The following is a 57,671-nucleotide window of genomic DNA, read 5'->3' on the forward strand; positions in this document are numbered from 1 at the left end:
CTTATAGATAGGTAATTGTATATAATTACCTAAGTTTGTAAAGATTAAAAGAGTTTTCATTGTATTTGTTTTGTTATAGTAAACAAGTGAATCATCCTCTTTTAATGCATATGTAGACATTGAGTTTGAAGCAGAGATTTTTTCTGTAAATCTTTTGATGTAGCCTGCTTTAGTAATACCAACATATGTAACTTCGTCTTTAACTAAATCTGTTTCATCATATGAGAAATCGAATTGGTTTTCAAAGATTTGTGTTCTACGCTCTCAACCAAATAGTTTTTTAATTTCTTTTAATTGCTCGATAATGAATTCATTAAATTCATTTTCATCAGTTAATAAAAGTTCAATTCTTTTGATTTGATTTTCCAAATCTTCTTTTTCTTTTAAAAGGGCGAGTTTATCTGTTTTGCTAAGTTTGTATAATCTTAATTCAGCAATCGCTGTTGCTTGATTAACGGTGAAATCAAAATTATCAATTAAGGCTTGAATAACGCCTGCTTTTGATCCTTCAGCGTTTCTAATTACCCTAATAACTTCATCTGTTATTTCAGAAACTTTAATTAAACCTAAAACAATTTCTAATCTTAGTTTAGCTTTATCTAAATCGAATTGTAAAGTTCTAGTTTTAACATCTTTTACTTGTGCTACATAACTATCTAAAAGCATCATTAAGTTAGCTACTTTTGGTCTACCATTAGTAATAACAACATTGTTGTAATTGTATGTTGTTTGCAACTTAGTTTTTTCAAATAAGTATGTTAAAACACTTTTTTCGTTAACATCTTTTTCAAGTGTTAATAAAATGTTAATTCCATTTCTATCTGATTGATCTCTAACTTCTAGTAGTCCTGAAATAGTTTTATTTTGAATTAAAACATCAATTGAATAAACTAAAGATGATTTAACAACACCATAAGGAATTTCTGTGATCTCAATAAATTTGTTTGTAGCATTTTCAGTGATTTTGTATTTACTGAATAATCTGATTTTTTCTTTACTTGAGTTTAAACCAGTTTCAAACCCTTCAATGATGCCTTTATTTCCATATATCACTCCACCAGTTGGGAAGTCAGGACCTTTTACATAATTTAAAATCTTTTGTAAAGAGATTTGAGGGTTTTTAATTTTTTGAATTGAAGCATCAATAATTTCATTTAAGTTGTGAGGCAACATATTTGTAGCCATACCAACTGCAATACCTAAAGCTCCATTAACCAATAAGTTGGGGAATAATGAAGGGAGAACAACAGGTTCTGTTTCTGAATCATCAAAGTTAGGTACAAATAAAGTAGTATTTTTTTTAATATCTTCAATCATGTAATGAGCTAGCTTTGAAAGTCTAACTTCGGTATAACGCATTTGAGCAGCTGGGTCATCATCAATTGAACCGATGTTACCATGCATGTCTAAAATTGGTGTATTCATCTTTCATCATTGAGACATGTTAACCATAGCTTCATATACTGATGAATCACCATGTGGGTGATACTTACCGATAACGTCACCTACAACACGTGCTGATTTTTTGTATGGTCTATCATGATAAAGGCCAAGTAAGAACATTGAATAAATGATACGTCTTTGAACCGGTTTTAATCCATCACGTACATCAGGTAATGCTCTTTGTTGAATAACGTATTTAGCATACTTTTCAAAACGCTCGGACATTGTATTTTCTAGCGTTTCATTAACTATCTTTTCTATTCTTTCTATAATTTTTTTACTCATCTAAAATCCCTTAAAATAATTAAATATATATTTAATTATAACATTAAAGAAATATTTTAAAAAAGTGCATTTATTATTGTCTCTTGAAAATAAAAACAATTGCGCGAGCAATTGTCTATTTATGTTTTAGGCAATAATTTTTGTTAATATAAATACATCTGGTATTGTGTATTTTCCGATTCAGATTTTTTCAAATATTCCTGTTGCCGGATTATAATTTGAACTATTCATAATAAAGTGATTTAAGATTAATAGAACAAAAATTAATAAAAAGATTGTAATGATTAAAAAGTCTGTTCACTTTAATTTGAATACTCTATATTTGGTTCTTTTTTCATATGGATCATATCCTCTAGTTTCCATAGAGTTAGATAAATCTTCTGCTTTTTGGAATGATGAGACAAATAACGGAATAATCAACGTTGTAAATGCAATGATTTTTTCTTTTGTATTACCATGTTTGAAATCAACACCTCTTGAAGATTGCGCTTTAATAATTCTATGCGCTTCATCCACTAAAGTTGGTATGAATCTTAGTGCGATCGAAATAATAGTTGCTACTATATGTGTTGGTATAAATAAAAACTTAAGTGGGTAAAGTAGACTTTCAATAGATTTATTTAATAGTATTGGTCTAGTTGTATTTGTTAATAAACTTGTTACTACAACCATAATGTAAATTCTACTCATTAATGATAATGTTCTATTGATAGAGTTTAATGAAAGTCCATATTGCACTTTAGCATATTCACTACCATATTTGATTTTTAATCCTTCAATAAATTCTTTACTTGATAATGTGTAAAAGTCTTCTCATTTAACTTTATTATCTAGTTCTTTACCTGTTCTAGTAAAAAAAGCCCAAAAGTATGGAACATAATAGTTATTTCGATAGACTGTTTCACTATTAACAGTATAAAGGTTAACTAGAAATAAGACAATTGAAATAAATAATGGAAGTTTTAAAAGTTTTAAAAGTGGTCTAATTTTTTTTGTTGAAAGAATATAAATTGAAGTTACAAATAAAACAATTAAAGCTAATTCGATAAAACTACTTGCTAAAAAAATTGAAATAATAATTATAATACTTAATAGTACTTTTATTCTAGGGTCAATACGATACATAAAAGTATCACCCGGAATATAACGTCCAAATATACTTTTCATCTTACCCCCTTTTGCTTCTAATAGTATTTAAGTATGATACTAATTCTTCAATACTTCTTACTCTTGGTACATCTAAACCATTTTTATTTAATTCATAAACAAAATCTAATAATTGTGGTGGTTGTAAATTATTTTTCACTAATAGCTCAACATCATTTAAGACCTCAAATGTTTCACCATCTTTTACAATTACACCATCTTTTAACATAATAACTCTATCAGTTCTTTCAAGTACATGATCTAAGTCATGAGTTACATTAATAATAGTTTTACCCTTTTTATTTAATTCAGTTAAAATATCTAAAACTTCTTTAACACCAACTGGATCAAGTCCCGCTGTTGGTTCATCAAAAACCATAAAGTCTGGATTCATAGCTAAAATACCAGCAATTGCAACTCTACGTTTTTGACCTCCAGAAAGCTCAAAAGGACTTCTTTCTAAATATTCTTCTGGTAAACCAACTTCTAATAAACATTCTTTAGCTCTTTTGTAAGCTTCATCTTTAGGAACACCGAATGCAAGTGGGCCAAAAGCAATATCTTCTTTAATTGTTCCTTTGAATAATTGATATTCAGCAAATTGGAATACAATTCCAATTCTTTTTCTTATATCTTTGATCTTAAATCTTTTACCACCTTCACCATAACGATATTCTTTAATACCTTCTGGTGTTTCTATTGTTCATTTTACATAACCTTCTGTCGGTTTTAAAAGACCATTTAAATGTTCAATTAATGTTGTTTTACCTGAACCTGTAGAACCAATAATTCCTACAAATTCCCCATCTTTAAACTGAGTTTTTACACTGTTTAAAGCAACAAATTCTCAAGGAGAGTTTTTGTTAAAAATATGTTTTAAGTTCGATATTTTTATTTGCATAATTCTTTAACTAGTTCCTCTCTATTGTATGTCGGTTCCATTCCATCAATCATTGAACTAAGTTTATAAATAAATGGTGAGTCAATTTTAGCTAGCTCTAAAATTTCTTTATTGTTTAAAATTGTTTTAGGATCACCTGAAGCTACTAATTCTCCATGTGAGAAAACTAAACATTTATCAGCTAATATTGCTTCATCCATATCATGTGTAATTGAAATTAAAGTCTTTTCTCTTGATTCTTTAATTTCTTTAATAATGTTTAAAACGCTATTTTTACCTTTTGGATCGAGCATTGAAGTTACTTCATCGAAAATTATTACTTCTGGATCTAATGCTAAAACAGAAGCTATAGCAACTCTTTGTTTTTGACCTCCAGAAAGATTTTCAGGCTCTCTTTCTAAATGGTCAAGCATATCAACCTTTTTAGCAAAATGATGAATAATTTCCTTCATTTCTTTTTGGGGAACTTTTTTATTTTCAAGACCAAAAGCAATATCATCTTCAACAGATGAACCTATAAATTGGTTATCAGGGTTTTGAAAAATAATGCCAATTTTTTTTCTTATTTGGAGTAGGTTTTTTCTGCTGTATTGAATGCCGTCAATAGAAATTTCTCCTTCTTGAGGTTTTAATAAAGCAACTAATAATTTAGAAAGAGTACTCTTTCCACTACCATTGTGTCCTAAAACAGCAACATACTCGCCTTTTTTTATTTCAAAACTCACATTATTTAAAGCAGGTTTTTGAACACCAGGCTTGTAACTAAAAATAACATTTTCTACCTTAATCATAATTATTATAATTTTATTACACATTTAACTTTTTTTAATATATTTTATTTTTTTATAAAAATATAAAAAGCTGCAATAAAGTTAAAATTTAGACTAGGAAAAATCATTAGGACACTTCCCAGTGATTTTTCCTAGTCTAAAATCAAAACAAAAATGTCTATTAAATTTAATTTAATTAGGTCTAATTATTCTTCTCATTATTAATAATATTTCTTATAGGCTTATACTTAACTCTATAAAAACCTTCTATAACACCATATTTTTTAAGTGCCTCTAGATGATTCTTAGTTAAATAACCTTTATGATTTTTGAACCCATATTCTGGATACTTTTTATCATATTCATAAAGTATTTTATCTCTTGTGACTTTAGCTAAAATAGATGCTGCAGCAATATTTAATGAAATTTCATCGCCTTTAACTAAATTAGTTTGTGGAATATCTATTTCAATTTTTTCAAAATCAGTTAAAACATGTTCAGGTTTAATTTTAAGTTGTTTTATTGCTTTTGCCATACCAATACGCGATTCTGCTTTAGGATTAGAATTATTAATATCTTCTACAGATCTAATTTCAATATAATAATCTAAAGCAACATTTTTAATTTCATCAAATAAAATTTCACGTTGTTTTTCGCTCAATTTCTTAGAATCATTGATTTTATCATTAATATAATCTATAGGTAAAATTACACATGCAGCAACAAGAGGTCCACAAACTGGGCCTCTACCAGCTTCATCACATCCTGCAATTAATTTACCTTTAAAATTTTCTTTTTCATAATTTAGCATACATTAATTTTATTATAAAATTTAAATATATAGAAAAGAGGTTTACATGGGAAGTAAAGTATTTGCGAAATGTATTAGATGTGAAAGAGAATATCAATATTTATTTGGTGAAATTAACGAATTTGCACTATATGATACATTTTTAAAGATATTTGAAGAAAAACAAGTTAACTTATTCAAAAAAGATAATTTTATGCAAGTTTATTTTGAACTTCTTAAAGATCAAATGAATGATAAAGATGAGTTAAATAAATTATTAGAATTTAATTATGAAAAGATCATGAATTTCTTCTTACCAGATGAAATTGAATTATTAAGAAGTAATATTTTTATGTCTCATGAATTAAGAGTTCACACAGTATTTGATACTAATTTAGAGCCAGTTAATAGAACAATGCTTTATATACCATTTTTAAAAGTTAAGTTTTTAGATGGTACTGAATATGTGAGAAAATATTCAGAGAATGCTAAATATGTTGAATTTAGTGAAGACCAACATTTTTTAACATGTGCTTTTTGTAATGAAACAATTGCAGCTTTCCAAAAAGAGGAAAAAATTAATTAAAAGTATTTGGTTTTAGGCCAAGTATTTTTAATTTACCTTTCAGTTTATTAATTGTTATTTAATATGGAAAATTATTAAAATAATTATGTGTCTCAAACCTAAATTAACAGTGCAGGTGAGGTTAATAGTATAATTAAAATTATTAATATATAAGCAAATGATAAAATTTGTTATTATTAAAATAATTAAATAAAAATGGTAAAAAAATAATATTTAGTAACTGTTAAATTTCCTGAAAAAATATATTATTAAAAAAACAATGGTTATTTGAGGTTTCCATTGTTTTTGTTTTTTTATTTAACAATCTTTAATTTAGTAAGTGCAAAAGTATGGTCGGAAAGTTTGAAAGCCATATTTGCATCAGTAGCATCTGCTAAAGTTTTATTCTCATCTTGTGTATATAGTTTTCTATATGTTTCTCTATCTAAAATTGTTTTAAATGCAGCCTGTAAGTCAAATTTGTATTTACCTTCTTCAATTGGCTCTACTAAATTATTTGGATCATAACTAATAAATTTATCATATGGATTAGCATATTTACCTTTTGTATTTAATGATGTAATGTAATCAATTTGATAGTTAATATTATTTAAATATCCAGTTTCTAAGTTTTTATCCAAAACATATTTATTAGCAAATGCAAAGTTTTCTTTTTTAATGTTGGTATCACCATTAAAAATAATTGCATCTTGAATTTGGTTATTACCATAAAAGCCTTTAACATAATCAATAGCATTTGGTATATCTAAATACTCTCTAACTTCTTGTTCCCCTTGACCAACTCAATTGTGCCCTACAATTGTACCAGCATTATTTTCACCAGCTTTTTCATTATCACTAGGTGAATCTAAATGCCCATTAATAATTCAAAACTTAGTATTTGAATTATTAACTGATCAATAACTAGTTCAAAATGGACGAACTAATTCTATATCTTGACCACTAAAACTTTCATATCCTTTGCTATCAAGTTGAGAAAAGATATTTTTATCGTAAATAATTGCATATGATTCAACTGACTTAGGTCTTGAAACTGATTTTAATCCTTTCGGACTCTTAGCAAATGCAAATGTTTTATTATATTTACTATTTAATGTATAAACAAGTTTTTGAATAGCAGAAAAGTCATCTTCACCAACTTCTTGTACTGAAATAAATTTAAGATCTGTTTTTGTAATAATTTCTGCTAAACCTTGGATTCTAAATCCGAGTTTTTTATTTGCTGTACTTTTACCAAAGTTCGCAATATTTCATGTTGCTAAAAGCACTTCGCTTCCATTATTTGTTGGTGTTGTGTTTGTGTTACCATTCGAAACATTTTGCGAGTTCGTAGTATTTTGTTTATTAGTTTCTGAGTTATTTAAATTAGTTGATTTTGATTTGTAAACTGTATATGCTCCGTATGCAGCTCCAGCTAACGCAACTATTGTTGTAGGCGGAATAATTCATTTAAGTTTACTTTTTTTACTTCTTGCCATATTGTACATCTTGAATTTATTTTATAGCAAATTTTTAAAAAACAAACCCTCAATAAGAGAGTTTGCTTTTAATTATTGAAAGAAATATTGTTTAAATATTATTCATCATCTTTAGATTGGATGTTTCTACGTTTAACAATTTCGTCTGAAATGTTTTTAGGTGTTTTTTCGTAGTGATCAAATTGCATTTGATATGTACCACGTCCACTTGTCATAGATCTAAGTTCTGTTGAATATCCAAACATTTCTGCTAATGGAACTTTTGCTCTAACGATAACAGCTCCATCATTTCTTTGTTCTTGATCGTTAACAAGACCTCTACGACGTGATAAGTCACCGATAACATCTCCCATGTGGTCTGATGGAACAACAACTGAAACGTCCATGATTGGTTCTAATAATACTGTTCCAATTTGGTCTTTTGCTTTTGTAAGAGCTTTAGAAGCAGCAATTTTATATGCCATTTCTGATGAATCGACATCATGATATGATCCATCGAATAATGTAGCTCTAACGTCGATCATTGGGTAACCAGCTAAAATACCAGCTGCCATTTTTTCTTCAAGTCCTTTTTGAATTGATTTGATGTATTCTTTAGGAATTTTACCACCAACAATTTTGTCCACGAATTCAAATCCACCATCTGGGTTTGGTTCGAATTTAATTCATACGTGTCCGTATTGACCTTTACCACCTGATTGTTTAATGTGTTTCCCTTCAACATCAGCTGATTTTGTAATTGTTTCACGGTATGAAACTTGAGGTGCACCAACTTTAGCTTGAACACCGAATTCACGTCTAAGACGGTCAACAATAATATCAAGGTGTAATTCACCCATACCAGCAATAATTGTTTGTCCTGTTTCTTCATCTGTGTATGTTCTAAATGTAGGATCTTCTGCTGCTAATTTTTGTAATCCTAATGATAATTTTTCTGTAGCAGCTTTTGATTCTGGTTCTAAAGCTTGTGAAATAACTGGTTCTGGGAATACCATTTTTTCTAAAACGATTTTAGCTGATTTTTCATCAACTAATGTATCTCCTGTTGTTGTATATTTTAATCCAACAGCAGCAGCAATATCTCCAGCACGACATTCGTCAATTTCTACACGGCTGTTTGCGTGCATTTGTAAGATACGTCCAATACGTTCTTTTTGTCCTTTTGTTGAGTTAAATACATAGCTTCCTTTGCTTAAAATACCACGGTATACACGGAAGAATGTTAATGATCCAACAAATGGGTCGTTCATAACTTTGAATGCTAAAGCAGCAAAGTTTCCTTCATCTGAAGCTTCAACGCTAATTTCGTTGTCACCTTCATGTGCTTTAATAGCAGGAATGTCTAATGGTGATGGTAAGTAATCAACAACGGCATCAATCATTTTCTTAACACCTTTGTTTTTGAATGATGTACCACAAACTACTGGGAAGAATTCTGATGTTAAAGTAGCTTTTCTAATAGCTTCTTTGAATGTAGGAGCATCAACATCTCCACCTTCTAAAACAATCATCATTAATTCTTCATCAAAAGCAGCAACTGCTTCTAATAATTCTTGACGTTTAATGTCAACAATTTCTTTTAAGTCTGCAGGAATTTCTGTTGGAAATTCTTCTTCTTGTGCTTCACCATTGTATGTGTAAGCTTGTAATGTAACTAAGTCAATAAGTCCTTTGAAATCTGATTCAGCTCCAATTGGTCATTGAATAGCAACTGCGTTTCCGCCAAGTCTTTGTTTAACAGATGCGACAGCAGCAGCAAAATCTGCTCCAGCTTTATCCATTTTGTTAACATAAACTAAACGTGGAACTTTATAGTTTGTTGCTTGTCTTCAAACTGTTTCTGTTTGAGGTTCAACTCCTGATTGAGCATCAAGAACTGCAACAGCACCATCTAATACACGTAATGAACGTTCAACCTCAACTGTGAAGTCAACGTGTCCTGGAGTATCGATAATGTTAATTCTTTTACCTTTTCAGAATGCTGTTGTAGCAGCAGAAGTAATTGTAATACCTCTTTCTTTTTCTTGCTCCATTCAGTCCATTTGTGAACCACCATCGTGTGTTTCACCGATTTTATGAATTTTTCCTGTGTGGAATAAAATTCTTTCTGTAGTTGTTGTTTTACCTGCATCAATGTGAGCCATAATACCGATGTTACGGTAATCTTTTAATTCGTAATCTCTAGCCATAATATATTTAAAAACTTAAATGATAAACACTATCATCTGAAGTGTGCGAATGCACGGTTAGCTTCAGCCATTTTGTGTGTATCTTCACGTTTTTTGATTGCTCCACCTGTTTTGTTTGATGCATCGATGATTTCATTAGCTAAACGAACATCCATTGTTTTTTCGTTTCTTAATCTTGAGTATTGCACTAATCATCTAAGTGCTAATGTTTGTTTTCTACGTGCAGGAACTTCTGTAGGAACTTGATAGTTTGTTCCACCGATTCTTCTTGTACGAATTTCTAATTGAGGTGTAATGTTTTCAACAGCAGCTAAAAACACTTCCATTGGTTCTTTATTTGTTTTTTCTTTAATAATTTCAAATGCTGAATATAAAATATCTTGAGCAATTGATTTCTTTCCGTCAAGCATAATTTGGTTAATTAATTTTGTAACTACTACTGAGTTAAAAACTGGATCTGCAAGTACTTCACGGATTGGCGCGCTTTTCTTTCTTGACATATTGTCCTCCTATAATTAATATTTTTATTTATAAATCTAAATTATGCTTAAATTAGTTTTTAGCTTTTTTTGTACCGTATAAACTACGTCCTTGGTTACGTTTTGCAACTCCGGCAGCATCTTGTGTTCCACGAACGATGTGGTATCTAACCCCAGGTAAGTCTTTAACACGACCACCACGAATTAAAACAACAGAGTGTTCTTGTAAGTTGTGTCCTTCTCCTGGAATGTATGCTGTAACTTCCATTGTGTTTGATAATTTAACACGAGCGTATTTACGTAACGCTGAGTTAGGTTTTTTAGGTGTCATTGTTGCAACACGTGTACATACACCACGTTTGAATGGTGATGCCATTTTTTTTGATTTTTTAATTAATGAGTTATAGCTCAATGATAAAGCAGGTGCATTTTGCTTTTTAACTTTTGAACTACGACCATTATTAACTAATTGGTTTGTTGTTGGCATTGTTTTCCTTTCTAAAATAATGTCTTAATATATAAACAATGTAAGCTATATCTGTAAATAGCTTGATAAATTATAACATAACAACTTAGCCTAGTGTATCATAAAAAAATTTTTTTATGCCTATAATATAGGTATAAATTAGTTTATTTTTCAAAAAAATGTAAAAATTATTAAATAAATTTTTATAAAATTGGACATTTTGAACAATAAATAAATTAAAAATAACAACCGTGAAGGTTGCTATTTGAATTATTTTCTTTCTTTAAAGAATCATGGTAAATCATAATCGTTTGGATTCTTTAAGTTAGCTCTAATAATTTGTGCTGCTAGTGAGTTTGTGTTTCTTAATGATAATGGATCTTCTCCTTCAAAGTTAACTCCAAAGTAATTATATGTTCTTGTTGCGTATTTTGGACCTTGAGCAAAGTAACCTTCATTTGCTCCACTTGCTCCAGAATTTCAAGCTCCTGCATATGATCCATCCGCGAAGAATAATCCACTACCTGATGCTCCACCACCACCATAGTATTGAGGTTGGAACATTTGTTGTTGTCATTGAATTCATGAATCTCCAAAATATGTTCTTGAGTTTGCACTTGAGACGAATTTGTTTGGAGAGAATCTTCTAAATAATTGTGTTGCGTATTTTGTATTTGGTCATGCCATATTAGAAATCTCTCTAATATTAGGCACTGAAATTTGCGAATGTTTGTAATCAATATCTAACTTAACATTAGGGTTTTTCATTAAGTTTTCAATTTTTCAAACAATATTCATTCAACCATCTCTTTTTGCTGCGATGTAATCGTTTTTAAGATCTATTACATAAACTGTATAGTCAACTTGGTTGTTTGTTGTAGTTCCATCATTACTAATTTGTGATAATCCTGATCAAATAATATTAATTGTTTTGCCTTCTATTTTGTTAATTCTAACATTCCTATTATTGTGAACTCTTAAAATATCATTTGTAACTCACTTTTGAGCTTGTATGTTATAAGGTGTCGGATTAAATGTACTTGTAATAGGAGCAAAAATAAATTTTTTACGTGTAACTTCTTTTAATAAGTTAGCTCCACTAATTTCTTCAAAATTATTTACTCTTTGAACATGTTTGTTAGTTGAAACATAGAATTTGTAATCATTTGGATCATTATTTACTTTACCAATGATTGATAATGAGCCATACACTGTACCACCATCATCTAATAATGCTCTTGAGTAAGCAACTTTAACTGAATCTCAATCAGCATTTTTTCTCTTACGTAATTGTTCAGTGTGTAATTTGTATCCTTCATGTAACTTGTAGTTAACATTTTGGTTAGGATAGTAAACTTCATTATTTAAGAATGATGTTTCATTACTGAATAAAATTGGCTCTTCATTTTCTGTATATTCAATATCATTGTAATCAAATTTATTTGAAGTCACTCCAAAATCTTCATGTTCTTTATTATTTGTATATGAAACTCAAATTTTTGATGCAGCAGGTAAGATTAAGAATGCTTTATTTTTATCAAATCTGCTTGAACCAAATTTTTGAACTTCTGGTTCATCAATAACAATTTTGTATGAACTATCAAGTGTATAAATTTTTAATTTTATTCCTTTTTCAGTTCACTCAGCCACAATATTATATTTAAATGTTGTTCCTTCAACTGTAGGTGTATTTACTTCTAATTTAAAATATTTATTTTGAATTAGTTGATCTAAATCTAATTCAAATGTAGGAACATTTGATTCGTTTCTAATTCTCTCATTTTTAGAATTATCATTAAATAAGATGTTTCCAAACAATGTGAATCTAACTTTTCTGTTTGTTGTATTAGGTTGTAATAAAGTTTTATCAATGTATTTTTTATCTAATGTTCATGTAGCAATATTATTTTTATCTAATGTTCACATTAAATCTCTTCAGTATGGTTCGATAAGTCTTTTTCTTCATACTGATGTATTTGAATCGTAAACAACATTTAAGTTATTATCATTAAATACTAGTTGTTCTTTTTTGTTACCATTATCTGCTTTAAAACCACTTATTTTATATCAAATATCTGCTTTAAAGTTTACACCATTATTTGTATTAAAGGCATTAGCTTGTAATCTAATATAAGCTTCTGTTCTATTTATTCTTTTAATATCTGTTACATAAATTGAATTTTGATTAATTCAGTAGTTATTATAAACAATCCTGTTTTGATTGTTTGCTCTTACTTTAATATGTTGTCTTAAAGTACTCATGTTTTGTTTATATCAACTAATTGAACGCTTTCTTATTTCATTCATATTAACAATTAAATCAGAATGTTTAACATTATTAACAATAACTTCTGGATATAAAGTTTGTTCAAAGTCGTTTACTAAATTAATTAATCTGTATCTAACTTCGTTTGTATATCTGATGTTTTGATTTTCTTTCTTTATGTAACCAATTTTGAAACTTAAACTACGATCATCTTCTAAAATAAAATCATAGAAATATCTATAGTATTCATTTTTAAGTTTTGTTATATCCCTACTATTAACTGTGATGTCTTTGTCATATAATGCAGTGTTACCAATTCTGTCATACTCTACATTAACATTATTTGTTCCCTTTGAATCTTTACCATTAATCATTTTTATTAAGTATTCAAAGTTTAAATATGCTTTTTGTTGCATGAAGTTTTTAGCATTTAATGATCTAAAATATTGATTTGCTCTGTGGCCATAACCAAATGACTTACCAACTGCATGTCTTCACTCAAAGTTTGACTCATTAATACTGTTTGCAATTCCTTTAATTTCTTCAGTTGGTTCTGTGAACTCACTTGATTTAAAGTCCGCTACCGTAAAATGCTCTCCTTTTGGTCTTATATCGTAAAAGTTTTGTAATAAGAATCCATCGATTCTAAACATTTTTGATCTTCTTTGATTAGCATCATATCCAGGAGCTTCAACCCCGTTTTCTTTATATCAAAGAACAAAGTAGCCTTCACCTTTATAATCATTAATATTATAAATATCTTTAATAAATATTTGATATTTACCAAAAGTAGGCATATTGTAAAGTTCTTCAAATTTTTCTCTTGCTTGAGAAGCTAAGAAATCATTATGAGCAAAAATCTTATCATGGTTTTTAAATGAAAGATTATTAAAGAAATCTGATTTAATATGGTTTACATTACTATTATTAACAATATTTAATACTTTATTTAAGTTAATTCTATCTCAATAAGCTTGTTTTGTTTCATTTGTAGCTCTAAAAGCAATATTACTTCTAGAATTTAATTGAATTGTTTTTAAAACTTGATTATTGAAAAGAATTGAAACAGTAGATCTTAATTTATTATTATCTAAAGTGGATTTAACTTTAATGTCATATTTAAAGTAATTATTTAAACCTGTTTTTATTTTAGTGAACACTTCATTTTGTTGTTCTTGAGTTAAAGTATTTCATTCGGTTTGTGTATATGAATTTACTTTGTCATAATCAATTGTATAAATATCTTCAAGATCTCTTAAATTAATTGAGTCAAGATTTGATTTAACACCAGTGTTAAAATGTTTAACTTTTTTAAATCTTACTTTCTTGCTTGGATCTGTTTTTAAAGTTACTTCAATTGTTGCTTCTAAAGTTTCTAAGTTTGTACCCTTTAATTCTAGGTTAACAACACTATAGTCATAAAGATCAGTATCATGATTATCAAAGAATAAATTAGAGTTATCTAATGTGAATGAACCTGGTGTTTCATGTTCATTAAAATTATATGATTTAGCATTTTGAGTTTTTTCAAAAGTAAAGATATTTTGAGTTTCCTCTAACATTAATGTTTCCAATGTTTTATTAGAACTAACATTTGAGTTATTAGCATTTCTTAAAGTTGTTGTTAATGCATCTAATGAATTAATGTTTGCTTGAATATTTCCTAAATCAATTCAGTTAAGCTTATCATTTGTGAATAACTTGTTAAATTTAGTTAATTCTTTACTAATAGCTAAAACTTTTGCGCTATTTGTGCTTGAACTTCTTGCTAGATTTTCAGATTGGGCTTTCACTTCTAATAAAGTATTTAGTGATGTGTTTAATGCCTCTAATTCTTCTTTTAATGTTCTGAATTTTGTGTCGTTTGTTTCGACAGTAATTGTCATTGCAGAGTGTTCTAAAATGTCACTTGATAATGATCAATTTCTCATTGAGTTGATTAAACGTTCTCTTTGAATACCTGCGTTTAGGTTTTCAATCTCTTCATCAATTCTCCTGATTAATGTATCAAGCATTGTTTCATTTGTAGCTCTATCCAGTTCACTTTCAAGGTTTATTGTCACTTGTGCATCATGGCTTCTGTGATCATTATATTCATTAATTTTGTTTCTAGCTGTTGAATATTTTGCACTAAATGAGTTAATTGATGTTTTTAAAGCGGTTAATGCATTTGTTGTATTTGATGAGCTTAATGTGTTTGAGAATTCTGTTCTATTTGATGTTTTACCAAGATTGTTAATTAATCCACTAACTTCACGGTAAAGAGCAATAATAACAACTAAATCATTTCTAACTTGATTAATTCCATTACTTGTACTTGCATTTAACATTCTTGTTCTATGACTACCTAAAATTGAATTAGGAATATTGTTTTTATCAACTTTTGTGTATTCAATATTAGCTGCATAAAGATCTTTTTTGCCATTTAATTCACGAATCAATGAAGCATTTGTTGTATTCTTAATTTCATTTAAAAGTGTATTGTAAGGTTTATATTTAACATTATCAATTGTTACATTATTTTGGTTTGCTTCATATAAAGTTTTTAATCCATTAACATCAAAAAAAGTATTTAATTCATTGTAAAATGGTGTTATTTTAGCTTCTGTTGAAGTTAATTGGGTTGTATTTGTTGATTCTCTTAATTCAGCAACAAATGATTTAACTGCAAATTGATAATTTGCATTAAATTTAGAATTAATATTATTTCAAATCGAAGTAGCTTTTAAGATAACTTGTTTTAAGCTTAATAGTTGAGTTTGAGAATTTGCTGAATTTAATTGTGTATTTAAATTTGATTTTCAAGTATTAAGATATGTATTAATGTCTTGAGTTAAAGTTCCATCAGCATTATTTGATGCTGTATAACTAAGACTTGAAATCATTGAATTAACTTCAATATATAAATTAATTTCTTCAAGTAATGCATTTAATTCCTCATGATTAGCTTGACTAAGTTTTTCTTTATATTCATTTTTATCTGTTTCATTTGAAACTTGATTAATTTTTGAATTAATTGTTGTTATTGAGTTTTGAACTTTATTTAAAATTTGATCAACTGCATCAAGTTCAGTGTGTAAAGTTTTGTTGTTTAATAACGCTTTAATTTCTCTTTTTGTTTGAGCTAAATGAGTGCTATATCTTGCCTCATTAGGATATCCTAATGTGTCAACTTTATTACTTAAAGATTGTTTTCTTGCCTCAAAGTAAACTCTATCAATTTCTAATAATTTTGCATTATTAGGTAATTGGTTTGCACCTGTATTTTGAATGTTATCTACATTTCCTTTAAATCTATTTTTTTCAGTGACTGTAAGATTGCTTAAGTTTTGAATTTGAGTTTTAACTGCGTTTTTCTTTGTTAATAAAATTTGGTTATTTAATTCACCTAGTCTATATGTACCTGTTTTGGAGTAGTGAGTTTTATCAAGTCTACTTAGTAACCCGCTTGTTCTTCCAAATTGTGAAATAATTAATTCTTTATATCTAACAACATCATCATTTCAACTATCAGGGAGAATTCTATTTAATTCAGCCACAGTAGTTGATGAGTTAATTCCGGTAATAATTTCTGATTTAGCAAGTGCATTTCTTGTTGGATATGTTAATTCATTAGCTTTTCTTACCTTATTTTCTAAAGCAGTTTTGAATTCTATAAGCGTTGTTCTTTCTTGTGTAAATTCTTGATCTGTTGTTATTCCATTAATTCTTGTTCTTAATTTTGATAAAGAACTTCTAGCTTGTGAGCTATTTGGAGTTGGATATGTTATTTGATCAATAATTCTGTAAAGATCTTCTTTTTTGTTTTGAAGGGTTGCTTCATCAATGATAGCTTGTAATGTTTGATCAGTTTGCGCTGAGAAAATCCTTTGTTCATAACCTTGTTTTTGTGATGTCGATAAGTTTGTAAGTAGATTTAATCTATCAAAATATTTAGTTTGCTTGATTTTTAATTCAATTGCACTAAAGTCGCTCATTTGACTTACATTGTCAAGTGAAGTATTAATATCATTTAATTTTGGGGAATTTTCTAATGCAGCTGTAAGTGCTCTAACTTGAGCCATTTTATTTTTGATTTGTAAAATAACCGCATTTTTAGCATTAATTGCAACATCATCAGCTAAATCATTTACTTCAGATTTTAATGAGTTTCTTGTTAAAAGTGATCCTTGTTGAGAAGGGTAAGTAATTAAGTCAATGTGTTTTTTAACATTTTCTTTTTGAGCCTTTAAGATAACTTGATCTAACTTATGAAATACTGTATTAAAGTCATTAATTGGTTGGTGTTTATTTGCATCAGGAATACTAATAACTTCATTTTTTAAGGCTGCTTTTTCATCATTTGATAAATATGCTAATCCATCAATTGTTGTATTAAATATAGTTCTTCTTTTTGTTTCATAGAAGTTTCATCTTAATTCGTTTTCTTGTATTGAGTTAAATGATGTAAGGCTATTTAATCTAGTTTTCAAACCATAATCTCTAGCACTTATTGGGAATGGGTTTAAAGTAGAATTTAAAATATTTTTATACTCTTGAATTTTTTCTTTTAATCCTTCTGGAACAAGATTTTCGATTTCATTATAACTTATAAGTGAGTTTAATTGATTTTTAAAATATCTTGCACCCTCAGAATTAACTGTATTAGGATATGGTAAGGCATCTATTTTATCGTTAGTTTGTCTAATTACTTGTTCAAGTTTTTTGACTTCGTTTAGTAATGAAATTTTAGCTTCTTTATTAGTAAGTGTTCTTAAATTATTTAATAATTGAGCTTTAGCTGGTGCATTATTTTGCGGATATGATAATGCATTAATTTTATTTTCAATGTTACTTGTGTATGCATTTGATAAAACATTTTCCATTTCTTCAACTGATTTGTCATTAAGCTCCTGAATAAATTGATTTTTAATCTGATCACTTAAAAATTCAAGACTTGAAATTTCTTGAGTAATTCTTGTTTTATTTTGATTAAATTGATTATCAATTAAGTTATTTAATTCAGTAAACTCAGAATCTAAGTTTGCTGAATTTAATTTATTGTTAAAGAAATCTTTATTCTCAACATTATTAATTTTTGCAATAGCCGCATTAATTTTGTTGTTAATGTCAGTTACTTTTTCTTCTCAATGTGAAAAGTTATCTGAGTCATTATCAATTAAATTAATAATTTCATTTATAGCAGGTGCATTTTCACCACCAGGGTATGGTAAAGAATGAACTCTAGATTTTAGAGCTCTTAGCTTATTATTTTTATAACTTTCATTTGTTTGACTCTTCGCTAATTCAATGTCTTGAGTAAGAGTTACAAATTCTTGATCTGTATTAGCATCATTAAGTTGGTTTAATAAACTTTGTTTTCTTTGTTCAACTTCATCTGATGATAAATATTCGTTAGCTTGAATTGAATTAATTTCGGTAATAGCATTATTAATTTTTGATCCAATTCCATTAATTGTTAATTCTATTTGATTTAATGTATTTAAGTCAGTTGCATCTTCGATTAATTTATTAAGGTTACTAATAGCAGGTACAATTGGGTTTTCGAATGTTTTGCCTGGATAAGGAAGTGAGTTAGATAATTTAATTAATTTTTGTTTTTTGATTTCAATATCAATTTTTGCAAAATCATTTTCGCTTTCTGCATTAATAATTATGTTAAATAAGTCTCTTTTTGTATCATTAAGGTTTTCTACATCATTAGCAGCTATTTCATTAATTTTATTTTTAGCTTCAATTAATTTATTTTTATATGAAGTTAATTTAGTTCTAATTGCCTTAATGTTATTTACTGTTAATTCTGTACTTGAAAAAATCCTGTTAATTGTGTTTTTAATAATTTCATTTTCGACTTGTGTAGAAGCTAAATTCGTAATTAAATAATCACTTACTTGTAAGATAGCTTTAAGTTCATTTTCAGAATTTTTAAACTTAGCATTTCTAATAACTTCTTGTATTTCATTGTAGTTTAAAGCGTTTTCAATTTGTAAGTTAAATGATTGTTTTTCTTGTGCTTTTAAATTTGATAAATTATTAATTAAGTTTTTGTTTATGCTTTTATCTTTTGTTTTTGCAACATTTAAAAGGTTTTCAAGATAACTAAAATCATACTCTGTGTGAGAGTCTCTTAAAACTTCATATAGGTTATAAGTTTTATTATTGTGTTGTAAGTTTGTTTGATTTTCGTTTGAAATATTTAAAAGCTCATTTTTAAAGAATTCGATTTTTTGAGCAACTGTAACAAGTTTTGCTCTTACCTCATCTAATGTTTCAGTTGTGTTGGTATAAAGTGTTTTTAGTTTAGAAATCGCAGGTACATTGTTAATGTTTGCTTCATTGCCCCCTGCTAAACTTGGATATGGTAAAGTATCAATAATTTTATTAATTTCTTTTGATAACTTTTGATTTTCTTGTTCTTCAAGTTTTTTGTTAATTTTTTCAAATAATAAAACAAAATCATTTCCTTGCGAAGTTAGGTTAAATTCGCTAATTAAGTTATTATCAACTTCATTTAATTTCTTGATTTTGTCATTTGCTAATTGAATGTTTTCTTTAATTGTATTAATATCGATAGCAAATTTATTTAAGTCTTCTCAACTTTTTTCGTCTGTGTATTCAAAAGTACTTAACTTAATAGTTAAGTCTTTAACAGCTTGTGAGTTTTGTTTGCCAGGATAAGCTAACTTATTAATTGTTCTTTCTAACTCTTCTTTTTTGCTAGCGAACTCTTTTGATCAATCTTTTTGGGATGAAATTGGTTCAATTGGCTTAGGTGTTTCTATAGGGTTTGTTTGGTTATTGTTGTTATTTTTATTTTCATTTTCAACCCCGTTTCCTTTTTGACTTGAACATGAGGCAGCAAATGTTGTAAGTCCGAACATAAGGGCAAAAGTTAGTATTTTTTTCATCTTGAAACCTCTATATAAATAATTCTAAATTATATTACAATGTGTCTTTGATTATATTAAAAAATAAGCCAAAAAGCTTATTTATTTGTATGGAATTACGTGTACGTGTGTGTGAAAAACCACTTGTCCTGCAGAAGACCCTGAGTTAATTACGATTTTAAATCCTGTGCAATCATTTTCTTTAATATACATTGCTGCAAGTTCTCTTGCGATAGACATTGTATATAAAAAATCTTCATCACTATTTTCTAAAATATTTGGTTCAGGAGTTTTAGGAACTACTAAAAAGTGGCCTTCTTGAACTGGATTAATATCGTAAAATGCTATAACTCTATCATCTTCATAAAGGATGTTAGCAGGAATTTCTCTTTTGATGATTTTTGTAAAAACACTATCCGACATATTTAAGTCCTTCTACAGCTTTTTTAAGATTTTCATCTTCAATATTAAGTTTGATTTTATTTCCTAAAGCGACAAAAGCATCAATTGCAGATGATAATAATGATGAGTCATTTGAATATAATGAAGTTGTTAATTTAACAAGATCATTTGCAAAAGAGGTTCCTTCTAATGTAAGTTTTTTAACATTAATTTTAGGTGTTTTAGCTTTTTCTGCTTCGTTTGGATTATCAATTAAAAAGTCTTTTCCTAAAGGAACTAATCTATTTAAGTAAGAAATCTTAATTTTACTTCCTTCAGGTGCAGCTGAAATAGATGAAGCTAATGTTTTATCAGCATTAACTTTAACTAATTTTTTGTTTTTATAGTCATAAAAACCATTAACAACTGATTCTGCATTTAGTTCCTTAAGAGCGGTTATAGAGTAATCAAATTCATATGATGAAGTTTCTAATCCTTGGTAACCACCTAAAGTTGTTTCGAATTCTCTATCTGATAATAAAACATCTGATGTAGCAACTTTAGAAGCATCAAATTTTCTTTGACTAATTTGATTGTAATCATCAATGTTATTAATTGTTTTTACTGATGAAGTGAAGATATCACTGTCGCTTGATGATTCATAACTTCAAACTTGTAAAGTCTTTTTGTTAATTAAGTAATCAATTAACATAAAGTTATTTAAATCATAATCATTTTTTCTACTTGAGTAAGTACTTGAATTAATTTTTTGTAAATCTTCAGATTTTGATGTTGTTAAGTATTTATTAACAAGTAATTGTTTTTGAACTTCTAGTTTAACATTTGATTCCTTGATTTTGTATAAAACTTCAAATTGCTCTAAAGTGATTTCTGGATTAAATGTTTCTGTTAAGTTTTTAAGTTTTTGATATTCTGCATCTTTCAAGATACCATTTGATAATAATTTTGCAATTTCTTTAGTTAAATATTTAGAGTCTTTTTGTAAGTTTATTTTTACAAATGTCTTGTAAACTTGGTAAGCATCATGTTTAAAAGCTGCATTATCTAATGCGTCACCACTAACTGAATAAACTTTATTAAGAGTTGCTTCTAGTCATAATGATTCAACAACGTCTTTAACATTTTTACCAGCGAATAAAACATCTTGTTTGTTTTTGGCGTCAGTATTAACATCTCTACCACAAGCAACAACTGTAATAGGCAATGCTACAAGAGGTGCAAAAGTAACTAATTTTTTAAATAGTTTCATTATTTACCTCCTTTTTTCATAACACTTTGGATTGCATCTGTTGTTAAATCAAATGCAGTTTTATCACTTTGAGAAACTGAATTAGCTTCTACATTTAAGTAATTTACTTTAACTTTTCCATCAACGTTTGTGAAGTTTAAGTTATTTAATGAATTTAATTTATCATTAATAAATTTATCTGTTTTTTCGAATAATGAAATGTTTGTTAATAAATTATTTCCAACTTTAACTGATTTTACTTCAGCTAATAGATCTTGGATGCTTTGGTCTGTGTATTGAATACCTTTACTGTCTTTTTGTGTTAAAAGTCATGTTTTAAATGATTCATTTTCCAATTGTGTGATAATTGTATTTTCTTTAGATTTAAAGCTATTAATTTTGCTTTGTAAGTTGAAGTATGATTTTGTGCCTTTAGCAATGTTTTCTAAATCTGATTTTAATAATTCATTGAATTTATCAATTGTTGTAATTCTTTGATTATTGAAGATAGAAATACCTTTTGGAGTTAAAACTAAAAGTGAGTCATCTTTATCTTTAATTTTGTAAACAAGTGATGTAAATGTTTTGTTGTTAATATCAATGTTGAATTGTGAATTGTAATTTTCAATAATTACTTTATTAAACTGTTCTTCTGTTAATTCATCAAAGTACTTTTGAATTAATTCATTTGCTTCTTGCAATTTGCTTGAAATTTTGTTTGATTTTTCATTTTCATTTGTAATGCTTGCATCATCTTTAGCAGCTTTGGCATCATTAATTAATTGTGTAATTTTTCCTTCTGCTTCAGGATTAATGCCAGAAGGCATTTGGAATAGTTTATCTAAATCAATTTCTTTAAAATCAGATGATCCGTCTTTTAAAACTTCGTTAGCAATTGAGGCAAAAGCTAAATCAACATTACTATTAACTAAATCTTTAATATTTGAAACACCTAAGAATCCTAATGTATCACCCTTTGTTAAAGTTAATGCATCTAAGTAAGTTTCGTAAACTTTTCTTTCATCGTTAAATTTATCTAATTCTTTTGACTTATCGAACACACCATATGATTCTGGTTTTTTGAATGATTTTAAGATATCTGAGTTTTTACTTACAACTAATGCACCACTTTCATCTTTATAAACTGAGTATTTTAAGTTGTTTAAGAATTTTTCTTTTGCATTATTTTCTTTTAGATTAAAGGCAAATCTTAAATCACTATTTTGAACACCTGGTAATAAAACTGATGAACTTAAGTTAATATCATTATTCATAAAGTAACTTGTCACTAAGTTTTTAGCAGGGATTAATTCAGGGATAAATGATTTTGTAACAAACACAGTAGCTTTACTTGGATTACTTTCTTGTACAAAGTAATTTTCATTTTCAACAAAGTATGGGAATACTTTTTCGCCTTGTTTGAATAAAACTTTAGCTTCCCCGTTTTCACCTTTAACAATATTACCGTTTGAATCAATTTGATAGATATCTTTTTTAGCTGTTTTATTGATAAAGCTTAGATCAAGAGTTTTAACTTCAACTTCAAAACTTCTTAGTGCACTTGATTCAATTTCTTTAAATGTAAGATACTCAATAGCTTGTTCATCTGTTGTGCTCTTTCCATATTCTTCAGATAACAATCTTTCTTTGTAGATGTTTTCTCAAGTTGAGTAACCATATGTTTTTTTGAAGTTGTTTTTTAAGTCTTCAAGTTTATTTTTTTGATTTTCTTTAATTTCATCAATAGATTTTAATTCAAGCCCAAGGTTTGAGTTTTCATTTGCGTTTAATGAGTTGTTAAAGATTTCTTGATATTGTTTAGAAGCAAGGTGTTCTTTTTCATACATGTAGAAAACTGCTTTTTTGTATGCATCATTAAATTTTTCACTGTATTCTGTTTTATTGTTTTCAAGTTGTTTAACAAATTCTTCAACTGTAATTTTCTTTGAATTATCAAAAGTGAAAGCATCAGAATCACCTGATTTGGCATCAATGTAATTAACTTTTGTTGTATTGATAACAAGAGGGATTGTAATACCTAAGATAACACAAAAAGCTAAGGCACCTAAAATACCATAGTTAATTCAGTTTCTTTTTGTTTTTGTTGCAACTTTCTTATTCTTCTCATCATAGTTATCATTTATTTCTGATAAACGTTCTAAGAATGATCTTTGTCTTTTCGCCATAATGACTCCTTAATCTTCAAAATACTTATATAAAATATAAATTTTATATAAATTATACCAAAAAATGTTTTCTATTAGTCCATTAATAATTTAAAATAGTAGTATGCAAAAAAATAAATCAGTAGATGCTTTAGTTCATTTTGACGCATTAGCACATAGCCATAATTTTGTGTATAGTTTATATTCAAATACATTAGAAAATATTAAAAAAAGAGGAACTGCAAGTTCTCCTTTTGAAGTTGTAATTAACCTTGAAGCACTAATAAAATTAGTTTATTTAGAAAAAAATGTTGTTGTTCAAGAAAGATCATTTGCAGCTGAAAACCAGCTTCCTTTTATTAAATTTAATGAAGACAAAATCTATTTAAATGTACTTATTAAGTCAACATGAAGAAAGTTTAATAAATGAAAAAGAAGAAACTTAAGTTCTAATAGTGAAAGAACAATTTTTGCTACTATGAATAAGCTTTATTCTACTGATCCAGACTTGTTAATTTTATTATATTTTGATCATAAATCACTTAGTCTAAGGATTAAAAAAGTAACTAATTTAAATCCTAATTATTATTCTGTTATTGAAGTAAATGATAAAAAGTTTCCTTATATTGATTTTGAATAAAGTCAAAAAAAGTATAAAAAAACAGCCGCTTCCTATTTTCACCTTTCGGCTATCTTCGGCGTAAAGAGGCTTAACTACTGAGTTCGGAATGGTATCAGGTGATCCCTCTTGCTATGACGACTAAGAATATTATAGTACACTTTTGAAAAAACAAAAATATTTTTTAAAATTTTTTTAATGGAGTTGCATTTATTTAAATATGTAACTTTTTTTAATTTATCCATATATAAAAAAGACGCAAAAAACACCCTTATGGGTGTTGTGTTACATTATTTTTTCATCATTTTCTTAGAATACTTGAATTTGAATCATTTTGTTTTCTTAATTCTATGAATTGCGAGAACTTGTCCAATTTGTCATAATCCACCAAATAATCAGTAAACTTGAACCCCAGCACTAAATAAGATAGTAATACCAGTGAAGATTATCATCATAATCTTTTGAGTTCTCTCTGATTTTTTAAGTGCTTGTTTTTCACTAATTGTCATTGTCATATTGTTTTTCTTACGGTTAAGAAGTTGAGGTAACAATTGTGAAACTAATTGAACTACGATTGTTGTAATTAAAATTCAAAGATAGATAAAGTGTCCACTTGTAATCTTTTGTCAAGAAACTGATGAGAAGTTAATTCCTAATCAAAATGTTTGTTTAATTTCAGGAATACCTTGAATAACTCTTCACATAGCGAAGAATATAGGCATTGATAATAGAAGGTTAGCAAATTGATCAAGAGGGTTTATATTGTATTTACTATAAAGAGCTTGAATTTCTTGATTTTTCTTCATCTTCATAGCTTTATTATTTTCAAATCCCGCATATTTAGCTTCGATAGCAGCTTTTTTACTTTTAAGTCCTTCTTGTATTGATTGCATCATTGTAGCTTTGAATGAGAATGCAAGTACAAGTAAACGAGTAAAGATAACTGCAACTAAAATAGCGATAATTGTCGCTCAACCATTTCACTCAGGCATTGCCTGTCTAAGTGATTGTACCATAACTGATAACGGGTAAACTAATGCACCATAGAATGGACCATATGTTCAAGCTTGCCCTCATGTTAGGATAGGTTGAATTTGATAATCCCCAGCAAATACAATATTTGAGTAGAATTTAGCATTATTAGTGTTATCGTTATATTTAACAATGAATTCTTCAATAGTGTTAGCGTTTACATCATATTTATTTGAAGCAAACATTAATTCATTTGAAATTTCAACAGCACCTTTAGAATTGCTTCTTTTTGGAGCAATCCCTAATTCTGTTAATCATGTAATCATTAAGTTTTGATAAATACCAATTAATCCATATTCTTTTTGTGATAACTTGAATAAATCTTGATTATCTTTTAATTTATTCTCTTTATTCTCAATTTTATTTACTAAAAATTGTAAATATTGCCCAACTGATTGGAAATCATTTTTTCCATATTCTTCTTGAGTTGTTTTATTTAATTCGTTAAGGAATTTACTATCCTTACCAAATGTGTAATTGTAGAATGTTTGCAAGATATCTCTAGCATAAGCTCTATTAGCTAAGCTTTTTGAATCAACACCATCATCAGAGATAGTATTTAATTTCTCTTCTGTTACAAAGTCAACTTTTTGTAAACCAGAAATGAATGTTGCAGTATATTTAGAATCTGCATCTACATTGTTTAAAGTTTTTGTTGTTACTTTACCGTTAGCATCTTTTGTTTCTTCTTTATCTTTTTTAAGTTGAATAAAGTCTTTTGATGAGTCAGGTAAATAAGTTAGAATAACAATCTCATTTTCAGGACCTGTTAATTCATTTGTATATTTGTAACTTTTAGCATCTTCACTTCTAAATAAGAAGCGCCCATTTTTCTCTACAATATTGTATTTTTTACCAGCAACATTAGCTTGGTAACCTAAATTTGATAATTTCGAGTCTTCAACACCAACAACACTAATTGCTGTCATGAATTGACCTGATTTACCATATTCACCTTTATTTTCTTTGGTTTGTGTGCTAAGTTTTTTAATTATTTCACGACTATCAACAAGAACGTTAGCATCGGCATCTTGTTTAAGTACATCGATTGAAAGTTCAATCTTACTATCTGATAATGCTTGTCCTTTATTATCATATTTGTTGATTGTGTTTGAAATATTTTCTAATTTGAATGTGCTTACTTTTGGAGCAATATCAGCTTCGTTTCTATAAAACTCAATACTGTTACCTACGTTAGCAGATGTTTTTAAAACGAATGACTGAATACACCCTGTCAATGTGACTGTAAATGCAATTAAATAAAGAAAAATCTTGGTTATTTTTCAAGACTTCTTTAATGCAGTCTTTCTTTTTTCTTCAGGGTTATTTTTATTATTTGAAAAATAATTAAAAGTTTGTTTTCTTTGCATAATTCCTAAATTTCTCAAATAGCTCTTTAATTCCTTGTTTCTTTACAGAATACTCAGAATTACAAAACTCTTTGCGAGCAATTAAGACAAAATTGTAATTGAACTCATTGATATTCAACTCACGAATAATTGCTTTTAATTGTCTCTTGTTATAATTACGACCTACAGCATTTTCAAACTTTTTAGGTATTGTAATACCTGCTTTAAAACTATCCGATTTGACAAAATAGACAACTAAAAACTTGTTTGCAATAGATTGTTTTTTATCAATGATAGATTGAAAATCCCAATTTTTTCTAAGCCGAAATTGTTTTTGCATAACTAAAATTATTTATCAGAAACTGTAAGTCTTTTTCTACCTTTTGCTCTTCTAGCAGCTAACACTTTTCTACCGTTAGCAGTTTTCATTCTAGCTCTAAAACCGTGAACTTTAGCGTGTTTACGTTTGTTAGGTTGGTATGTTCTTTTGCTCATTTTTCCTCCTATGTGATTTATTTTACTTAGTATATAAGCGTGTTTATATTATACAATATAATTACTTTTTCAAAATTATAAAAAAGAGTTCAATTTTTGGGTCTTTTCAAGCCTTTTTATTGCCATAAATTGTGTTATTTTTATAGTATAATTTTGAATAGAAAAGAGGAAGAATATGCTAGATATTAAATACATTTTAAAAAACTCTGATAGTGTTAAAAAATCATTAAATTCGAGAGGTTTTGACACTAAAATTTTCGATGAATTAGTTGAAAAAGCGCAAGATAGAGGTAGATTAATGTTCGAAGCTCAAAATAAAAAAAGCGAGCTTACAAAACTTTCAAAATTATTTGGCCAATTTAAAAATGATCAAGCTAAAATTCAAGAAATTAAAGCACAAATTGAAGTAATCAAAAAAGAAGAACAAGAGCTTAATAAATCTGCTGAAGACTTAAATAATGTTATTAATGAATATTTATTATCCATTCCTAACTTACCTTTAGAAACTGTTCCTGTTGGTAAAGATGAAAACGATAATGTTGTTTTAGAAACTAAAGATAAAATTGGTAGAGGTCTTGTTAAAGATGTTTTACCTCACTATGAAATTGCAAAAAAATTAGATATTATTGATATTGAGAGAGCAGTAAAACTTTCTGGTTCTAGATATGTCATCTATAAAAATGCAGGGTCAAAACTTGTTAGAGCTTTAATTAACTTTATGCTTGATTTACATACAAGCAAGGGTTATTCAGAATTCAACACACCTGTAATTGTTAATCAAAACATCCTTTATGGAACAGGTCAATTACCTAAATTCAAAGAAGATCTATATAAAATTGATAATTCTGAACAATACTTAATTCCTACCGCTGAAGTTACATTAACTAATATATATAATAATGAAATTGTTGATCTAAATGAACCTTTTAAAGCTACAGCGTACACAGAATGCTTTAGATCTGAAGCTGGTAGTTCAGGTAAGGATACAAGAGGTATTTTACGTCAACACCAATTTAAGAAAATTGAACTTGTTAAAGTCGTAAACTCATCAACAGCTTTTAAAGAATTTGAATTAATGATTCAAGATGCTAAAGATGTTTTAGAAAAGCTTGAAATTCCTTACAGGTCATTACAATTATGTACAGGTGATATGGGATTTTCAGCAAGAACTACAATTGACCTTGAATTATGATTACCTTCTGAAGAACGTTTTAGAGAAGTCTCTAGTGTAAGTTACATGGGTGATTTCCAAGCTAGAAGAGCTATGATTAGATTTAGAAATGAAAATAATGAAACGGAATATGCTCATACAATGAATGGTTCAGGTCTTGCTGTAGATAGAGTTATTGCTGCTTTATTAGAAATTTATCAAAATGAAGACGGAAGTATTACAGTTCCAAAAGTTTTAGTGCCTTACATGGGTGGATTAGAAGTAATTAAATAATGAAAAAGATTTTTGCATATGATTTAGATGGGACTCTTTTAACACATGAAGGAGTTGCTCATCCGGAAACCTTAAAAGCTTTAAAATTAATTAAAGAAAAAGGTCATATTAATGTTATCGCAACCGGTCGTGGATTAATGCATATTCTTCCTTTATTTGAAACAAATGCAGTAGATAATATTGATTATTTAATTTGTTCAAATGGTGCTTTAATTTACAACATGCATACAAAAACATATGAAGTGATTAGTTCACTTTCACCAGATGTTTTTGAAATTATTTTAGATAAATTTAAAAAGTATTCATCAATTTTAAGAATTGATTCAATTGATCAAAATCAAACTTTATTACCAAACGGAAAAGTGCCTTCATGATTAACAGAGTCAAAAGTTACAGATAAAAACTTTACAAACGCAGTGACTGAGGAACAAATTAGACAACAAGTTTTTGATCCAAATTCAGTTATAACTCAAATTGCACTTAGAAATACTTTTTTAGATGCAAAAAAAAGTTTCAAATGAACTTGCACATGAATTAAGAAATCATGATTGTGAAGTTTACTTAACAAACTCTGTTTATACAGATGTTAATGGTAAAAATTCTTCTAAATTTAACGCCTTAAAAGTTTTAGCTAAAGAACTTGATATAGATATTAAAAATACTGTTGCTTTTGGTGACAGTGGAAACGATGTTCAAATGCTTAAAGGTGCAGGGATCGGTGTTGCAATGGGTAACGCAACTCCTGAAGCTAAAGAAGTTGCAGTTATCACTATTGGACATCATAATACCGGTGCTATTGGTGAATATTTAATTGAATTATTAAATAAAATGAGCTAATGAGCTTGTTTTTTTACTAATTTGCTAGCTTTCTAGAAAATTCCTAATAATTTAATATAATAAAAACTATGAAAAAACCAAAAATTATTTTTATAGACTTAGATGGGACTACATTAGATGGTCCTGGTGAAAAATTCTGACAAAAAGAACCTACAGAATACACTAAAAGTGTAATTACAAGGTTACAAAAGAAAATCCCTGTGGTAGTTTCTACTGGTAGAGGTGTTAATGATAGAACAATGAGTATTGTTAAAAAATTAGGTAGTGAAAACTATATTGCTTGAAATGGTGCTCAAACCGTTTACAATGGTGAAGTTATCGATAAACAATACTTAGATAAAGAAATCGCTCAAGAATTGTTTGATGAGATTACAAAAAACAAATGTTTTGTTGTATATAACTCTAATGCAAAAGAAAGAGCTTATGTTAAAAATGGTTTTTACAAAATCCTTATGGGGTTTGGTAAAAAAACAGCTAAAAGATATTACGAATATAACAATGATTTCAATGTATACAAGGCTTTAATTTGATCATTATCAAAATCAAAAATCAGAGTATTAGCCGATAAGTGAAGTAAGAAATTTGAAGGTAAATTAGAAGTATCATTAAGTGGTTCAAACAATGTTTTAGAAATTACTAAAGCAAATGTTTCAAAAGGTGATGCCGAAGTTGCATATTGTCAAAGATTAGGAATTGACCCACAAGATGCTGTACACTTTGGTGATTCAATGAACGATGCTTCAACAAAAGGTAAGGTCGGTAAACTTATTGCTATGGCTAACTCAGTTAATGAACTAAAGGAAATGGCTGATGAAGTAACTAAATACTCATGTAATGATTCAGGTTTAGCAAGGTATCTTGAAGAAAACTATTTAAACAAGTAATTAAAAAACCAGGTCACCCTGGTTTTTCTTATTAATCTTTTCACTCTAATTCATTAGGGTGTTTTGGATTTTTGTTAATTCTTACGTTTTGAATCTTCCCATCTTTAACGCTGACAATTTTTGTAGCGATATTAGCAATGTGAGGGTTGTGGGTAACCATAACAATTGTTGTTCCATAGTTTTTATTAATATCATAAAGATAACTAAGAACTAATTGGGTGGTTTGCTCATCTAAAGCAGCTGTAGGTTCATCAGCAAAAATAATTGGTGAATTTTTAGCTAAAGCCCTTAAAATTGAGATACGTTGTTGTTGTCCCCCGGACATTTGAGATGGGTATTTGTTTTTAACATCTTCCATACCAAAGTCTGTAAACAATTGATTAATATCTAATTTTTTATCTTTATCTTTTTGTAAATATGCCCCTGTTTGTACGTTGTCATACCCGGAAAGATTTTGTAATAAGTTATAGTTTTGAAAGATAAAACTTACGTTTTTTCTTCTAAATAAAGTTAATTGTAAATCACTTAAGTAAGGCAAGTTTGTATCACAAACAATAACATTACCTTTTGAAGGTCTATCAAGCCCACTAATTAAGTTTAAAAGGGTACTTTTTCCTCCTCCGGACTTACCAAAAATCATAACGAATTCACCTTTATTAATTTTAAGTGAAACGTTTTTAAGAACACGAGTAACTGAGTTACCTGATAAATAGTATTTACTTACATTTTCTACTTCAATAACACTATCTTCTGAATTCTTTTTATCAATGAATTCATCTTTATACCTTTTTCTTTTGGCAGCATTATTAAGTTTTCTAGCAATATATCTATCTACTACAATTTTATTTGCACCACCTTCAGCATCTAAAACATCAAAGATATTTTTCTTTGTTATTTTTGTGTCTGAAGATTTTTTAGTTAAAACAACATCTGATTCATCTGCTTTTTCAGGTTGTTTTTTAGTAAACTTAGATTTAATTTTTTCTAAAGTTTCATCAAATATTTTTTTGAAATCTTGCATGTTATTTTCCTTTCAATAGATCTATTGCTTTAATTTTATTAATGTTAAATCATGATAATAATGATGTTACTAAGAATACACCAAATACTATTAGTGTTGTAAATAATACGTTAAATACTGAGATTGTAAGCGGAATTGAGATTGATGCAGAAGTTGTTAAGAATCCACTGAATACACTCATAAATCCATAAGCTAATGGGAATGCAAATGCAAGTGAAACTATAATGAATGGAATGTAAATTCCAAAGAACATCTTGATCTTTTCTTTGCTTGAATATCCTAAGATTGATCAAATAGCAATATTACGTTCGTTTTCATTGATTAAGATTGTTGAAATAATAATCAAGATAATAATTGAAATAATAAAGCTTAATGCTGTAACTATTGTTACTATAATTTGCACTGTTTTTGCTATCGATAACGTGAATCCAACTTCTATATCTTTTGATTCAAGTGTATAAGCACTTGGGATAAATAATTGATTATCAAAGATACTTGCAAATTCCTTGATATAAATATCAGGGTTTTCTCTCGCTTCTTTATAAACTGCTAAATAATTATCAGTTTCCTTATTGAAGTTTTCATTTAAGAATTTAGCTATTTGATAATTATCAAATCCTAATCTAGGCATAATACCTTCAGTTATGATGTTTACTGAAGTTTCTCTTGTTCCAAAAATACCATCAAAGAAGTCTCTTTTATCTTTTAAGCTTGTGTTTTCGATGTTAAATGAATCAAGACTTCCTGAATATCCAGAAGGTGTATAAAGTGCTGTTGATAGGATTAATTGAATTGGTAAGGCATCTCTTGAGAAAATACCGTTGAATTTGTACTTGTTCGAATCTATGTTTGTTGGTTTATCTTGAAGACTATTTAATTTATCTTCAAATACTTTATTAAATCCGATAATTTCATCAGCAGCTGATTTAGGAATAATAAACTCATTGTTAATGAATGTTGGGTTGTATTCATGAACATAGAATGTATATTCTTTTTCAAGCTCTTCTAATTTATTTTCATATGATCCATTGTTAAGCTTTTTATCAAATAATAATGAGTATCTATCTACTTTATTATTAATTTTTAACTTAATTAAGTCACCTCTATTAAGATTGAATTTCTTTCTAGAAACATTATTTACAATTAAAGGAATTGGTTTTGTGACATCGCTTCCTGCTTTTCTGAATAAGTCTTCAATTTCATAAAGTAAGTTTTGTTCTTCTTTTCCAACAACTTTAATTTGTTTTGAATTATGGTTATATCCATAAAGTTTAATGTCTTCTTTTTTGTAAGTTGATTCAAGGTATGTATAAGTTTCATTTGTATCATTATTAAAAATAAGTCCATTAAATGAAACAAAGTAATCTTTTACATTTGTGTGTTTTTCAATATATTGGTAACCTTTAACAAGGAAGTTTCTATATTCATCACGGTATTCATCTGTTGAAATAATTTTGTGATTAAAAACTTTTTGGTCTTTGTCTCACTGAACAAAGAAGAATTTACCATTAATAATGTTTTCTGGGTTTGGAATATATTGGAAAAATTCAGTTACATTATTTGCTAAAGTTTTATCTAAATCAATAATGTTTGATTTTCCGTTATCTTGGAATTGAACACCTTCTTGAGATTTCATTAAAGCAAACCCTACTTTATCTCTTAATTGAAGGATTCTTGATTTTTGTGTATCTGGTAATGAGTTATAAACCACTTCAAATGGATCGACTGAAACACTTGAGTTAATCTTAATATTAACTGAGAACTGTGTGATAACGTGTCCATCAAATGGAGTAGGATTACCATTTTTAACATTCCCTTTTTCATCTGTTAAGTTAATTGATTTTGACTTACCAGCTCCAAAGTAATCTGATTGATATTGATTTAACTCTCTAATATCTCCGACAGGTACATAAAGCACTCTGTCTAAGTCTTCAACAAAGAATGGGTTGTATAATCCACCTTCTTTTGTTGGTGTAACTAAGTCGAATTTGTAATTGTACTTTCTATTAATATAAGTTTCATTAATTGATTTCTCAAATACACCAAATGTTGCAAATCCAACAATTGTTGTAATACTTGCTAAAATAACTGAAATAGCAAATGATGTAAGTTTTCAGAAACTATTAAAGATTAATGAAGTACCAAATTTAGTTTTAATACTTCTGTTTTTAAATAATTTTTGGTATTTGTTGTGAAGTTCATTAATTTTAACTTCTACAATACCAGACATTAAGTCAATTGATTTATATCTTAATGATCTTAATGCAATAAAGATAATTAATAAAGTCATTGCGATTAATGGGATGACTATGTTTAAAATTAAACTGAGCGGTTCAAAGTATAAGGTTTCAACAGGTACAGTTCAGTAGTTTTCTAGAATTCTAATTCCTGTACTTTGTAACATAAATCCAACTATATAACCTAATAAATCACCAATTAATAAGGTGAAAATTGCGAACACTGAAAGTGATGAAGCAATTTGTAATGGTGTATATCCTTGAGCAATTAAAATACCAATAACTGTATTTTTGTTTGCAATATATCTTTTAATAATGAAAATGATTGAGATTGTAACTAATGTGATTAAAATTGCTAAAAGAATGTTTGAAGTATATGTAACTGACTTAATAATTTGCTCAGTTGTTTTAACTCTTAAACTTCTTTCTGGGTTAATTGGGTCTAATTCATTGTACATGAATGTACGTTTTAATTTAGCTACGTCATCAATTCTAGCTTGCACAAATTGTTCAAGTTTATCTTTAAAGTTTGCAACAGATCCCTCTGCTTTATTATCATATTTAATGGTCATATATTCTTTAACAGCAGTTCCCCTGTAAGCTTGTCTAATTCTGTCAAATCCATTGTTGTTTACATAAACAATAGCTTGGTCTTTAGTGTTAACTTGTAAGTTGTTTTCGTCTAATATTGGATAAAAGTAATCGAAAGTCATATCTTCACCAATAATAATGTATTTTGAACCATTAATACTGATTGTGTATTTATCAGGAATAATGTTGATTAATTCCTTCATTTGAATTGGGTTGCTTGGAAGTTCACCAGTATAAATTTCTTTATGGTTTTGTCTTAAGAAAGCATAGTTAACTTTTGCAATATATGATGCTGGTTGGTTGAAACTTAAAATGTTATTAAGTTTTGTTAATCCTGTAATTGAGTCTAATATAGAGAAGAAGAATTCGTTAATATCAATACCAAAGAAATGATATTTAGAAGGATTCTTTTGAACTTCACTTTTTAACTTAACAAACATATCGTTGTCAATAGCGATTTGGAAAGTAACATCATTTTCAACTGATGGGAAGAAGTAAACTTCTTTTGTGAGACTTTTTAAGAATTCTGTTACCGTTTTTTCATCGACAAGTAAGTTTTCAAAGTTAATAAGTTTGTTTTGAATAAAGTAAGCTAAGTTAGCATTATTTTTTAATTCTCCACCAACATTATTTGTGTCTGCAAGTGTTCAAATAACTACTTGTGGATACATTTTTCTTAAAATATTGTTAATTAAGACATCTGAAATTCCGATTGCTTCAAATGAATCGTTGTTATATTCATTGTAGAATAATTTTTTAATGATTTGGAATTTATTTTTAACATAACTCTTTTGTAAAAAGTTATTAATTGTTTGATCAATAAAAAATGAATAAATATTCCTATATTTTAAGTGTGTGTCTTTATATGTTTTTTGATTTTCATCAATAGAAGCATATTTTGCAGAAGCTGCTATGTATGAAAATGTTTGAGTAATTAAAAATTCATTTTTATTTAAGAATGTTTTGAATTCTGGATATTTATTTAAAAGGACATTTAAATCTTTATCAAGATATGTATCATTTTCTTTTTTAAAGAATAAGTTTCTCATTTCTCTTGGGTTAGCAAGTGATCTTGAGATACCAAAGTCAGTTTCTTCAAATCCCGCAATGTTTTGAGCTGATGGTTTGAATAAATCAAATGAGTTAAATGACTCAATAATTCTTGCTTTGTTAGCTAAATCTAAAAGAGCATTAGCGAATTGTGTAGCTTTCTCATATGAAACATTTTCTTCAAAGACTTTAAATCATAATTTAAGGATTGGGAATAAGTCTTTCAAGTATGTGTAATCTGTATATTCAATATTAATTAATTGTGAAAGTAATTTAGATGAAAGAATATTGAATACACTAGAGTTTGATGTATTTTTAAAGTTATGTAATGTGTGGAATAAGTTTGCAAATGAGTCTTTTATATCATTATAGTTAAACTTATCTTTGTTGTATTTTAATGAGTTTAGTAATGGTTGTCATGAGTTAATTGTGTTTTTGATTGTGTCTAATGAAATTGTTTTTTCATTATTAACATCTCATTCAAAGTAAGCTAAAGCAATTTGTTTATCATTGTTTGATAATTTAGAAACACTAATATCTTCTTTTTGGTTTTTTAGAATATTAATAAAGTGTTCAATTCTACCTAATGTACCTTCTGGTATCGATCAAGCTGGTTGTGGTTTTGAATCACTTGATGATGAAGCAGAGGTTGCATTATTTGTATTATTTGAGTTTAATAGTCCTAAGATTTCGAAAAATCCAACCTTTTCTGAGTCTGCAGCTGGTATTGTTAAGAATTTATTATCTGAGATCTCAATATTTGTTCCTTTTGAAGAAATATTGAGCATTTTAATTAATTCTTCTTTAACACGTTTGTTTGACCCTGGTGTGTTAAAAATACTTTTTAGTGTTGCATAAATAATGTCATCAATTGAAATTGTAGTTAATAAGAAATCTCTTCTAACAGAAACGTTAGCTCCAACAATCTTATTAAATTCGATTGCGTTTGTAGTATATGTTTCTTCTTTAACTTTTTCATGTAAGGTATGTCTTAAAACATTAAAATCAAAGTTATTAATAAAGAATTTAATTCCATCAATAACATTTCTAAATGCATTTGCATCATCTTCTTTATAGCTGTTTAGTGATGATAATATTGATTTAACAGAATCTGGTAAAAATCCTAATAATAAGAAAATTGGGTTGTTTTTATTATTGAAGTCTGTTAAGAACTTAACTTCTAAGTTATCAACTAATTTAATTAATGTACTTTTAAGCGGAACTTGATCAATACCTTCAAGTACAGCTAACATAATGTCAAATACACTAAGTTTTCTAATGTAATCAATATTATTAATTGTTGTTGTTTTGTTGTGGTGCTCTTTAAAGAAATTGTCTGTATAATCAGTAATTTTTCTAAAGTTAATTGAATTGAATAATTCTTTAACGATTTCTAAAAATGTGTTAGCATCTTTAGAAACTTTTAAAATTTGACTAATTGCTGAGAAGTTAATAATTTTATTACCTGATAAAATTTGAATAAAACTAAATAAATTATCAATATTTTGAGCAATATATTCTTTCTTTTCTTCTTCAGATGATTTTGTATTTACAAGTTCAATTAATTTATTGATAAAGTCAATTAAGAATTTTCTTAAATAATCTCCTGATAAGTCATGTGTTATTTCATAAATTCCATCAAGGATAATTTTAGGTAAAACATTAAAGTTAATTTCACCGCTTGAGAAAATTTTAGCAAATTCATTTTTTTCAAATGTTTCATTTAAGGCTTTAACGAAAACAAAGATTGTATCTTCTTTAATAAATCCTTCACGATAGAAACTTGTGTTTAAGATGTTCTTTTGAAGTCTTTCAATAGCTAATCTTAATGTGTTTTCATTTAATGCTTGGTTAACTACTTCCACATCTGGTCCTCTAAAACCAAATGGTAAGAAAACTGAGTTAGCAAAATCCGGAGACTTTTCAACAAAGCTTTCACTAGGTAAGTTAACTTTTAATGTTAATTGATTTGAAACTAATCATTTGTGTAAGATTTCATTAGAAATAATTCCGTTTGGTAAATCTTTGATTTTAGCATTTCTTCAAAGTGTAATTTTACCATTACTGTATTCTGGGAGTAAAATTACATAATTTCCATTTGAGAATCTTGCAATACCTATGTTTGCAAATTTGTTGTATTCATCAGCATTTCGGTTTGGATCGTTTAAAAAGTGTGCAAGTTTATATACTTTTGCTCTATTTTGTACTGTAACATCACTGTTTTCTTCATTTGTGAAAACAATTTGTTCATAATCAAAATCAGGTTGAATGTAAGTTTCATAAGGCAAGATATTTTCAAATGTTTGTTTTAAAATAACACTTGAGATATATGGATCTATTTCTTTTGTTTTAAAGTATTCAGCAATGTTTTGAGATGATTTGTTTAAACTTTCAAATTTATCACTGTTGATTAATTTGTTTATGTTATTTTGAATACCTGAGATCATTTGCTTTTCATCACCAGTATTAACAAAGTGGTAAACTTTCTTTCCACCGTCTTTTTCATCAAATGAGTCAATTGTTATTGTTTGTCTAATTCCAATGTTTTCTTTCGAAACTCTTTCGTAAGCAAATTTGTAGATTTCTTGTTTTGTTATGTTTAAAGCACCATTTCTAATTTTGATTAAAAGATCATTTGCTATTGATTTATTTGATAGGTTTAAATATGTTTCTGAATCAACTTTATTGTGTCCCTCAATTTGAGCAATTGTTTTAGAACTATTAAAGTCAAAATCTGAATATTTAATACCAGAAGGTTGGTCGCTTTGTGGTGCGAATGTAAGTAGGATTGTATTTATTTCGTCTAAAGTAACGATGTTTTTATCATTTGTAGTTTTAATAACATCACTTAAAGTAACTTTGTTGTTTTTATTTACATAACGAGCAATTTCTGTTGAAACATTTTTTTCTCAAAATGAAATATCTGCAAAATCTTTAGGAATTGCACCATGGTCACTTATCATGTTTTCCATAAATGTTTTATAAGAACCTGATCATTTATCTTTATAACCATCGATATATGTTGTTGTATATCTCTTTCTTTCAAAACTTGTTGTTTGAGTTTTCTTGAATGCTCAGTTAAGTGGAATTTTATAATTTGTGTCTGCTTCAAATGTAAATTTATTTGTTATTTTTAATTTTATTGTTTTTGAATCAAAAAAATCGGCGTATGAGTAATCTGATTTAAGTTCTTTGTTAACAAAGTTTGAAACTTTATCATCTTGTGCAATTTCTATCATTCTTGGTGTTATTGATTTATCAACTTCATAAACAAATTCATTGTTTTCTAATGATTTAAATCCAAGAAGTTTAGCTAATTCTAAATTAGTAATTTTAATAACACTTACTGTTTCACTTCATTCATTACCTTTAATTGAGTCAAAAGTCATTTCTTTTGTTTTTGAATTAATGAATAATGTTGCTAATTGAGATAAGTTAATATTTTCTTCATTTGTACTTGTGATGTAACTTATTTCATTTAATGTATATTGCTTATCGAATCTAAATCTTCCACTTTTATCTAACTGTGTTTCTGATTTATCTTCTGTATATTCTTGTCCATTTTTCACAAAAACAGGAAGAGTTCTTTTTTGTTTTAGTGTAAAGAATTTTTCATCATTATCAAAATTTAACTTAAGGATTCCTGATTCAGGAGTTTCTGGAATATATGTGTTATATAAACTTAAAAAGTCTGAACGAGAAATATATTTATTAATGTATGAATTATCGTTAATAAAATTAGATAGTGAAAAATAACGATCTTTAATCGTTTCGAAATCAATAATACTTGTAACTTTTTTGTTATTTGATGGATAGTATTTAATTGGTTTGTTGTAATCTATTGAACCATCTTTTTTACTAAGACCATTAATAAAAAATCCATTATTGTATACTGAACCACTGATAGGTAAATTTAAGTCAACAGTTAAATCGTGAGCAACCGAAGAATCTTTATATCTTTTGTATTGATTCTTCATAGCTTTTGCTGTATCATGCATAACTGTGAAAATTCCTGCAGTTAAAAAAACTAAAATAGTTAGTCCAGCAACAGTAGCTTTATTTTTAAATAAAGAACGTCAGACTTCTTTAAATAAGTTTCACATTTTTTCTCCTTATTTAAGACCTATTATAATTAAAATTAATTATAAAGTATTTTTAAAAATATTTAATAGTTAAAAATGCACCCTGTTTTGAGGTGCATTTTATACGACTATTCTTTAATTTCTTCTTTAGATTCTGTCATTGTAATAAGTGAATCTAAATCAATTTCTTTAGCATCTTCTTTGACTTCTTCTTGTTTTGGAGGAAGTGCTAAGTTTTTAGCTATGTAATCAATTTCTTCTGAAATAATTGTTTCTTTTTCTAATAATAAAGTTTTAATTAATTCAAATAATTCTCTATTTTCTTGAATAATATTGTAAGCAAGGTTTTTTGCTTCCATGATTATTTTTCTAACTTCAAGATCGATTTCATGACTAATTTGGTTTGAAATTGATGAACTTGTAGCTAATGTTTTTCCTAAAAATGGAGAACCTGATTCATCTTGATATTTAATTGGTCCAAGGTCACTCATACCAAATTCTGTAACCATTCTTCTAGCGATAGTAGTTGCTTTATTAATATCATCTGAAGCACCTGTTGAAATGTTTTCTGCTCCATAAATAATTTCTTCAGCAGCTCTCCCCCCCATGAAACTTGCGATTGTTGCAAGCAATTCACTTTTTGAATAGTTGTATTTTTCTTTTTCAGGCATCATTAAATTATATCCACCTGCTTGACCACGAGGAATAATTGTAATTTTCTGAACTTTATTTCCACCGGGAACTTTAATACCTACTACAGCATGACCAGCTTCGTGATATGCTACTGAAGTTAATTCGTCTCTAGTAATAGTTCTTGATTTTTTAGCAGGACCAGACATAACACGGTCAATTGCTTCATCAATAATATCTAATGTTATAACTTGTTTTCTTTCTCTAACAGATAATAAAACTGCTTCATTAATAACGTTTTCTAATTGAGCACCAGAAAATCCTGGAGTTCTTTTTGCAATATTTGAAAATACTACATCTTGAGCGAATCTTTTACCTTTTGCATGAAGTTTAAGAATTTCTTCTCTTTCCTTAATATCTGGTAAACCAACAGTAATAACACGGTCAAAACGACCAGGTCTTGTTAAAGCTGGGTCAAGAACATCTGTTCTGTTTGTAGCTGCAATGAATAAAAGACCTGAGTTTTCTTTAATACCATCCATTTCAACAAGCAATTGGTTAAGTGTTTGTTCTCTTTCATCATGACCACCACCAATACCGCTTCCTCTAGTTCTACCAATGGCGTCTAACTCATCAATAAACACAATAGCAGGAGCATTTTTTCTAGCTTCTGAAATTACTTGTCTAACTCTTTTAGCTCCCATACCAACAAATAATTCAACAAAGTTTGAAGCTGAAACAAAGTAAAATGGAACGTTTGCTTCACCCGCAGTTGCTTTTGCTAATAAAGTTTTACCTGTCCCTGGAGGACCTCCTAAAAGAATACCTCTAGGCATTCTAGCACCAGCTTCTTCATAACGTTTAGGATTTTTTAAGTAATCAACAATTTCACTAATTTCCTCAATTGGTTCTTTATTACCAGCAACGTCTGAGAATTTTTTGTCGGAATTAATAATTTGCGCTGGACTTTTGTCTCCAAAAACTCCACCACCTTGTCCATTCATCATTTTTGATTGTGATCTATATAATAATCATAAAACGATAACAATTAAAATTGTAGGTATTAATGAGATTAAGATTGATACAAATATACTTTGCTCAGGAGCACTAACTGATGTTAAATAACCTGAGTTTGAACCACTTTTTAAAGCGTCTAAAATCGCTTTATTCGGTTCGGATAAGTATTCTTTAACCTCTACTAACTTACCATATGTTATATAACTTACTCTTGTAGTATCTTTTACATATAATGTTGTTATTTCGTTTTTAAATGGATTGAAAACGATTGATTCAAAATAAATTTTATCTGAATCATCGTTAGCAGATAATTGAATTCTGCTTACTAATTCATTAATACTTAGTTCTTGAGGGCCGGTCTTTTTAAATAATGTAAAGTATAAAACGATACCGATCACTATTAAAACTAAAATACTAAGTCATGCAACTAGTTTTTTATTTTTCATATTTTCCTTTCAATATATTTAATTATATTAAAAATATCATTATTTTTGTCTTATAAGCTTTCCTTTTTTCTTGTCTAAGAATACATTATCTTCTAATTTAAATCTTTGTGTTCTGTTTTTAGAAACAATAAATTTAGATATGTTAGAAATCTTATTTTTTGACAATTTGATTCCAAAATAATTGTTATTAATAAAATCAAAAATCAGTTGATCTTTAAATTTTAAAAATTCAAATGAATCTTGAGAAAACTCACTTCTTTCTCATTTTTTGTAATTTCTATTTACAAACGACCATTTAACTTTATTAAATAAGTTAATTAGTTTAAATTTAATAAAATACATTAGTTTTGTAAATTTGAGTAATTTATTATTTTCTAATCTTATTTTATTTCTAAAATACTTATCAGTATCATTTGTGTAATCAACATGAAAAGGAATGCCTAAATTAATGCATTTTTTAACAATTGTTTTTTTAAAATACTTATTAATTAATGGACGATTTATATTCATTTCATATAAATTATTTGTTCTCTTGATACCATAATATTTATTAATTCTTTTAGTTATACTTTGATAAATAGCTGTTTCAAGAAAATCATCAATATTATGACCTATTAAAAGTTCATTACAGTTGTGTTTCTTATAAATTTCTTTGAAAAATTTATATCTTTTTTCGCGCGCTCAATTTTGAAAATTACCACCAGTGTAATCAGGTTTATTTAAATTAAGACCTTCAAATTTTATATTATATAGCTTACAAAAATCTTTAACTATGTTAAAGTCTACACCGCTATCGTGCCGCTGATTGTAATTAACTGTTGCAACTACAACATCCTTATCTTTATACTTATTAAGTAAGTACATACTGTCAGGGCCACCACTAACAGCAATTAAATATTTTTTATTCATTAATAACTTTCTTAGAGTTGAATTTATTCATAATTGTATTAATATCATTGAAACCAAAAGTAATAGCTGCTTCAGCAGATTTATCGACAACTTTTTCAAGAACCTTGATTTCATCCTCTGAGAATTTACCTAAAACAAAGTCTTTAAGTTCACCAGGAAAAGGAACTTTAATCCCTACCTTTAATCTTTTAAAATCTTGTTTGTTAAGTGAAGTTATAATGCTTTTAATTCCATTATGACTACCTGCGGATCCACCAACTTTGATTGATGCTCTACCTAATTCAATATCTTTTTCATCATGAATCACAAAAATATCACTACTATCAATCTTAAAAAAATCTGCAATTTGTTGGATAAATGTTCCTGATAAATTCATATATGTTAATGGTTTAGCAATTATTAAATCATCAACTTTAACATATTCTCCATTAAACTTACTTTTATTTAAAGTAACATTTAATTTTTGACAAATTCTATCAATAACTAGAAACCCAGCGTTATGTCTTGTGTATTTGTATTCATTTCCTGGGTTACCTAAACCTACGATTAATTTCATATTTACTCCTTTAACATGAACTCTAAATTAGTAATAATTTTTTTTGTGCTTAAGAACTCTTTTAGGAAAATTTTTGAGTATATTTCTTCAAATTTTGAAAAAATTACTAATTTTTTAATTGCTCTTGAAGCTGCAGTATAAACAAGTTTTCTACTCAACATCCTTGAATGATCTGGATGAACAACAAAAATAGCACATTCTATTTCACTACCTTGGAATTTATGGACAGTGACTGCATAAGCAAGTTTAATTTCTGTTTTAAATTCATCTTTTTTGTATGAAATTATTTTTGAACTACCTAAGCTTTCAAATCTAACATCAATAACTTCTTTTTCTTTGTTATCTTCAATTACGGTTTTTATTTTTTCGATATACCCTATATCACCGTTAGCAATCCCTTGTTCGTGTCTATTTACCAATTGAATTACTTTGTCATTCACTCTAAATGAATATTCTTGTTCATTTATTTTATATTTGAATACTTCTTGACCATTTGGATTATACGCGTTTTGGATTGTTTTGTTAATTTTATCAATTCCGTAGTTTCCTCTATATATTGGACAAAGTATTATTGCGTTTTCAATTCCATAAATCTTTACTTTTTCTAAAAATAAATTAGCAATATCTTCCTGGAAATTGTTATAAATTAACATTTCAATATTTTTTTGTTTCAAAGAGTTTGCATATGTATCAGCAAATTTTGGGTATATTTTGTCTTTGAATTCATTAAGCTCAAATGATAAATCTTTAATATTTTTGTTTTTTAAATATTCAAAAACTTTTTTATTATGTTCTTCATTTTCAAAGTTACCTAAGTCATTAATTAAATGAATGTATTCTATAATTTCCGAACTCTCTGATCTAAAGTTTTCTGTTAAATACTCAACTGCAAACACGTTTGACTTAATGAGGTTATGTAATAAGTCACCTGGGCCTATAGCTGGTAATTGGTCAACATCACCTACAAAAATAATTTTCTGAAGATTGCTACAATTTTTAAGTAATAAATAAAAAATATTAATATTGACCATACTAAATTCATCAATTATTAAAAATTTTAACTTTTCAAATTCTTCAGGATCTTTTAATACAACTTCATATTCTGTCGGTATATTTAGAAAACTATGTATTGTTCTAGCGAAAAATTTATTTTTAACTGTTAAGTTGGATGCAGCTCTACCTGTTGGTGTTAAAACAATAAAATCATCTCCGTACTTATATCCATTTTCTTTAAATGTGTCATGCATGTGTTTTATTAAATTACTTTTACCTGTTCCTGGACCGCCGGTTACAATTGTTATATTATTTCTTAAAAATAAATGATATGCATTCCTTTGTTTGTCTGAAAGATACTTTAATTCACTACTTGGTATCGAGTTTAAAATGATCGGATCTTTTGAATTGATATCTTTTAAAGTTAAAGCGATGTCATTCTCTTTTAAAAACATTTCTTTTCTACAAATATAATTATTTTCATTGATTAATTCTTCTTTTTTAACCATATAGTTTAAGAAGTCTTTTAATATATTTGTTTTAACTTCATAACTTAATTCACGTTCAAGAGCCATTAATAATTCTGTTACGTAAATATAAGTTGAGTTGTTTTCTTCTAACTTAATAAATGTTACATATAAAAATGCTTCAAGTCTTTCAAATGATTCTTTGCTTCAACCGAGTGCTAACGCAAAAGTATCAACATCTTTTAATGGTAATTTATTAAGTAAAAACAATTTATATGGGTTATTTGATTTAAAGTGACTAGTATAATCTTTTAATGATGGATATAATTTAGTAATTTCATTATAAATGTTCTGGATTTTATTCAATTCAAAAAAGAATAAGTCTTCATCAATTAAATCATCTTCACCAATTAACGCTAAAATTTTTTCTTCATTTTCTTTATAGGTCTTATAAATATTTTCTTTTTGTGTGTGATTTAAAAAAACCGCGTAATCATTATCCATTAGTTTTCCAACATGAACATCATGAAAGAACCCCTTGAATGTAAAGGTTTTGTTAATTTTATCTATCGCAGCAAAACCGACCTTGGGAACTTCCTTTAGATATCGGAATAATTCCATTTCTCTATCGATCTCTTTTGGTTTTGAGTAATAGTTAACTAAAATATATGTTTTTTGAGATGATTGTCTTGTTGATTTAGTGACAATGAAGTTATAATCTGCGAATAAATTAGGTATGTTTTTTACAGCATAAATAATCTTTTTTTCTTTTTTATCTGTTTCAACCATTAACAAAGCTCACCCTTGTTCATTGTTACCTTTCAGTGTTTTTATCGCTCTACCAACAATGAGTTCTTCACCCTCTTTTAGTACTAAATTTTCCATAATATTTATTATTATAAATTAAAAATTTAATTATCTTCTAAATAAAATTTTAATTGAGTTATTCACAACTTTATCCACAAGCAAATTACATAGTTATCCACAAGGTTATTAAATTTTTTTGTTACTTGTGAATAAACATATAAAAAGTACTAGAATATAGGGTTGAAAGTTGTTAATAAATTGTTAATAAATATGTATTTATTGTGAATAAATAACAAGTTAATGATTTGTTTAAATATAACTAGAAAATATGGGTTAAAATTATATTATGAATAATGATACAAACAAAATAGTTAACAATCAATTAAAATCAAGTGAACTTAAAAAATATTTCATGACTGTTATAACTGATAATATGATTTATCAAAACTTTTTTAAAGATGTTCAAGTTGTTGATTACACTCAAAATGAAGTTATATTATCTTTTATGTGATATAGTGAAGAAAACGCAATGATTTATAACAACTTATTCAAAGAAACATTAGTTCAAGGAATATCTGATGTTTTTGGAAAAGATTTTAAATATAGAATTATAACAACAGAAGAAGCTAATTCATATAACAAATCACAAACACAAGTTGCTGATAAAATAATTAAGCAAAATAAAGTATTTTTTAATAATAAGTATTCTGAAAATTTAACATTTGATACATATTTAGTTAGTGATTTTAATAAAGAAACCACAAATATTTGCAGGGATATAGCTGAAGGTAAAACTGATCTTAATATTTTATTTATTTCAGGGGCTTCAGGGATTGGTAAAACACATTTATTAACTGCTATAGGTAATAGATTTGAAGAGTTAGGCAAGAAATCCATATATATTAATCCAATTATATTTAATAAAAAGATTTTAGTTGCTTTACAAGAAAATAACCCAGGGTTTATTTCTAAAATATTAAACACTTTAACCTCTGCTGATATTGTTTTGTTTGATGATTTTCAAATTTTTGGAGATGGTCAGAAAAAACAAACCAAGAATTTTATATATCAAATTATTGATGCTAGAATGCAAAGCAACAAACCTACAGTTATATCTTCTGAATCTGATATTAGGGATATTGAAGCTAATTTTGAGGAAAGATTAATTACAAGGATTCAATCTGGATTTTTAACAAAAATAAAAAACCCTAACGAAACAGAGTACAAAGATTTATTGGAATTTTTACTAGAGAAAAACGATGTGGATCCCAACATTGTTGATGATGAATCAAAAGAATTTTTAGTGAAAGAATTCTCTAATTCAATTAGAACAATTTTGGGTGTTGTTCAAAAAGTTAAGTATTATAAAGAAGACTTAGTCAACGCAACATATGCATATAGTGTTGTTAAAAATATATTTAAAGATCAGTTTTCGTTACCGACTAATGCAACTCCAGATTTAATTATTAAAAAAGTTTCTTCTTGCTATAAGGTAAGTACAAGAGAAATCATTGGTAAAACTAGAAAAAAAGAAATCGTTATAGCAAGACATATTTGCATCATATTGATGGATAACTTATTAAACATGTCCTCAACTGAAATTGGTAAAGTTTTAAACAAAGATCACACCACAGTTTTAAATGCCCTTAAAAAATCAAAAAACGAAGGGTCTGATTCATCAATTAAATTAGCTATAAACCAAATAAAACGAGAGATACGCACAAGTAAATAACATTTATTTAATAAGATAATTAAGATGTGAATTATTAAGAAAAGTTAAAAATTAATGTAAATTTGTTTAAAAAATTAACTTTTTAAAAGTTACTCACATTATTAACACCTATTAACATTATTAATATTTAGGAGGATTTTTATGAAATTTACAATTTCAAAAAACTTAATAGAAAGTACTATTGAATTTCTTTCATCTTTTGTTGATAACATTGATTCTTTTTTACCGTTTAGAGGTATTTATATTGAAATAGATAACAACGAAGTAACATTCATTGGTGGTAGTTCTAGCATAGCTGCAAAGAAAACAATTAAAATAGATGAAAAAAATATTAAATTAGATCAAACAGGAAGAATTTTAATAAATACACAAATTCTTAAGAATTTAATTAAAAAATTTGAAAAAGAAATTACTTTTATTAAAAATGACAGAACATTAGAAGTATTCGAAAATAAAACAAAATACACATTAACTTTATTAGATGAAACAAAATATCCTCATTTTAATTTTTCTGTTTCAGACACAAAAGTTAAAATCAAATCAAAAGATTTTTCAGAGGCTTTAAACAATGCTTACATCTCTTCTAATTTAGGACAAGATAAAAACCTTAGTTTAACAACTAATCCTGTTACTAAATTTATCAATCTTAAATCTGAAGATAAATTGTTAAGATTCACATCAACTGATACATTTAGATTGTCTACACATGTTATTGATATCGAAACTGACTTAAATATTGATGTAAATATTGATAATAAAAACTTTAAAAAACTATACAATAAAGAAATGCCTGAATTTATCGACTTATTTTTTGGAAGTAACAGAATTGGTATTTCTTACCACGAGACAGTTATTTTTACTCATACATCAAACATTAAATATATTGATATTTCAAAACTTTTAGAATTCGATAAAAAAAGATTTATTAAAATTAAAAAAGATGAATTATCAAAAGTTATTAATAAAACAGTTTTTGCGGTAGCTGATAAAGTTAAAAGACTTGAACTTTCAATATCAGAAAAAGAGATAAAAGCAACATTTGAAGTTCCTGAAATAGGGGTATCTGAATTTATGACAACTGACTTCGAATACACTGGATTATCATTCGAAATGGATATAAACTGAATCTTTTTAAAAGATGCGATTAGTGCTTTTAATTCAGAATTTATTTACCTATATATTAATGATGAAGGAAATAAAATTTACATTTTAGAAGACGATAACACCAATAACATTCAATTATTAACACCTATTAGGAAGTATTAATGGTAATTAAAATCAACACAGAATCTATCAAAATTTCTCAATTATTAAAATTGGCAAGAATAACAGATACAGGCGGAGCAGCAAAATATTTCCTTCAAGAAAATGAAGTTATGTTGAATGGTAAAAGAATTGAATCAAAAAGTACAAAAATAAGACAAAACGATATTGTATGAATTAACAATGAAACAGTTTTAGAAGTAGAATAATGGGGTTATACTTCATTATTTTTTTAATTTTATTTTTCATAAAACAATTTTAATGTATAATAACTTTGTATTTGAATAGTGTCAAGCAAAAGTGCTTGACAGAAAAAATAAAAATAAGGAGAACATATGGTAAAAATTAGATTAAAAAGAATGGGGAGCAAATTCAGACCAGTTTACAAAATTGTTGCTGCTGATGCGAGAGCTCCACGTGATGGAAAATTCATCGAAGCTTTAGGACACTACAACCCTAACTCAAAAGAACTTGTTTTAAATAGAGAATTAGTTGATAAATGACTTTCACAAGGTGCAAAACCTACTGATACTGTTGCTAATTTATTAAAAAAACAAAAATAAGCTTTTAATATATGAAAATTAATTTCTTAACTATATTTCCAAATTATATAGAACCATTAAAAAATGAAAGTGTTATCAAAAAAGCAATTGATAAAAAAATCATTGATATAAATGTTGTTGATTTCAGAGAATTTTCAAAAAGTAAACACAGAAAAGTTGATGATGAGATATATGGTGGTGGCCATGGTCTATTACTTCAAATAGAACCAATTGACTTAGCTCTTGATAGTTTGGTTGACAGAGGTGGATATAAGGTATTAGTATCTCCTCAAGGCAAGAGATTTGACCAACAAAAAGCTAATGAACTTTCCAAACTTAAGCAAATCACTTTTATATGTGGTAGATATGAAGGGTTTGATGAAAGGATTGTTGAATTAGTGGATGAAGAAATATCAATTGGAGATTTTGTTCTTACTGGCGGCGAATTACCTGCTATGGCAATGGCTGATAGTGTAATAAGATTAGTTGATGGTGTGATAAAAGTAGAGTCACACGAAAATGATTCATTTCAAAATCAAGGATTATTAGACTACCCACAATATACAAGGCCGCGTGAATACAAGGGAATGAGAGTGCCTGAAGTATTATTTAATGGAAATCACAAAGAAATTGATGAATGAAAGAAAAAAGCTCAATGAGAAAAAACATTGAAGAATCGTCCAGATATAATTGAAAGGATAAAAAATGAGAAATAGATTATTAGAATTAGTAGAAAAACCACAATTACGTACAGATTTACCTGAATTTAATACAGGTGATAATGTTAAAGTTCACGTTCGTATTCGTGAAGGTGAAAAAGAACGTATTCAGGTTTTTGAAGGTTTAGTTATCTCTAAAAAAGAATCAGGAACAAGAGAAAGTTTTACAGTTAGAAAAATTTCTTATGGTGTTGGAGTTGAAAGAACATTCCCAGTTAACTCACCATTAATCGCACATATCGAAGTAACTCGTTCAAACAAAGTTCGTAGAAAAAGATTATTCTACATGAGAGACCGTAAAGGTAAAAGTGCACGTCTTAAAGAAATTAAAAAATAATAATGTTTTCCAATATAAAAAGCATAAACAATTAAGTTTATGCTTTTTTAATTAATTCATTAACTAGTTCGTTAAATTCTGTTTCGCTAATAACTTTAACACCTAGTTTAACAGCGCTAACCATTTTAGAAGTATTGGATACATTATTGTTTGTTATTAAATAATTTACATTTTTAGATACACTTGAAGCAAGTTTACCGCCATACATTTTAATAAGTTCTTCATACTGACTTCTTGGTTTTTCTAACTTACCAGTAATAACAAAAGTTAAATTATTCAAGACTTGTACTTCATTATTATTTAATTTTTCTTCATATTCAAATATTTCATCGAGCTTTAATAAATCATCTTTATTATTAGCTAAATACAATTTAATTTCACTAAGAATAGATTCACCAATTGTATTAATATTAAGAAGATCATCAAGGTTTAAATTGAGTAACTCTTTAAATGAATTAACATAATCAGAAATTATTTCAGCCACTCTTAAACCTACATGTTTAATACCAACAGCGTATAAAACATTAAGGAATTTTGTTTTTCTAGATTCTTCAATTGAAATAAGGATTTTATTAATTCTTGCATCCTTAAATCCCTCTAATTCAAGTATTTGATCTTTAAATTTATTTAAGTTATAAATTGAAGCAAAATCACTTAACATTCCTTGTTGATAAAATAACGCAATATTTTTTTCAGCTAGTGTTTCAATATTAAGGGCTTTTTTGCTAGCAAAGTGAATGAGTTTTCTAATACGTTTTTCATTACATGATTCATTTAAACAAAATTGGTCCACTAGGTTATCGATATTTTCAAGTTTACTTTCGCAACTAGGACAATTAAGAATTTTGTGATAATAATCATCAGAATTCTTTGTTTTTAATCCAGTAATTTTAGGGATGATTTCACCAGACTTAATTAAAGTGATTTCATCTCCAATATTAATGTTTAAATCTTTAATAAACTCAGCATTATGCAATGTAGCTCTTTGTACAATTGTTTGAGCTAATTCTACTGGTTCAATTTCTCCAATATAACTTATTTTACCTGTTCTTCCGACTGTTGGAATAATGTTTTTAATAATAGAACTTGCTTCTTCTGTTTCAAACTTAAAAGCAATAGCATATTTAGGAAATTTAGCTGTGAAACCAAAATTCTTTTGTTGTTCAAATGAATTAACCTTGATAACGAATCCATCACATTCAAAATTGTAAGAATCTTTATCAAATTTTTCAATTTTATTTCAAATTTGTTCGAAATCAAAAGCTTCTTGAATATATGTGTTGATTGGAAAACCAAGTTTATTTAACATTTTAATAGCTTCGGTTTGTTTCTTTATTCCGTTTTCTAATGGATCAACAACATCGTAAATAATTGCTGAAAGATTTCTTTCCTTAATATTTTTGTTATCAAGTTGTTGAATTGATCCCGAAGCAGCGTTTCTAGGATTGGCAAAAGGTTTTTCGCCATTTTTTAAACGACTTTCATTGATCTTTTTAAATTCTGATTTAGGTAAGTAAATTTCACCTCTTACTTCAAGATTACCTTCAAAATCAATAACTTTAGGTATATCATTAATTTCTTTAATATTATTAGTTACATCGTTACCGATTAATCCTGTACCTCTAGTAACTGCTCTTACTAATATTCCGTCTTGATAATGCAATGAAATAGAAGCACCATCAATTTTTGGTTCTAAACTAAAACTTACATCCTTACCAACTTTAGCCACACAATCATTATAGAATTTATTTACATCACCTTGAGAATAAGCTTTAGCAAGAGAAAGCATAGGTTTTTTATGAGTGTATTCATTGAATTCTTTAACAATATTTCCACCAACTTTTTTGGTTGGAGAATCGTTTAATACTAAATCAGGAAATTGTTGTTCTAGAATCTCTAGTTTTCTTAATTCAACATCATAAACATTATCGCTAACTGAAGGTTCTGAAAGTACATAATATTCATGATTTCACTTATTGATTTTGTTTGTTAATTCTTTGATTTTTTCTTTTATATTATTCATAATTATCCCTAAATAAATGTTTATTTATAATTAGATTTTACTCCATTTTAATGAATTTAAAAATCACTATTAAGTGATTTTTATTTATTTTTCTTAATTAAATTTAAGTACGCTGTTTGTGCTATCATTGCACCATTATCGGTTGTGTATTTAAAATCTGGTATTATTGTGTTATTATGCAATTTGATAAATTCTTCTCTTAATTTTTTATTAGCACTAACACCACCACCTAAAACTAATGTTTCAACATCATATTCTTCGAGTGCTGACTTAGTTTTTTCTATTAAGTATTCAACAGCAACTTTTTGGAAAGAAGCAGCAATTTGCTCTTTGTTTATTTCTAAATCTTTCATTTTAGATTGATTTATTAAGTTTAGAATTTGTGTTTTTAAACCACTAAAAGAAAAGTCATATTTTCCTTGAGTGTGAGGTTTAGTAAATTTTAAATATTCACCATGATAATTTGAATAAATTTTATCAATTATAGGTCCGCCCGGAAAACCTAATTCAAGTTTGTTTGATACTTTATCATAAGCTTCTCCAACTGCATCATCAAGTGTTTCACCTATAATTTCAATTTGATCAACATCTTTTGCATAAAGCAATTGAGTATGACCTCCGGAAACTAATAAACATAAAGCAGGAAAAGTAATTTTGTTTGTTAAAGTTGAAGATAAAAAGTGACCTTCAAGGTGGTTGATAGGAATTAAGGGTTTGTTCAATGCTACAGATAATGCGTTTGCAAATAATTCACCAATTTGAAGAGACCCTATTAAGCCGGGTTCCTTTGTATATGCGATGTAGTTGATTTTTGATAAATCATATTTTTTTAATATAAGTTCTTGAATGATTGAGATGTTTTTGACATGTTCTCTTGAAGCAAGTTCAGGAATAGTTCCACCAAATTCTTTAAAAATATCTATTTGTGAATAAGTTCACATATCTAAAACTTTTTCATCTTCTAATATAGCGATAGATGTATCATCGTGAGAAGTTTCAATACCTAAAATAAGCATTATTTACCCCCTATTTGAGGTTTTTTAATATAAAAAGGTTGAATATTGATTAAATTATTTTCTTTCTTAAATATATTTTTAGTTTTAAAAAAGTTTTTAATAAGTTTTTCAAAATCATATTCTATTAATTCATTTTCTTTATCAATAACTTGAACTTTATTTAAATAATCACCTTTAGTAAAATCTGTGTAGCTTAAATGATAAACCTTTGAACCTTGAGCATCCAAATAAAAATCATTAGAATCATTTTTGATAATATTAACTAACTCAAAAGTGTTAGTGGTATAAAACTCTTGGTTCTGTAACATCGCTATTGTTCTTAAATAAATAAGAGAAGATCTTACACCTGTAAAATATCCGGGTCCTAAATTTGTATAAAAACCATTAATATCTATTGTTTTGATATTGTTCTTTTCTAAAATATTTTTAAATTCTGAAATTATTAAATCAACTTTCTTTTTATGTTTTCTAATTAAGGTGTAATCAATTATATTAAAATCATGATCAAATAAGATAAGAAGAAAATCACTGCTTGAGGTGTCTAAAAATATATTCATTAATTAACCTCGATTCTATATGAGTGTGTATTATCCTTATTTAATTCACAATTAATTACTATAACATTCTTAAAAGTTAAGTTATGTAAATTAGCTCATTCAATTGCTATTATATTATCATCAAAATAATCTTCGAATTCTTCAATATCACCTTTATAGTTATATAAATCAATGTGAACTAAACCATCATATGTTTTCATGTAATTAAAAGAAGGAGAAGTTATGTTTTGTTTTATACCAATTTTTTTTGCTAATTCTTTAACAAAAGTAGTTTTACCCGCACCAAGGTCACCAATTAAATAAATGATTTTATGTTTTTTAATTTCATCAAATCATTCATCAAGAATTAGGTTTAATTCTTTTGTGGATTTTAGATTGTATGTTTTACTCATGTTATTTAGTGTACTTTTCTAAAAGTTTTCTTAAATTTTTACCTTTTATAATAACGATAGCATCAGGGCCAGTGTGAACAGAAATGATGTTAGGAATAGGTAAAATGTATGGTGTTAATTTATATTTAGATTCTAAATATAAAACAATAGTTTTGGTATCTTCGTTATGTTCACCTAAAATAACTACTTCATCATTATTTTGTTTTGATTCAAACTTTTCATCAATAACATTTTGAACTGATTTTAAGAAAACTCTACCCTTACCTTGTTTTTCAAGTGAACCATTTTCGAATCTTATTAACGGAACAATTTGTAAAAGTTTTGCAATTGTGGCTGCACCTTTTGAAAGCCTTCCTCCTTTTACAAGGTAATCGTTGTATTTGGGTAATAATGTAATATCTAATTCGTCGTTATTTCAAACCGATGTGTTTTTAAATGCTTTATCAAAACCAAACGTTTCTAGTTCACTCAAAAACTTTTCAAGTCTAAATAAAATAGTTTGAGCAACATCAACTGATTCAACAACATATACATTATTAAATTCTCGAGCAAGCACGCTTAAAGTATTATATTGGCTTGATAATTTAGTTGATAAAGGGAATACTACAACCTTTTTGTATTCCTTAGATAACTCTTCAATTAATGCTTTAGATTGACCTAAAGGTGTTGCAGATGTTTTAAATGTTTTGGTATTTAAATTAAAGTGTTTGAAAAAAGTTTGTGTATTAATGTCTACACCATCATTATATAGGATACCATCCAATTCAATTTGGAGTGGAAGATAGAATAAATTAAGTGATTCTGCTTGTCTTTTATCAAGACCACATGCTGAATCAACAACAATAGCTAGTTCTTTCATAATTTTAATTATATAATAAAATTTGCTATAATTTAGAACATGATTATAGTTAATAATATAAGTAATTTTTACAAAAATTCATCAATTATTTTTGTTAATTCAGAAGTAAAAAGTGAAAGACAAATTACTATGAATGACTTAGTTTTTTTTGTAAATTCTAAGAATGAAGTTCATAGTATTAATATTCAAAATAATGATAAATATGGAATCAAAAACAAAAAGTATTATATTGAGGATTTAAACAACTTAAGTGAAGTTTTAAAAGTTATTAAAGAAAACAATTTAGTTGTTAATGATTCAAAAAAGTTTGTTTATAAAAAAATCACAAAAAGAAGAGAACATCCTGAATCAAACAAATTATTTATTATAACTTTATTTGATGGTGAGAAAGAAGTTGAAATTGTTACTAATACATTAGATTCATTAGAAGGTAAAGTTATTGTTGTTGCAAATTTAGGAGCAACAACTTTCGATGGTACAGAGATCCTAAAAGGAAAAGTAATGGGTGTTGAAAGTCCTGGTATGGTTGTAAGCTATAAAACTCTTGGATTAGAAAATGAAGGACTGATATTTGGTTCAGAAGATGAAATTGGTAAGGAATTTATTTTTTAGTTATGGAAATTATTAAAGATTTAACTCAAAGAGGAATTTTAAAAGATGTAACTAATCTTGAGAAATTTCAAAATATAGACAAAGATGCGAAAATTTATTCTGGATTTGATCCAACAGCGATCAGTTTACACCTTGGTAACTATATTCAAATTTTAACTTTATTAAGACTTAAGAAAGCAGGTATTAAAACACTTGCGATTGTTGGTGGTGCTACAGGAACAATTGGAGATCCGACATTTAGATCAACAGAAAGAATTCAATTAAGCAATGATGAAGTAAATAAGAATAAAATGAACATTATTAAGCAATTAGAAAGTTTTGGTATTGAAGTTTTTGATAACCTCAAATTTTATGAAAACATGAATATTTTAGACTTCTTAAGAGAAGTTGGTTCTTCAATCAATGTGGCTTATATGCTGAACAAAGATTCAATTGCAAAGAGATTAGAAAATGGTTTAAGCTTTACAGAGTTTAGTTACACAATAATTCAAGGTTGAGACTTTTATGAGTTATATAAAAACCACAATGTTCATGGTCAATTTGGTGGATCAGATCAATGAGGGAATATAACAAGCGGACTTGAAATTATTTCTAAAAAAGTATCACAAGATCATAAGGCATTTGCTTTTACAACTAATTTATTAACAGATCAAAATGGGAACAAGTTTGGTAAATCAACAGGCGGCGGAAATCTTTGACTAGACAAAAACTTAACAAAACCTTATGATATGTATCAATTCCTATTAAATCAACCTGATGCTGAAATTGAAAAATTATTAAATTGATTAACTTTCTTATCTTATGACGAAATTAAAAAGATCATGAAAGATCATGAAAATGATCCTAAGTTAAGAATTGCTCAAAAAGCATTAGGATATGAAGTTATTAAAGATATTCATGGTGAAAGTGAAGCAAATAAAGCAAGATCAATTAGTAAATTATTATTTGATAAAAATATTGATTTAGATTCAATGAAAATTGAAGAAATTGAAGCAATTGATAATGAAATTAAAACTCTTGAATTAAGTGGTGATTTAAATTTAGTCGAGGAATTAATTTCAAATAAAGTTATTAAATCAAAAAGAGAAGCAAGAGAGTTTATAGAAAAAGGTTCACTAAAATTAAATTTTGAACCAATTTCTGAAGATCAAAAAGTTAATTCAAAATATTTCGAAAACAAGTATGCGTTATTACATGTTGGTAAGAAAAATGTTTATATAATAAAAATCAAAACTAATAAATAGTTTTGATTTTTTCTTATAAAATTATTTCTTTTGCCTCAGGCTTACCTGCAAAAATTTTGTATGTGCTTAATGCAATTTTATAACCAAAAATTTCAATTAAAGCTATAAATGCAAGTTTGGCAGAAGAATATGGTGAGTTACCTGTATAAAGTTTATTCTTAGAAATAGAGACCAAATTATCTTGTCAATTTGAATTTCTAAAATCTATACTTCAATCTGTTGGATACCCTGAAAATTCTTCGTTTGTGATAATGCTTTTTTCACTTAAAACATTTGGAGCATCGCAAACAGCAATAATTTTATTTTGTTCTTTTTTGTAAAAGTCTTTAATAATATTTAATGATTTATCATTTTTTCTAAGTGCTTGTGCACCTGAACCACCTGGGATAAAAATTAAATCATAATCATCAATATTTACTTCATTCAAAATATTATCAACAAAAGCAAATCCATCAGAACCTTTAGCGACTTTTAAAGTAGGATTGTAAAAATCAATTTTGTTAAATTGTTTTGATGTTTTGAATATTGTTAATGGTGTAACTAATTCGACATCTTTAAAATTATTTTCAATAATAACTAATAAATTCATTATGCTTTTCTTCTAATAAATTTTTTGTAAATTAAGAATAAGATTAAAACTAATGGAATTAACACAACAATAACAAAGATAATAATATATGTTTTAATTCATGCTTTGTTTTCTGCTCTTCTTCTTTCCTCAACAAGTTTTTTAACTGCAATAGCGTTTTCACCTGTACCGAAGTTTGCTTGAATATCTTGAATTCTTTTTTTATCATATAAGATAACTAAAACATAAAGAGCAATAACACCGAGAATCACACATAAATCAATAATTAATAATAAATTAACGTTTCCAAATGCTGTTTTAAATCACTTACTAAAATCAATTAAGAAGTGAACATTAAATCCATTTGAGGTTGTATTACCATCAAAGTTTGAACCAATTTCTCAAATTTGATCTTTTAACGCTAAAATAATAATATTGAATAAACCAAAGTATGTTAAGAAGAAAACTAACCCTCAAGTCAATCTTAATCCTTTTAATACTAATGCTTGATAAATATCAACAAACATCGAGCTAGATGAAGCATCTGCTTGTAAATAATTTGTTCTAAAATTATTTCTAACCTTACTTCATCCAGATACTTTAATTAGGCTTTTTGTCATAAACATGAAACTAATAAGTAATGGAAATGCTAATAAAATGTAATATGTAACAATACCATTTGATTTTTCATTAATGAAATATCATAAAAAGTTTGTTAACATACCTATAATTGAACCTAAAACAATTAGTCCTCAAAAGATTGCTGAAATAACTCTAACATTTCTTTCTTTTCTAATAATTGTGTATGTTTGTGGATTCAACTGTTTTTGTGGATCTGTATAAAGTTTTCTTTCGTTGTT

General features: G+C 27.2%; 43 protein-coding genes and 1 rRNA gene (2 of these 44 only partly in view). 14 read left to right on the forward strand and 30 right to left on the reverse strand.

Annotation, left to right across the window (positions count from 1 at the left end):
* The 5 genes from D2846_RS03180 to D2846_RS03200 all read right to left on the reverse strand — a co-directional run.
* Positions 1-1,728, reverse strand: partial view of a DNA topoisomerase IV subunit A gene (locus D2846_RS03180; protein ID WP_117275759.1) — the 5' portion only. The gene continues 834 nt to the left of window position 1, outside the view; 1,728 of the gene's 2,562 nt are visible here — the first part of the coding sequence; it begins with the start codon at positions 1,726-1,728; the stop codon falls past the left edge of the window.
* Positions 1,729-1,854: 126 nt separating this feature from the next.
* Entirely contained in the window at positions 1,855-2,895 is a 1,041-nt protein-coding gene (locus D2846_RS03185; RefSeq protein WP_117275761.1) for an energy-coupling factor transporter transmembrane component T family protein, read from the reverse strand.
* Between the two features lies 1 nt (position 2,896).
* Positions 2,897-3,775: an energy-coupling factor transporter ATPase gene (locus D2846_RS03190; RefSeq protein ID WP_117275763.1), complete on the reverse strand. Its 879-nt coding sequence runs from the start codon at positions 3,773-3,775 to the stop codon at positions 2,897-2,899.
* Positions 3,766-4,566 carry an energy-coupling factor transporter ATPase gene (locus D2846_RS03195; RefSeq protein ID WP_117275765.1) on the reverse strand — a complete coding sequence of 267 codons (801 nt, stop codon included), beginning with the start codon at positions 4,564-4,566 and terminating at the stop codon, positions 3,766-3,768. The genes D2846_RS03190 and D2846_RS03195 overlap by 10 nt, the downstream gene beginning before the upstream one ends.
* 181 nt (positions 4,567-4,747) lie before the next feature.
* Positions 4,748-5,356, reverse strand: a complete 609-nt coding sequence (locus D2846_RS03200) for a ribonuclease HII (RefSeq protein ID WP_117275767.1) — start codon at positions 5,354-5,356, stop codon at positions 4,748-4,750.
* A gap of 46 nt (positions 5,357-5,402) precedes the next feature.
* On the opposite strand from D2846_RS03200, the gene D2846_RS03205 reads away from it, so the two are divergent.
* Positions 5,403-5,921, forward strand: a complete 519-nt coding sequence (locus D2846_RS03205) for a hypothetical protein (protein ID WP_117275769.1) — start codon at positions 5,403-5,405, stop codon at positions 5,919-5,921.
* Positions 5,922-6,214: 293 nt separating this feature from the next.
* Here the strand turns inward: D2846_RS03205 and D2846_RS03210 are convergent, their stop codons facing one another.
* From D2846_RS03210 to D2846_RS03245, 8 genes are all read right to left on the reverse strand, one after another.
* Positions 6,215-7,399 carry an MnuA family membrane nuclease gene (locus D2846_RS03210; protein WP_117275771.1) on the reverse strand — a complete coding sequence of 395 codons (1,185 nt, stop codon included), beginning with the start codon at positions 7,397-7,399 and terminating at the stop codon, positions 6,215-6,217.
* Positions 7,400-7,497: 98 nt separating this feature from the next.
* Entirely contained in the window at positions 7,498-9,588 is a 2,091-nt protein-coding gene (gene fusA / locus D2846_RS03215; RefSeq protein ID WP_117275773.1) for an elongation factor G, read from the reverse strand.
* A 29-nt stretch (positions 9,589-9,617) separates the two neighbouring features.
* Positions 9,618-10,088, reverse strand: a complete 471-nt coding sequence (rpsG, locus tag D2846_RS03220) for a 30S ribosomal protein S7 (protein ID WP_117275775.1) — start codon at positions 10,086-10,088, stop codon at positions 9,618-9,620.
* A 52-nt stretch (positions 10,089-10,140) separates the two neighbouring features.
* A complete protein-coding gene (gene rpsL, locus D2846_RS03225) occupies positions 10,141-10,554 on the reverse strand; it encodes a 30S ribosomal protein S12 (RefSeq protein ID WP_117275777.1) in 414 nt (137 codons plus the stop codon).
* A 249-nt stretch (positions 10,555-10,803) separates the two neighbouring features.
* Positions 10,804-19,707 (reverse strand): MGA_1079 family surface serine endopeptidase, encoded by an 8,904-nt coding sequence (locus tag D2846_RS03230; protein ID WP_117275779.1) that lies wholly within the window; start codon positions 19,705-19,707, stop codon positions 10,804-10,806.
* Between the two features lie 81 nt (positions 19,708-19,788).
* Positions 19,789-20,109 carry a histidine triad protein HinT gene (hinT, locus tag D2846_RS03235; protein ID WP_117275781.1) on the reverse strand — a complete coding sequence of 107 codons (321 nt, stop codon included), beginning with the start codon at positions 20,107-20,109 and terminating at the stop codon, positions 19,789-19,791.
* Entirely contained in the window at positions 20,099-21,337 is a 1,239-nt protein-coding gene (locus tag D2846_RS03240) for a HinT-interacting membrane complex lipoprotein P60 (protein ID WP_117275783.1), read from the reverse strand. The genes hinT and D2846_RS03240 overlap by 11 nt, the downstream gene beginning before the upstream one ends.
* Complete coding sequence (locus tag D2846_RS03245; protein WP_117275785.1) at positions 21,337-23,502, reverse strand: HinT-interacting membrane complex protein P80; 2,166 nt, start codon at positions 23,500-23,502, stop codon at positions 21,337-21,339. The genes D2846_RS03240 and D2846_RS03245 overlap by 1 nt, the downstream gene beginning before the upstream one ends.
* 103 nt (positions 23,503-23,605) lie before the next feature.
* On the opposite strand from D2846_RS03245, the gene D2846_RS03250 reads away from it, so the two are divergent.
* Complete coding sequence (locus D2846_RS03250) at positions 23,606-24,121, forward strand: hypothetical protein (RefSeq protein WP_117275787.1); 516 nt, start codon at positions 23,606-23,608, stop codon at positions 24,119-24,121.
* A gap of 19 nt (positions 24,122-24,140) precedes the next feature.
* Here the strand turns inward: D2846_RS03250 and rrf are convergent.
* The 4 genes from rrf to rpmH form a co-directional block, all read right to left on the reverse strand.
* Positions 24,141-24,246 (reverse strand): 5S ribosomal RNA (gene rrf, locus D2846_RS03255).
* A 144-nt stretch (positions 24,247-24,390) separates the two neighbouring features.
* Positions 24,391-26,502 (reverse strand): membrane protein insertase YidC, encoded by a 2,112-nt coding sequence (gene yidC, locus D2846_RS03260; protein ID WP_117275789.1) that lies wholly within the window; start codon positions 26,500-26,502, stop codon positions 24,391-24,393.
* A complete protein-coding gene (gene rnpA / locus D2846_RS03265; RefSeq protein ID WP_117275791.1) occupies positions 26,480-26,821 on the reverse strand; it encodes a ribonuclease P protein component in 342 nt (113 codons plus the stop codon). The genes yidC and rnpA overlap by 23 nt, the downstream gene beginning before the upstream one ends.
* An 8-nt stretch (positions 26,822-26,829) precedes the next feature.
* Complete coding sequence (rpmH, locus tag D2846_RS03270) at positions 26,830-26,976, reverse strand: 50S ribosomal protein L34 (RefSeq protein WP_004794083.1); 147 nt, start codon at positions 26,974-26,976, stop codon at positions 26,830-26,832.
* Between the two features lie 175 nt (positions 26,977-27,151).
* Between rpmH and serS the strand changes: the two genes are divergently transcribed.
* The 4 genes from serS to D2846_RS03285 all read left to right on the forward strand — a co-directional run bounded on the left by serS (position 27,152) and on the right by D2846_RS03285 (position 30,141).
* Positions 27,152-28,420 (forward strand): serine--tRNA ligase, encoded by a 1,269-nt coding sequence (gene serS, locus D2846_RS03275; RefSeq protein WP_117275793.1) that lies wholly within the window; start codon positions 27,152-27,154, stop codon positions 28,418-28,420.
* On the forward strand, positions 28,420-29,010 hold the full coding sequence (locus D2846_RS03280) for an HAD-IIB family hydrolase (protein ID WP_268876953.1): 591 nt from the start codon (positions 28,420-28,422) through the stop codon (positions 29,008-29,010). Before serS ends, D2846_RS03280 begins: the two co-directional genes overlap by 1 nt.
* Positions 28,919-29,257: an HAD family hydrolase gene (locus tag D2846_RS03660; RefSeq protein ID WP_268876954.1), complete on the forward strand. Its 339-nt coding sequence runs from the start codon at positions 28,919-28,921 to the stop codon at positions 29,255-29,257. Before D2846_RS03280 ends, D2846_RS03660 begins: the two co-directional genes overlap by 92 nt.
* 68 nt (positions 29,258-29,325) lie before the next feature.
* Complete coding sequence (locus D2846_RS03285; RefSeq protein WP_117275795.1) at positions 29,326-30,141, forward strand: Cof-type HAD-IIB family hydrolase; 816 nt, start codon at positions 29,326-29,328, stop codon at positions 30,139-30,141.
* Between the two features lie 31 nt (positions 30,142-30,172).
* Here the strand turns inward: D2846_RS03285 and D2846_RS03290 are convergent, their stop codons facing one another.
* The 6 genes from D2846_RS03290 to D2846_RS03315 form a co-directional block, all read right to left on the reverse strand.
* On the reverse strand, positions 30,173-31,162 hold the full coding sequence (locus D2846_RS03290; RefSeq protein ID WP_117275797.1) for an ABC transporter ATP-binding protein: 990 nt from the start codon (positions 31,160-31,162) through the stop codon (positions 30,173-30,175).
* A 1-nt stretch (position 31,163) separates the two neighbouring features.
* A complete protein-coding gene (locus D2846_RS03295) occupies positions 31,164-39,143 on the reverse strand; it encodes an FtsX-like permease family protein (protein ID WP_117275799.1) in 7,980 nt (2,659 codons plus the stop codon).
* Between the two features lie 107 nt (positions 39,144-39,250).
* Positions 39,251-41,215 carry an ATP-dependent zinc metalloprotease FtsH gene (gene ftsH, locus D2846_RS03300; protein WP_117275801.1) on the reverse strand — a complete coding sequence of 655 codons (1,965 nt, stop codon included), beginning with the start codon at positions 41,213-41,215 and terminating at the stop codon, positions 39,251-39,253.
* Positions 41,216-41,254: 39 nt separating this feature from the next.
* Positions 41,255-42,124 carry a tRNA lysidine(34) synthetase TilS gene (tilS, locus tag D2846_RS03305; RefSeq protein ID WP_117275910.1) on the reverse strand — a complete coding sequence of 290 codons (870 nt, stop codon included), beginning with the start codon at positions 42,122-42,124 and terminating at the stop codon, positions 41,255-41,257.
* Positions 42,117-42,680, reverse strand: coding sequence for an aminoacyl-tRNA hydrolase (pth, locus tag D2846_RS03310; RefSeq protein ID WP_117275803.1), 564 nt, complete (start codon positions 42,678-42,680; stop codon positions 42,117-42,119). The genes tilS and pth overlap by 8 nt, the downstream gene beginning before the upstream one ends.
* Positions 42,681-42,682: 2 nt before the next feature.
* Positions 42,683-45,025, reverse strand: coding sequence for an ATP-dependent DNA helicase (locus D2846_RS03315; RefSeq protein ID WP_117275805.1), 2,343 nt, complete (start codon positions 45,023-45,025; stop codon positions 42,683-42,685).
* A gap of 268 nt (positions 45,026-45,293) precedes the next feature.
* Between D2846_RS03315 and D2846_RS03320 the strand changes: the two genes are divergently transcribed.
* From D2846_RS03320 to rplS, 6 genes are all read left to right on the forward strand, one after another.
* Positions 45,294-46,679 (forward strand): DnaA ATPase domain-containing protein, encoded by a 1,386-nt coding sequence (locus D2846_RS03320; RefSeq protein ID WP_117275807.1) that lies wholly within the window; start codon positions 45,294-45,296, stop codon positions 46,677-46,679.
* Between the two features lie 141 nt (positions 46,680-46,820).
* Positions 46,821-47,945, forward strand: coding sequence for a DNA polymerase III subunit beta (locus D2846_RS03325; protein WP_117275809.1), 1,125 nt, complete (start codon positions 46,821-46,823; stop codon positions 47,943-47,945).
* Positions 47,945-48,151, forward strand: a complete 207-nt coding sequence (locus D2846_RS03330; protein WP_197712770.1) for an RNA-binding S4 domain-containing protein — start codon at positions 47,945-47,947, stop codon at positions 48,149-48,151. The genes D2846_RS03325 and D2846_RS03330 overlap by 1 nt, the downstream gene beginning before the upstream one ends.
* 126 nt (positions 48,152-48,277) lie before the next feature.
* Entirely contained in the window at positions 48,278-48,505 is a 228-nt protein-coding gene (gene rpsP / locus D2846_RS03335) for a 30S ribosomal protein S16 (RefSeq protein WP_117275813.1), read from the forward strand.
* Positions 48,506-48,516: 11 nt separating this feature from the next.
* The gene (gene trmD, locus D2846_RS03340) at positions 48,517-49,200 is read left to right on the forward strand and encodes a tRNA (guanosine(37)-N1)-methyltransferase TrmD (RefSeq protein WP_117275815.1); all 684 of its coding nucleotides are present in this window, start codon (positions 48,517-48,519) and stop codon (positions 49,198-49,200) included.
* On the forward strand, positions 49,190-49,540 hold the full coding sequence (gene rplS / locus D2846_RS03345; RefSeq protein ID WP_117275817.1) for a 50S ribosomal protein L19: 351 nt from the start codon (positions 49,190-49,192) through the stop codon (positions 49,538-49,540). The genes trmD and rplS overlap by 11 nt, the downstream gene beginning before the upstream one ends.
* 37 nt (positions 49,541-49,577) lie before the next feature.
* Here the strand turns inward: rplS and ligA are convergent, their stop codons facing one another.
* From ligA to D2846_RS03370, 5 genes are all read right to left on the reverse strand, one after another.
* Positions 49,578-51,563 (reverse strand): NAD-dependent DNA ligase LigA, encoded by a 1,986-nt coding sequence (gene ligA / locus D2846_RS03350; RefSeq protein ID WP_117275819.1) that lies wholly within the window; start codon positions 51,561-51,563, stop codon positions 49,578-49,580.
* 80 nt (positions 51,564-51,643) lie between these two features.
* Positions 51,644-52,579 carry a tRNA (adenosine(37)-N6)-threonylcarbamoyltransferase complex transferase subunit TsaD gene (gene tsaD, locus D2846_RS03355; protein ID WP_117275821.1) on the reverse strand — a complete coding sequence of 312 codons (936 nt, stop codon included), beginning with the start codon at positions 52,577-52,579 and terminating at the stop codon, positions 51,644-51,646.
* A complete protein-coding gene (locus tag D2846_RS03360; protein WP_117275823.1) occupies positions 52,579-53,136 on the reverse strand; it encodes a hypothetical protein in 558 nt (185 codons plus the stop codon). The genes tsaD and D2846_RS03360 overlap by 1 nt, the downstream gene beginning before the upstream one ends.
* Positions 53,136-53,528 carry a tRNA (adenosine(37)-N6)-threonylcarbamoyltransferase complex ATPase subunit type 1 TsaE gene (gene tsaE / locus D2846_RS03365; RefSeq protein WP_117275825.1) on the reverse strand — a complete coding sequence of 131 codons (393 nt, stop codon included), beginning with the start codon at positions 53,526-53,528 and terminating at the stop codon, positions 53,136-53,138. Before tsaE ends, D2846_RS03360 begins: the two co-directional genes overlap by 1 nt.
* Before the next feature lies 1 nt (position 53,529).
* A complete protein-coding gene (locus D2846_RS03370) occupies positions 53,530-54,387 on the reverse strand; it encodes a DegV family protein (RefSeq protein ID WP_117275827.1) in 858 nt (285 codons plus the stop codon).
* Between the two features lie 39 nt (positions 54,388-54,426).
* On the opposite strand from D2846_RS03370, the gene tapR reads away from it, so the two are divergent.
* Both tapR and tyrS read left to right on the forward strand, forming a co-directional pair.
* On the forward strand, positions 54,427-54,999 hold the full coding sequence (tapR, locus tag D2846_RS03375) for a TyrS-associated PheT N-terminal domain-related protein TapR (protein WP_117275829.1): 573 nt from the start codon (positions 54,427-54,429) through the stop codon (positions 54,997-54,999).
* Between the two features lie 2 nt (positions 55,000-55,001).
* On the forward strand, positions 55,002-56,243 hold the full coding sequence (gene tyrS / locus D2846_RS03380; protein WP_117275831.1) for a tyrosine--tRNA ligase: 1,242 nt from the start codon (positions 55,002-55,004) through the stop codon (positions 56,241-56,243).
* A gap of 13 nt (positions 56,244-56,256) precedes the next feature.
* On the opposite strand, the gene D2846_RS03385 is transcribed toward tyrS, so the two are convergent.
* Positions 56,257-56,832, reverse strand: coding sequence for a DJ-1/PfpI family protein (locus D2846_RS03385; RefSeq protein WP_117275833.1), 576 nt, complete (start codon positions 56,830-56,832; stop codon positions 56,257-56,259).
* On the reverse strand, positions 56,832-57,671 hold the 3' portion of the coding sequence (locus tag D2846_RS03390; protein ID WP_117275834.1) for an MSC_0882 family membrane protein. The gene runs 66 nt beyond the window's last position; only the last 840 of its 906 coding nucleotides appear in the window; the start codon falls outside the window, past its right edge — the gene reads right to left on this strand; its stop codon occupies positions 56,832-56,834. The genes D2846_RS03385 and D2846_RS03390 overlap by 1 nt, the downstream gene beginning before the upstream one ends.

This window comes from Mycoplasmopsis edwardii, assembly GCF_900476105.1.
Taxonomy (GTDB): Bacteria; Bacillota_I; Bacilli_A; order Mycoplasmatales; family Metamycoplasmataceae; genus Mycoplasmopsis; species Mycoplasmopsis edwardii.